This is a genomic window from Pseudomonas auratipiscis (assembly GCF_036324085.1).
GTDB classification, from domain to species: domain Bacteria; phylum Pseudomonadota; class Gammaproteobacteria; order Pseudomonadales; family Pseudomonadaceae; genus Aquipseudomonas; species Aquipseudomonas auratipiscis.
Genome location: NZ_JAZDCU010000028.1, coordinates 1 through 57,664, shown reverse-complemented (window position 1 = coordinate 57,664; position 57,664 = coordinate 1). Strand labels below are relative to the sequence as shown.

General features: G+C 58.8%; 50 protein-coding genes, 2 tRNA genes and 1 riboswitch. Of the genes, 32 read left to right on the top strand and 20 right to left on the bottom strand.

All coding sequences use genetic code 11. The features are described 5' to 3' along the window. Positions 1-66: 66 nt before the first annotated feature. The gene (locus V0R60_RS25485; protein ID WP_456239216.1) at positions 67-8,202 is read left to right on the top strand and encodes an Ig-like domain-containing protein; all 8,136 of its coding nucleotides are present in this window, start codon (positions 67-69) and stop codon (positions 8,200-8,202) included. Positions 8,203-8,266: 64 nt separating this feature from the next. Here V0R60_RS25485 and V0R60_RS25480 read toward each other — a convergent pair whose 3' ends face one another. Both V0R60_RS25480 and V0R60_RS25475 read right to left on the bottom strand, forming a co-directional pair. After that, complete coding sequence (locus tag V0R60_RS25480; protein ID WP_136477611.1) at positions 8,267-8,632, bottom strand: YbaN family protein; 366 nt, start codon at positions 8,630-8,632, stop codon at positions 8,267-8,269. 10 nt (positions 8,633-8,642) lie between these two features. Beyond that, positions 8,643-9,236, bottom strand: a complete 594-nt coding sequence (locus V0R60_RS25475; protein WP_136477610.1) for a UPF0149 family protein — start codon at positions 9,234-9,236, stop codon at positions 8,643-8,645. 247 nt (positions 9,237-9,483) lie between these two features. Between V0R60_RS25475 and recQ the strand changes: the two genes are divergently transcribed. Together recQ and V0R60_RS25465 are read left to right on the top strand one after the other, a co-directional pair. Further along, positions 9,484-11,619 carry a DNA helicase RecQ gene (gene recQ, locus V0R60_RS25470; RefSeq protein WP_330080889.1) on the top strand — a complete coding sequence of 712 codons (2,136 nt, stop codon included), beginning with the start codon at positions 9,484-9,486 and terminating at the stop codon, positions 11,617-11,619. A gap of 117 nt (positions 11,620-11,736) precedes the next feature. Then, positions 11,737-12,171: a MarR family transcriptional regulator gene (locus V0R60_RS25465; protein ID WP_136477608.1), complete on the top strand. Its 435-nt coding sequence runs from the start codon at positions 11,737-11,739 to the stop codon at positions 12,169-12,171. A gap of 6 nt (positions 12,172-12,177) precedes the next feature. On the opposite strand, the gene V0R60_RS25460 is transcribed toward V0R60_RS25465, so the two are convergent. Continuing rightward, entirely contained in the window at positions 12,178-14,364 is a 2,187-nt protein-coding gene (locus V0R60_RS25460; RefSeq protein WP_330080890.1) for a patatin-like phospholipase family protein, read from the bottom strand. A 69-nt stretch (positions 14,365-14,433) separates the two neighbouring features. Between V0R60_RS25460 and V0R60_RS25455 the strand changes: the two genes are divergently transcribed. Then, positions 14,434-14,718, top strand: a complete 285-nt coding sequence (locus tag V0R60_RS25455; RefSeq protein ID WP_136477606.1) for a SelT/SelW/SelH family protein — start codon at positions 14,434-14,436, stop codon at positions 14,716-14,718. On the opposite strand, the gene V0R60_RS25450 is transcribed toward V0R60_RS25455, so the two are convergent. The 4 genes from V0R60_RS25450 to V0R60_RS25435 form a co-directional block, all read right to left on the bottom strand. Beyond that, complete coding sequence (locus V0R60_RS25450; RefSeq protein WP_136477605.1) at positions 14,719-15,603, bottom strand: DMT family transporter; 885 nt, start codon at positions 15,601-15,603, stop codon at positions 14,719-14,721. A 121-nt stretch (positions 15,604-15,724) separates the two neighbouring features. Then, entirely contained in the window at positions 15,725-16,489 is a 765-nt protein-coding gene (locus V0R60_RS25445) for a helix-turn-helix transcriptional regulator (protein WP_136477604.1), read from the bottom strand. Positions 16,490-16,526: 37 nt separating this feature from the next. After that, on the bottom strand, positions 16,527-17,120 hold the full coding sequence (locus V0R60_RS25440) for an HD domain-containing protein (protein ID WP_136477603.1): 594 nt from the start codon (positions 17,118-17,120) through the stop codon (positions 16,527-16,529). Positions 17,121-17,217: 97 nt separating this feature from the next. Then, the gene (locus V0R60_RS25435) at positions 17,218-17,529 is read right to left on the bottom strand and encodes a DUF962 domain-containing protein (RefSeq protein ID WP_330080891.1); all 312 of its coding nucleotides are present in this window, start codon (positions 17,527-17,529) and stop codon (positions 17,218-17,220) included. A gap of 159 nt (positions 17,530-17,688) precedes the next feature. Between V0R60_RS25435 and V0R60_RS25430 the strand changes: the two genes are divergently transcribed. After that, positions 17,689-18,780: an AraC family transcriptional regulator gene (locus V0R60_RS25430; RefSeq protein ID WP_136477601.1), complete on the top strand. Its 1,092-nt coding sequence runs from the start codon at positions 17,689-17,691 to the stop codon at positions 18,778-18,780. On the opposite strand, the gene V0R60_RS25425 is transcribed toward V0R60_RS25430, so the two are convergent. After that, positions 18,737-20,191 (bottom strand): TrkH family potassium uptake protein, encoded by a 1,455-nt coding sequence (locus V0R60_RS25425; protein WP_136477600.1) that lies wholly within the window; start codon positions 20,189-20,191, stop codon positions 18,737-18,739. The genes V0R60_RS25430 and V0R60_RS25425 overlap by 44 nt on opposite strands. A 100-nt stretch (positions 20,192-20,291) precedes the next feature. Between V0R60_RS25425 and V0R60_RS25420 the strand changes: the two genes are divergently transcribed. Continuing rightward, a complete protein-coding gene (locus tag V0R60_RS25420) occupies positions 20,292-20,846 on the top strand; it encodes an NAD(P)H nitroreductase (RefSeq protein WP_136477599.1) in 555 nt (184 codons plus the stop codon). A gap of 81 nt (positions 20,847-20,927) precedes the next feature. Here the strand turns inward: V0R60_RS25420 and V0R60_RS25415 are convergent, their stop codons facing one another. The 6 genes from V0R60_RS25415 to V0R60_RS25390 form a co-directional block, all read right to left on the bottom strand. Beyond that, positions 20,928-22,244 carry a sensor histidine kinase gene (locus tag V0R60_RS25415; protein WP_136477598.1) on the bottom strand — a complete coding sequence of 439 codons (1,317 nt, stop codon included), beginning with the start codon at positions 22,242-22,244 and terminating at the stop codon, positions 20,928-20,930. A 67-nt stretch (positions 22,245-22,311) separates the two neighbouring features. Further along, positions 22,312-22,725 carry an LTXXQ domain protein gene (locus V0R60_RS25410; RefSeq protein ID WP_330080892.1) on the bottom strand — a complete coding sequence of 138 codons (414 nt, stop codon included), beginning with the start codon at positions 22,723-22,725 and terminating at the stop codon, positions 22,312-22,314. Positions 22,726-22,844: 119 nt separating this feature from the next. After that, positions 22,845-23,522 carry a response regulator transcription factor gene (locus tag V0R60_RS25405; RefSeq protein ID WP_136477596.1) on the bottom strand — a complete coding sequence of 226 codons (678 nt, stop codon included), beginning with the start codon at positions 23,520-23,522 and terminating at the stop codon, positions 22,845-22,847. 7 nt (positions 23,523-23,529) lie between these two features. Further along, positions 23,530-23,934 (bottom strand): translation initiation factor 2, encoded by a 405-nt coding sequence (locus tag V0R60_RS25400; RefSeq protein ID WP_136477595.1) that lies wholly within the window; start codon positions 23,932-23,934, stop codon positions 23,530-23,532. A 119-nt stretch (positions 23,935-24,053) separates the two neighbouring features. Then, positions 24,054-24,353 (bottom strand): YciI family protein, encoded by a 300-nt coding sequence (locus tag V0R60_RS25395; RefSeq protein WP_136477594.1) that lies wholly within the window; start codon positions 24,351-24,353, stop codon positions 24,054-24,056. Between the two features lies 1 nt (position 24,354). After that, the gene (locus V0R60_RS25390) at positions 24,355-24,957 is read right to left on the bottom strand and encodes a septation protein A (protein WP_136477593.1); all 603 of its coding nucleotides are present in this window, start codon (positions 24,955-24,957) and stop codon (positions 24,355-24,357) included. A gap of 66 nt (positions 24,958-25,023) precedes the next feature. On the opposite strand from V0R60_RS25390, the gene V0R60_RS25385 reads away from it, so the two are divergent. The 7 genes from V0R60_RS25385 (at position 25,024) to arfB (ending at position 31,976) form a co-directional block, all read left to right on the top strand. Then, complete coding sequence (locus V0R60_RS25385; RefSeq protein WP_136477592.1) at positions 25,024-25,887, top strand: PHP domain-containing protein; 864 nt, start codon at positions 25,024-25,026, stop codon at positions 25,885-25,887. Positions 25,888-25,900: 13 nt separating this feature from the next. Continuing rightward, complete coding sequence (locus tag V0R60_RS25380; protein WP_136477591.1) at positions 25,901-26,530, top strand: L-threonylcarbamoyladenylate synthase; 630 nt, start codon at positions 25,901-25,903, stop codon at positions 26,528-26,530. A 128-nt stretch (positions 26,531-26,658) separates the two neighbouring features. Continuing rightward, the gene (locus V0R60_RS25375; protein ID WP_330080899.1) at positions 26,659-27,357 is read left to right on the top strand and encodes a segregation and condensation protein A; all 699 of its coding nucleotides are present in this window, start codon (positions 26,659-26,661) and stop codon (positions 27,355-27,357) included. A gap of 14 nt (positions 27,358-27,371) precedes the next feature. Further along, entirely contained in the window at positions 27,372-28,145 is a 774-nt protein-coding gene (gene scpB, locus V0R60_RS25370) for an SMC-Scp complex subunit ScpB (protein WP_136477589.1), read from the top strand. Positions 28,146-28,292: 147 nt separating this feature from the next. Further along, complete coding sequence (rluB, locus tag V0R60_RS25365; protein ID WP_136477588.1) at positions 28,293-29,429, top strand: 23S rRNA pseudouridine(2605) synthase RluB; 1,137 nt, start codon at positions 28,293-28,295, stop codon at positions 29,427-29,429. Between the two features lie 629 nt (positions 29,430-30,058). Then, the gene (locus V0R60_RS25360; protein ID WP_136477587.1) at positions 30,059-31,477 is read left to right on the top strand and encodes an amino acid permease; all 1,419 of its coding nucleotides are present in this window, start codon (positions 30,059-30,061) and stop codon (positions 31,475-31,477) included. Positions 31,478-31,562: 85 nt separating this feature from the next. Next, the gene (arfB, locus tag V0R60_RS25355; RefSeq protein WP_330080893.1) at positions 31,563-31,976 is read left to right on the top strand and encodes an alternative ribosome rescue aminoacyl-tRNA hydrolase ArfB; all 414 of its coding nucleotides are present in this window, start codon (positions 31,563-31,565) and stop codon (positions 31,974-31,976) included. An 88-nt stretch (positions 31,977-32,064) separates the two neighbouring features. On the opposite strand, the gene V0R60_RS25350 is transcribed toward arfB, so the two are convergent. The 4 genes from V0R60_RS25350 to phhA all read right to left on the bottom strand — a co-directional run bounded on the left by V0R60_RS25350 (position 32,065) and on the right by phhA (position 34,754). Continuing rightward, positions 32,065-32,193: a hypothetical protein gene (locus tag V0R60_RS25350; protein ID WP_256658259.1), complete on the bottom strand. Its 129-nt coding sequence runs from the start codon at positions 32,191-32,193 to the stop codon at positions 32,065-32,067. Between the two features lie 180 nt (positions 32,194-32,373). Further along, complete coding sequence (locus V0R60_RS25345) at positions 32,374-33,567, bottom strand: amino acid aminotransferase (protein WP_330080894.1); 1,194 nt, start codon at positions 33,565-33,567, stop codon at positions 32,374-32,376. Next, positions 33,567-33,923, bottom strand: coding sequence for a 4a-hydroxytetrahydrobiopterin dehydratase (locus tag V0R60_RS25340; protein ID WP_136477584.1), 357 nt, complete (start codon positions 33,921-33,923; stop codon positions 33,567-33,569). Before V0R60_RS25340 ends, V0R60_RS25345 begins: the two co-directional genes overlap by 1 nt. Positions 33,924-33,965: 42 nt before the next feature. Then, positions 33,966-34,754 (bottom strand): phenylalanine 4-monooxygenase, encoded by a 789-nt coding sequence (phhA, locus tag V0R60_RS25335; RefSeq protein ID WP_136477583.1) that lies wholly within the window; start codon positions 34,752-34,754, stop codon positions 33,966-33,968. 291 nt (positions 34,755-35,045) lie between these two features. Here phhA and V0R60_RS25330 point away from each other — a divergent pair, with 291 nt between their 5' ends. Continuing rightward, a complete protein-coding gene (locus V0R60_RS25330; RefSeq protein ID WP_330080895.1) occupies positions 35,046-36,605 on the top strand; it encodes a sigma-54-dependent transcriptional regulator in 1,560 nt (519 codons plus the stop codon). 121 nt (positions 36,606-36,726) lie between these two features. On the opposite strand, the gene V0R60_RS25325 is transcribed toward V0R60_RS25330, so the two are convergent. Further along, positions 36,727-36,987 carry a DUF2790 domain-containing protein gene (locus tag V0R60_RS25325; protein WP_203475779.1) on the bottom strand — a complete coding sequence of 87 codons (261 nt, stop codon included), beginning with the start codon at positions 36,985-36,987 and terminating at the stop codon, positions 36,727-36,729. Between the two features lie 406 nt (positions 36,988-37,393). Between V0R60_RS25325 and acs the strand changes: the two genes are divergently transcribed. The 13 genes from acs (at position 37,394) to astE (ending at position 51,952) form a co-directional block, all read left to right on the top strand. Then, positions 37,394-39,355, top strand: a complete 1,962-nt coding sequence (gene acs / locus V0R60_RS25320) for an acetate--CoA ligase (RefSeq protein WP_136477580.1) — start codon at positions 37,394-37,396, stop codon at positions 39,353-39,355. Between the two features lie 515 nt (positions 39,356-39,870). Next, on the top strand, positions 39,871-40,656 hold the full coding sequence (locus V0R60_RS25315; protein ID WP_136477579.1) for an ABC transporter substrate-binding protein: 786 nt from the start codon (positions 39,871-39,873) through the stop codon (positions 40,654-40,656). Positions 40,657-40,746: 90 nt separating this feature from the next. Further along, positions 40,747-41,436 (top strand): ABC transporter permease, encoded by a 690-nt coding sequence (locus V0R60_RS25310; protein ID WP_136477578.1) that lies wholly within the window; start codon positions 40,747-40,749, stop codon positions 41,434-41,436. Next, positions 41,433-42,131, top strand: a complete 699-nt coding sequence (locus V0R60_RS25305; RefSeq protein ID WP_330080896.1) for an ABC transporter permease — start codon at positions 41,433-41,435, stop codon at positions 42,129-42,131. The genes V0R60_RS25310 and V0R60_RS25305 overlap by 4 nt, the downstream gene beginning before the upstream one ends. A 66-nt stretch (positions 42,132-42,197) precedes the next feature. Then, positions 42,198-42,962 (top strand): ABC transporter ATP-binding protein, encoded by a 765-nt coding sequence (locus V0R60_RS25300; RefSeq protein ID WP_136477576.1) that lies wholly within the window; start codon positions 42,198-42,200, stop codon positions 42,960-42,962. Between the two features lie 98 nt (positions 42,963-43,060). Continuing rightward, entirely contained in the window at positions 43,061-44,041 is a 981-nt protein-coding gene (argR, locus tag V0R60_RS25295; RefSeq protein ID WP_136477575.1) for a transcriptional regulator ArgR, read from the top strand. A 279-nt stretch (positions 44,042-44,320) separates the two neighbouring features. Next, positions 44,321-45,541, top strand: coding sequence for an aspartate aminotransferase family protein (locus tag V0R60_RS25290; protein WP_136477574.1), 1,221 nt, complete (start codon positions 44,321-44,323; stop codon positions 45,539-45,541). Between the two features lie 131 nt (positions 45,542-45,672). Next, entirely contained in the window at positions 45,673-46,692 is a 1,020-nt protein-coding gene (gene aruF / locus V0R60_RS25285; protein WP_136477573.1) for an arginine/ornithine succinyltransferase subunit alpha, read from the top strand. Between the two features lie 74 nt (positions 46,693-46,766). Further along, on the top strand, positions 46,767-47,792 hold the full coding sequence (gene astA / locus V0R60_RS25280) for an arginine N-succinyltransferase (RefSeq protein WP_136477572.1): 1,026 nt from the start codon (positions 46,767-46,769) through the stop codon (positions 47,790-47,792). Beyond that, complete coding sequence (gene astD / locus V0R60_RS25275; RefSeq protein ID WP_330080900.1) at positions 47,789-49,255, top strand: succinylglutamate-semialdehyde dehydrogenase; 1,467 nt, start codon at positions 47,789-47,791, stop codon at positions 49,253-49,255. The genes astA and astD overlap by 4 nt, the downstream gene beginning before the upstream one ends. Before the next feature lie 24 nt (positions 49,256-49,279). Continuing rightward, positions 49,280-50,629, top strand: coding sequence for an N-succinylarginine dihydrolase (astB, locus tag V0R60_RS25270; protein ID WP_136477570.1), 1,350 nt, complete (start codon positions 49,280-49,282; stop codon positions 50,627-50,629). Positions 50,630-50,643: 14 nt separating this feature from the next. Next, positions 50,644-50,934 carry a topoisomerase II gene (locus V0R60_RS25265; RefSeq protein ID WP_136477569.1) on the top strand — a complete coding sequence of 97 codons (291 nt, stop codon included), beginning with the start codon at positions 50,644-50,646 and terminating at the stop codon, positions 50,932-50,934. A 10-nt stretch (positions 50,935-50,944) separates the two neighbouring features. Continuing rightward, complete coding sequence (gene astE, locus V0R60_RS25260; protein WP_136477568.1) at positions 50,945-51,952, top strand: succinylglutamate desuccinylase; 1,008 nt, start codon at positions 50,945-50,947, stop codon at positions 51,950-51,952. Between the two features lie 65 nt (positions 51,953-52,017). Here the strand turns inward: astE and V0R60_RS25255 are convergent, their stop codons facing one another. After that, positions 52,018-52,524 carry a 6,7-dimethyl-8-ribityllumazine synthase gene (locus V0R60_RS25255; RefSeq protein WP_136477567.1) on the bottom strand — a complete coding sequence of 169 codons (507 nt, stop codon included), beginning with the start codon at positions 52,522-52,524 and terminating at the stop codon, positions 52,018-52,020. Positions 52,525-52,617: 93 nt separating this feature from the next. After that, positions 52,618-52,769, bottom strand: a riboswitch (FMN riboswitch). Positions 52,770-53,004: 235 nt separating this feature from the next. Between V0R60_RS25255 and alaS the strand changes: the two genes are divergently transcribed. The 5 genes from alaS (at position 53,005) to V0R60_RS25230 (ending at position 57,662) form a co-directional block, all read left to right on the top strand. Beyond that, entirely contained in the window at positions 53,005-55,623 is a 2,619-nt protein-coding gene (alaS, locus tag V0R60_RS25250) for an alanine--tRNA ligase (RefSeq protein ID WP_330080897.1), read from the top strand. A gap of 88 nt (positions 55,624-55,711) precedes the next feature. Next, positions 55,712-56,947 (top strand): aspartate kinase, encoded by a 1,236-nt coding sequence (locus tag V0R60_RS25245; RefSeq protein WP_330080898.1) that lies wholly within the window; start codon positions 55,712-55,714, stop codon positions 56,945-56,947. Positions 56,948-57,128: 181 nt separating this feature from the next. Further along, complete coding sequence (gene csrA / locus V0R60_RS25240; protein ID WP_002554426.1) at positions 57,129-57,317, top strand: carbon storage regulator CsrA; 189 nt, start codon at positions 57,129-57,131, stop codon at positions 57,315-57,317. Between the two features lie 72 nt (positions 57,318-57,389). Continuing rightward, a tRNA-Ser gene (locus tag V0R60_RS25235) sits at positions 57,390-57,480 on the top strand. A 108-nt stretch (positions 57,481-57,588) separates the two neighbouring features. Further along, positions 57,589-57,662: transfer RNA gene (locus V0R60_RS25230), tRNA-Arg, on the top strand. The last annotated feature ends 2 nt before the right edge of the window (positions 57,663-57,664 follow it).

The following is a 57,664-nucleotide window of genomic DNA, read 5'->3' as shown; positions in this document are numbered from 1 at the left end:
CTGGTGCTGGCCGCCGACGGTTCGTACACCTACACCCTGAACTCTTCCGATCCGGACTTCATCAACTTGCACGGTGGCGGCACCGGCGTCGAGACCTTTACCTACACCTTGAAGGACGCCGACGGCGACACGTCGACCGCCAACCTGGTGCTGAACGTCACCAACATCAACGATCCGGTAACCCTCAACGGCCTGAGTGTCGAAGGCGGCGAACTGACCGTCTTCGAGAAAAACCTTGGCGATGGCAGCAGCCCCGATGGTGCCGCGCTGACCCAGGGCGGCAGCTTCACCGTGACCGCGCCGGACGGCCTGCAGACCCTGACCGTAGGCGGGATTGCCGTGGTCACTAACGGTGCCGCAGCTGGTTTCCCACAATCGGCGGTCACGCCGGAAGGCAACACGCTGACCATCACCGGCTATAACGCCAGTACGGGTGTGGTGACCTACACCTATACCTTGCTCGACAACGAGGCGCATACCACCGGCAATGGCACTACCCTGAACGAAAGCTTCACTGTGGTCGCCACCGATACGGATGGCAGCAGTGCCACCGGCAACATCGACGTCAACATCATCGACGACGCGCCGAAAGCGGTTGATGACAGCAACAGCGTCACCGCGACAGAAGCGCAATTGACCCTGACCGGCAACGTGCTCACCAACGACACCCAGGGCGCCGACCGTATCGCCAGTGGCCCGATCACCCCGCAAACTATCGAAGGGACCTACGGTAAGCTGGTGCTGGCTGCTGACGGTTCATACACCTACACCCTGAACTCTTCCGATCCGGACTTCATCAACTTGCACGGTGGTGGTACCGGCGTCGAGACCTTTACCTACACCTTGAAGGACGCCGACGGCGACACGTCGACCGCCAACCTGGTGCTGAACGTCACCAACATCAACGATCCGGTAACCCTCAACGGCCTGAATGTCGAAGGCGGCGAGCTGACTGTCTTCGAGAAAAACCTTGTCGATGGCAGCAGCCCCGATGGCACCGCGCTGACCCAGGGCGGTAGCTTCACCGTGACCGCTCCAGACGGTTTGCAAACCCTGACTGTAGGTGGCATTGCCGTGGTCACCAACGGTGCTGCGGCAGGCTTCCCACAGTCCACCGTTACGCCGGAAGGCAACACGCTGACCATCACCGGCTATAACGCCAGTACGGGTGTGGTGAGCTACACCTACACCTTGCTCGACAACGAGGCGCATACCACCGGCAATGGCACCAGCCTAGGTGAGAGCTTCACTGTGGTCGCCACCGATACGGATGGCAGCAGTGCCACCGGCAACATCGACGTCAACATCATCGACGACGCGCCGAAAGCGGTTGATGACAGCAACAGCGTCACCGCGACCGAAGCGCAATTGACCCTGACCGGCAACGTGCTCACCAACGACACCCAGGGCGCCGACCGTATCGCCAGTGGCCCGATCACCCCGCAAACCATCGAAGGGACCTACGGCAAGCTGGTGCTGGCTGCTGACGGTTCATACACCTACACCCTGAACTCTTCCGATCCGGACTTCATCAACTTGCACGGTGGTGGTACCGGCATCGAGACCTTCACCTACACCCTGAAGGATGCCGATGGCGACAGTAGCAGTGCTAAGTTGGTACTTAACGTCACCAACATCAACGATCCGGTAACCCTCAACGGCCTGAATGTCGAAGGTGGCGAACTGACCGTCTTCGAGAAAAACCTTGTCGATGGCAGCAGCCCCGATGGCACCGCGCTGACCCAGGGCGGCAGCTTCACGGTGACCGCGCCGGACGGTTTGCAGACCTTGACCGTGGGTGGCATTGCTGTGGTCACCAACGGTGCCGCAGCTGGCTTCCCACAATCGGCGGTTACGCCGGAAGGTAATACGCTGACCATCACCGGCTACAACGCCAGCACGGGTGTGGTGAGCTACACCTACACCTTGCTCGACAACGAGGCGCACACTACCGGCAATGGCACCACCCTGAACGAAAGCTTCACTGTGGTCGCCACCGATACGGATGGCAGCAGTGCCACCGGCAACATCGACGTCAACATCATCGACGACGCGCCGAAAGCGGTCGATGACAGCAACAGCGTCACCGCGACAGAAGCGCAATTGACCCTGACCGGCAACGTGCTCACCAACGACACCCAGGGCGCCGACCGAATCGCCAGCGGTCCGATCACCCCGCAAACTATCGAAGGGACCTACGGCAAGCTGGTGCTGGCTGCCGATGGCTCGTACACCTACACCCTTAACACGGCCGATCCAGATTTCATCAACCTGCACGGTGGTGGCACCGGCATCGAGACCTTCACCTACACCTTGAAGGATGCCGACGGCGACAGCAGCAGCGCCAAATTGGTCCTGAACGTCACCAACATCAACGATCTGGTGGTGATCAACGGTCTGGATATCTGTGGCGGCGAGCTGACCTTTTACGAGAAGAACCTCACCGAGGGCAGCAGCCCGAACCCAGGTGAGCTGACCAAGGGCGGCACCTTCACGGTCATCGCCCCGGATGGCCTGCAATCGCTGACCATTGCTGGCGTGAGCATCGTCAGTGGTGGTGTGGTCAGCGGCTTCCCGCTGCATGGCACGACCCCGATGGGTAACGCCTTCACCATCCACAGCTATGATCCAAGCACGGGTGTCGTAACGGCAAGCTATACGCTGGATCACACCAACACGCATCAGAGCGGCAACGGCGCCAACAACATCCTCGAAAGCCTGGAAGTGGTGGCAGTCGACACCGACGGCAGCACCGCCAAGGCCAGCGTCGATGTCAATATCGTCGACGATGTTCCACTTGCGGTTAACGATACCAACGCGACGGCGGCTACCGAAGCTCACCTGACCCTGACCGGCAACGTGCTCACCAACGACACCCAAGGCGCCGACCGCATCGCCTCCGGCCCGATCACCCCGCAAACTATCGAAGGGACCTACGGCAAGCTGGTGCTGGCTGCCGATGGCTCGTACACCTACACCCTTAACACGGCCGATCCAGATTTCATCAACTTGCACGGTGGTGGCACCGGCATCGAGACCTTCACCTACACCTTGAAGGATGCCGACGGCGACAGCAGCAGCGCCAAATTGGTCCTGAACGTCACCAACATCGACGATCTGGTGGTGATCAACGGTCTGGATATCTGTGGCGGCGAGCTGACCTTCTACGAGAAGAACCTCACCGAGGGCAGTAGTCCCAACCCAGGTGAGCTGACCAAGGGCGGCACCTTCACGGTTATCGCCCCGGATGGCCTGCAATCGCTGACCATTGCTGGCTTGAGCATTGTCAGTGGCGGTGTGGTCAGCGGCTTCCCGCTGCATGGCACGACACCGATGGGTAACGCCATCACCATTCACAGCTACGATCCAAGCACGGGTGTCGTAACGGCAAGCTATACGCTGGACCACACCAGCACACATCAGAGCGGCAATGGCGCCAACAACATCCTCGAGAGCCTGGAGGTGGTGGCAGTCGATACCGACGGCAGCACCGCCAAGGCCAACGTCGACGTCAATATCGTCGACGATGTTCCACTTGCGGTTAACGATACCAACGCAACGGCGGCTACTGAAGCTCACCTGACCCTGACCGGCAACGTGCTCACCAACGACACCCAGGGCGCCGATCGTATCGCCTCCGGCCCGATCACCCCGCAGACCATCGAAGGGACCTACGGTAAGCTGGTGCTGGCTGCTGACGGTTCATACACCTACACCCTGAACTCTTCCGATCCGGACTTCATCAACCTGCACGGTGGTGGCACCGGCATCGAGACCTTCACCTACACCCTGAAGGATGCCGACGGCGACAGTAGCAGTGCTAAGTTGGTACTTAACGTCACCAACATCAACGATCCGGTAACCCTCAACGGCCTGAATGTCGAAGGCGGTGAATTGACCGTCTTCGAGAAAAACCTTGTCGATGGCAGCAGCCCCGATGGCACCGCGCTGACCCAAGGCGGCAGCTTCACGGTGACCGCTCCGGACGGTTTGCAGACCCTGACCGTAGGTGGCATTGCTGTGGTCACCAACGGCGCCGCAGCTGGCTTCCCGCAGTCGGCCGTCACGCCGGAAGGCAACACGCTGACCATCACCGGCTATAACGCCAGTACAGGTGTGGTGACCTACACCTATACCTTGCTCGATAACGAGGCGCATACCACCGGCAATGGCACCACCCTGAACGAAAGCTTCGCTGTGGTCGCCACCGACACCGATGGCAGTAGCGCCACCGGCAATATCGACGTCAACATCATCGACGACGCGCCGAAAGCGGTTGATGACAGCAACAGCGTCACCGCGACCGAAGCGCAATTGACCCTGACCGGCAACGTGCTCACCAACGACACCCAGGGCGCCGACCGTATCGCCAGTGGCCCGATCACCCCGCAAACCATCGAAGGGACCTACGGCAAGCTGGTGCTGGCTGCTGACGGTTCATACACCTACACCCTGAACTCTTCCGATCCGGACTTCATCAACCTGCACGGTGGTGGCACCGGCATCGAGACCTTCACCTACACCTTGAAGGATGCCGACGGCGACAGCAGCAGCGCCAAATTGGTCCTGAACGTCACCAACATCGACGATCTGGTGGTGATCAACGGTCTGGATATCTGTGGCGGCGAGCTGACCTTTTACGAGAAGAACCTCACCGAGGGCAGCAGCCCGAATCCAGGTGAGCTGACCAAGGGCGGCACCTTCACGGTCATCGCCCCGGATGGCCTGCAATCGCTGACCATTGCTGGCTTGAGCATTGTCAGTGGCGGTGTGGTCAGCGGCTTCCCGCTGCATGGCACGACACCGATGGGTAACTCCATCACCATTCACAGCTACGATCCAAGCACTGGTGTTGTAACGGCAAGCTATACGCTGGACCACACCAGCACGCATCAGAGCGGCAATGGCGCCAACAACATCCTCGAAAGCCTGGAAGTGGTGGCAGTCGATACCGACGGCAGCACCGGCAAGGCCAACGTCGATGTCAATATCGTCGATGACGTGCCCCATGCGGTTAACGATACAAACGCCGTCACGGCGACCGAAGCGCAGTTGACCCTGACCGGGAACGTATTGACTAACGATATTCAGGGCGCCGACCGCGTCACCAGTGGCCCGATTACCCCGCAAACCATAGAAGGTATCTACGGCAAACTGGTGTTGGCCGCAGATGGCTCCTACACCTATACGCTGAATACCGCTGACCCAGACTTCATCGCGCTACACGGTGGCGGTAGCGGTGTGGATACCTTCACCTACACCCTCAAAGATGCCGACGGTGATACCAGCAACGCGACTTTGAAGATTGACGTCAGCAGCCAGGATCACCCGGTTGTCATCAGTGGCCTGGATGTCGATGGTGGTGAGTTCACGGTCTACGAAAAAAACCTCACTGATGGCAGCAGCCCGGATCAGGCTGCGTTGACACACACTGGCAGCTTCACCGTGACGGCTGCTGATGGCCTTCAAACCCTTACGGTGGGCGGCATCACTGTCGTTTCCGGCGGCAACGTCGTTGGTTTCCCGCAATCTGGAACGACGCCACTGGGCAACGCTCTGACCATTACCGGCTTCAATCCGACAACCGGTGTTGTGAGTTACTCGTACACCCTGCAGGACAACGAAAGCCATGCCAATGGCAATGGCACCAACAGCCTCAATGAAGCCATTGACGTCAGCGCAACCGACAAGGATGGCAGCACTGCCCATGCGACCCTCGATGTAAACATCGTTGATGATGTGCCCGCCGTGGTCGGTGCCGATCGTTCGGTGACGCCGGGGCAGGTGGACTCCAACCTGCTGCTGATCATTGACGTATCGGGCAGCATGAACGATCGCTCGGGTGTTCCCGGCAAGACGCGTCTGCAACTGGCCAAGGATGCCATTAGCACCTTGCTCGACAAGTACGACGAAATGGGGGACGTCAAAGTCCAGATTGTCACGTTCAGTTCCAATGCATCGGACCCATCCGGTGTATGGGTGTCGGTCGCCGAGGCCAAGCAACTGGTTGCCGGGCTGACCGCGGGGGGCGGCACCAACTACGACCAGGCAGTAGCGGTAGCGAAGTCGGCATTCGCCAACGCTGGCAGTTTGACCGGAGCGCAGAACGTCGGTTATTTCTTCTCCGACGGCAACCCATCGACAGCTTCACAAGGCATCGGGCCGGCCGATGAGGTTTCCTGGAAGAATTTCCTCGACAGCCATGGTATCAAGTCGTACTCCATCGGCCTGGGTTCTGGGGTCGATGTCGATAACCTCAACCCCCTGGCCTATGACGGCAGCACGCACACCGATACCAACGCGGTGGTGGTCACCGACCTCAATGTGTTGAATCAGGTACTGTCAGGAACGGTACAGGGTGCACCTATTACCGGCAGCTTGATGAGTGGCGGGATTTTTGGTGCCGATGGCGGCTTTATCAAAGCCCTGCTGGTCGATGGCACGACCTACACCTATGATCCGAAAGCCAATGGTGGCAACGGTAGCTATAGCGCCGCCGGTGGCGTTGATCGCGGCAGTTTCGATACCGCAACCAACACCTTCAACATCAAGACCGTGCATGGCGGAACCTTGCTGGTCGATATGGATACCGGCGAATTCACTTACACCCCTCCAAAAGACACCGGTGCGACGGTGACCGAGACCATCGGCTTCACCGCCAGTGACACAGACGGCGACCTGAGCAGCGCCAACCTGGTCGTCAATGTCTATTCCAACGCCGCACCGGTGGCGGGTGCCGACCACATCATCACCAACATTCTTTCCAGTACCATCACCTTGCCGGCAGAGGCGCTGCTGGCCAATGACAGTGACGCCAACAACGACACACTCACGGTCTCGCCGATCACCTTCAACACCGACTGGGCAGCCAAGGGGGCTGGCTTCACAGTGGGCAACGGCCTGCCGACGCTCAGCTTCACCGGCAGCTCCGCCCAGTTCAGGGATGTAGCGCGCAGCTCGTTCCGTACGGCAGCGAACACCACCACCGCGGCATTGCTGGTCAATGGGTGGTTGGGATCGCTCTCCAGTGGTGCCAATGCTGAGGATGTGCTGACTGTTTCTTTGAAGAAAGGTGAGTCGCTAAAACTGGATCACGACCGTCCGCTCGGCAACATCCTGATGGAGTGGAAGGATGAAAACGGCAACTATCAGACTATTGCCGATGGTCACAGTTTTACTGCCGATCACGACGGGGTGTACAGCATCCATGTGACCAACCTGTCCAACCCCTTGGGAGGTAATGCCAATGGTTCGGAAAACTATGGCCTGACCATGACGGTCGACTACGCCAATGCCGAAAACCAGACCTATAACGGCACCTACACAGTCAGTGACGGGCATGGTGGCAGTGCAACGGGTAACGTGGATATTTCCTACCAGAGTGGTAGCACATTGACCGGCACCAGTGGTAATGACACCTTGCTCGGCGGCAGTGGCCACGACACCCTCAATGCCGGTGCCGGCAATGATGTGTTGATCGGTGGCGATGGCAACGACATTCTCAACGGTGGCGATGGCAATGACTTGTTGATCGGTGGAGCCGGCAATGACCAGCTCAATGGCGGCGCTGGAATCGATACCGCCAGTTACGCTGGTGCCGGCAGTGGCGTAACTGTCAGCCTGGCCAGCGCTGGCGCACAGAATACCGGAGGGGCAGGCACCGATACCTTGACCGGTATCGAAAACCTGATCGGCTCAGACTACAACGATCACCTCACCGGTGACGGCAATGCCAACTTGCTTATCGGTGGCCTGGGCAACGATACGTTGATTGGCGGTGGCGGCAATGATGTGTTGATCGGTGGGGCCGGCAACGACACCCTGACCGGCGGCAGCGGCAACGACATCTTCCTGTGGCAGCAGGGTAACACCGGGCGAGATGTGGTGACCGACTTCACTCCGGGTTCCGATCGGCTTGATCTGTCTCAATTGCTCCAAGGCGAGAACGCCACTTCGGCTTCACTGGATGACTACTTGCACTTCAAGGTTACCGGCAGTGGTTCCGGGGTGGTGTCTACCATTGAGGTCAGCGCGGTAGCGGGGGCTGCACCGACCCAGACCATCGATCTGGCAGGGGTCAACCTGGCGGAGCATTACGGGGTGACAGCGGGGGCGGGTGGGGTGATTGCTGCAGGGCAGGACACCGCGACCATCATCAACGGAATGCTCAATGATCATTCGTTGAAGGTGGATACGGTCTGAGGCGTGCGTTTTGGGAGCTGCGCAGCCAATCACAGGTTGGCCTCAGCTCCTGAACGTATGGAACTCAGGAAGGGCGGCGCAGTGTCTTCTGGCGCAAGATATAAATACTGACCAGCACGGCGCTGGTCAGCATGAATCCGCGTGCCCAGATCAACGGCACCAGATAGCAGGACACGCCAATGCTCAGCCACATCAGGCCGATTGCATAGACTTTGCCTTTGAGGGGAATGCCTTCACCACTGAGGTAATCGCGAATCCACGGTCCCAGCCGCGGATGATTGACCAGCCAATGGTGAAAACGCGGCGAGCTGCGCGCAAAGCATGCAGCAGCCAGCAGTAGAAATGGAGTGGTCGGCAACACTGGCAGGAAAATGCCGATCACTCCCAACGCGACGCTGAGCCAGCCGATGGCCAGCAGCAGGTAGCGCATTTACGTCGACTCAGTGGTGGCGAGGCTTGAGCAGTGCAGGTGCAGGCTTCTCGTCTGGCGCATGCTGCAGCAGGTAAAGGGCAGTCAGGGCCTCTGGGATTTGCACGATCATGTCATCCATCAGATTGGCATCGCTGGCGATATCGGCGAATTCAGGTTGCTCATCGAACAAGCCCGAACCGACCATGATCGGCAGCAGCATTTCGCTGACTTCTTCTTCGGCGGTTTCGAACCAGGCCTCTTCACGCATGAATACGCCTTCCATGAAGCCGATGCACCAGCCACGCAGGTCGGAGTCGTCCGGCTCATCGCCAAGGTCCAGGTCGCACGGCAGCTCGAAGTCTTCGTCGCTGGCCAGCTGGCGCGCGATGTGCGCCTTGAGCTGGATCAGGGTCGATTCGATTTCTTCACGCTGGGCATCGTCTTTGTAACGAGGCTCTTCGGCGAACAAGGCGTCGATCCATTCGCGATCAGGAACCGCTTCGGTACCAATCGACAATGCAGTCAAGTAGCCGTGTGCGGCAACGTAGTCCAGTGCTTCTTCGTGCAGCTCGTCGGCGTCGAGGAAGGCTTGCAGGCGGGTCAATTGCTCGGCGAAGGACATTACAGGGCTACCTTGGGAATAAACGATGATCGAATTCTAGCATCTTGCGGCCGTTACGAGGCAAAGGATGACGCCTATCGCAGAGCACCCTGTGCAGGTCGACGCTCGGGTATAATGCGCGGCTTTTGTATCTGGCCACCGGCTGATGCGCGGGTCAGGTAAAAGCCGCTTACGCATTTACAGGTGTGGCGGGGAAGATTTTCATCCAGCCTGTGGCCAGGATGGTTCTGCGATTTATGGAGTTTCTATGCTCGAACAGGCTCAGCGCGTCCTCAAGGACATCTTCGGCTATGACAGCTTTCGAGGGCGCCAGGGGGCGATCATCGAATGTGTGGCCAAAGGTGGCGATGCGCTGGTACTGATGCCTACCGGGGGCGGCAAGTCCCTGTGCTTCCAGGTGCCGGCACTCCTGCGTCCGGGGCTGGCGGTGGTGGTTTCGCCGCTGATTGCACTGATGGAAGATCAGGTGGCCACGCTCGATGAGCTGGGGGTGGCGGCGGCTTCGCTCAACTCCACCTTGAGTGCCGAGCAGCAGCGTGAGCTTGCCGGGCGTATTCGTCGAGGCGAAGTAAAAATGCTCTACCTGGCACCAGAGCGTCTGGTGCAACAACGCATGCTGGACTTCCTGCGCACGCTGGATATCGCGCTGTTCGCGATTGACGAAGCCCACTGCGTATCGCAATGGGGGCATGACTTCCGTCCCGAGTATCTGCAACTGGGGCAATTGGCAGAACTGTTTCCGCATGTGCCGCGCATCGCCCTGACCGCAACTGCTGACATGCGTACGCGCGAAGAAATTGTCACGCGTCTGCACTTGCAGAATGCCGAGCGCTTTCTCTCGAGCTTCGACCGACCCAATATTTTCTACCGCATCGTGCCCAAGGAGCAGCCGCGCAAGCAATTGCTGGCGTTCCTCGGCGAGCGTCGCGGTAATGCCGGTATCGTTTACTGCCTGTCGCGTAAAAAAGTCGACGATGTTGCCGCCTACCTTTGCGACCAGGGCTTCCCAGCGCTGCCTTACCACGCTGGTCTGCCGGCGGAAACGCGAGCTTCCAACCAGCGCCGCTTTCTCAATGAGGAAGGGCTGATCATGGTTGCCACGATTGCCTTCGGCATGGGTATCGACAAACCCAACGTGCGCTTCGTTGCCCACCTGGACCTGCCCAAGTCGCTGGAAGCCTACTATCAGGAAACCGGTCGCGCCGGACGCGACGGTCTGCCTGCCGATGCCTGGATGGCCTATGGTCTGCAAGACATGGTCATGCTCAAGCAGATGTTGCAGAACTCCGAGGGTGACGAGCGCCACAAGCGTATCGAGCAGCACAAACTCGACGCCATGCTCGCACTGTGCGAGGAAACGCGTTGTCGCCGGCAGATTCTGCTCAATTACTTTGACGAAGAATTGCCTCAACCCTGCGGCCATTGCGACAACTGCATCGACGGCGTGCAGACCTGGGATGCCACCGAACCTGCGCGTCAAGCCCTTTCGGCGGTGTATCGCACGGGGCAGCGTTATGGTGTAGGTCACCTGGTTGATGTGTTGTTGGGCCGGGACAACGAAAAAGTCCGCAGCTTCGGCCATGAGAAACTCGCCGTTTATGGTGTTGGCAAGGCCCGTTCCGAAAGTGAATGGCGCTCATTGTTTCGTCAGTTGGTAGCTCGCGGTTTGGCCGATATCGACCTGGAAGGATATGGCGGCTTGCGCTTGTCCGACAGCTGCCGGCCGCTCCTGCGCGGCGAAGTGAGCCTGGAGTTGCGCCGTGATCTCAAGCCGCAAACCACCAGCAAGGGCAGTAGCAGTGGCGGCAGCCCGGCCAGTCAGCTGGTGCGTGGTGACGAGCGCGAGCAATGGGAGGCGCTGCGGGCATTGCGGCGCAAGCTGGCAGAGGAGCACGGTGTGCCACCTTATGTCATCTTCCCGGACTCCACCTTGCTGGAAATGCTGCGCAGCCAACCTTCAAGCCTTAGCGAAATGGCCCAGGTCAGCGGCGTGGGTGCGCGCAAGTTGGAGCGCTACGGCGAAGCCTTCCTTGAAGTCTTGGGAGGGGCAGCCGAAGCGCCACCGCAGGTCACTGACTTGCGTCATGAGCTGACCAGCCTGGCGCGTGCAGGTATGACTCCTGCACAAATCGCCGGGCAGCTCAATTGCAGCGAAAAGAACGTCTACAGCATGCTGGCCGAGGCCATTGGCCGCCATCAATTGTCGCTGGAGCAAGCCTTGGACTTGCCCGAAGATCTGCTAGCCGAAGTTCAGGATGCCTTCCTTGATGGCGAGGGCGAATTGCCGCCGGTATCCGCCATTGCCGAACAGTTCGGCAGTCGTGTGCCAGAAGGGGTCTTGTACTGCGTTCGAGCGGCATTGGCGGCAGAATTCGAGATGTAAACGGCGTTTCGTCATCTTTTATAACGATTGTCAGACAGATTGAACCTTGAGGAGTCTTGCCTGTTGCGCAGGAGCATGGTTAGCTGACTAATAATTAGTACTGATGATGAGTTTTCTATGCCGTTGACCGATCAACACCGCTTCGGAATGCAGTTGGCGCATATGTCCAGAGGTTGGCGCGCCGAGCTGGATCGACGCCTGGCGGGACTGAATCTGTCCCAGGCTCGCTGGCTGGTATTGCTCCACCTGGCTCGTTTCGACGAAGCACCTACTCAGCGTGAGCTGGCCCAAAGCGTGGGCGTAGAAGGCCCGACTTTGGCGCGCCTGCTCGACAGCCTGGAATCCCAGGGCCTGGTCCGTCGCCAGGCCGTACTGGAGGACCGTCGAGCGAAGAAAATCCATTTGTGCCCGCCAGCCAAACCGTTGATCGATCAAATCGAAACCATTGCCAACGCTTTGCGCGCCGAGTTATTCATTGGTGTCGACGAAGAGGACATGCGCGTGTGCATGAAGGTCCACGCGCGCATCCTCGCCAACCTGGAAAAAACCTGAACGGCTTCAGAAGGTGTGGCCCAGGTTGAGGTACAACGCCTTCTGATTTTCGCTGTTGGCCCCGTAACTGAAGTTCAACGGGCCCAACGGCGTTTCGAAGCCGACAAAGATACTGGCGGCGTTTATGTAACCACTGTCGAATTCGTTGTCGTTGTTCCACACCTTGCCACGCTCCAGCGACCCTCCTATGTAAAGCGGAAAGTCCAGTGGCAGGTACGCGCGGGGCGTCAGTCTGCGGTAATAGACCATGCGCATCAGACTCATGTTCTGCCCGGACACCGAATCCTGGCGAAAGCCCGACAATTGCCTGGCGCCACCGAGCACAAAGCTTGAAGTCACCACCTCGGCGTCGTCCAGAGTCCTTCCATACTGAGATCCCAGCACCCAGGTGTTGGCGCCGCTGCTCAGGGCCTTGTCCAACTTGAAAGTCCATTGCCGGTAACGTTGGTCAGACCCAAGGTCGGGCTCGAACTGGCGCAGGGTCAGGCTGATGTCTTCACCACTGTGAGGGAAGTAGACATTGTCCAAAGTGTCGAATGAATACTTCAGTTCGTAGAACCCTTCGTTGAAGCTGAAGTGCGGCAGGTCCTGGTCACCAATGCGTACATCAGCATTGCCCCAGGCCTGGCCTACACCGAAGCGTACTTCGCCGCTGGTGCCGATCTGACGTCCCAGGTTCAGGCCGAATCCGTAACGCTCCAGCCGGTATTCGGCAACCGGATCGTCTTCCAGGGTCGCTTCGATGTTCTGCGAGCCCAGATCGATATAGGGGGCGACGAAGTAACGCGAACCGGCGTCCAGGGGCTGGTAGAACTCGCTGTACAATTCCTGCTGGTCGCCGATCTGCGCCCGGGTAAGCCACTCGGCACCCAGGCGGTTGATGCCGTTCACCCGGTAGCTGGCGCCGATATTGAAGGCGCTGTCGCCGCGCATGTCATCGGACAGGTTCAAACCCAATCGCAGATAGTCAGTACCTCCACGGCGCCCGCGGGCATTGATTACCAGGGTGTTGTCATTGCCTTTGTGCACAACCCGATACTGCACACGGTCGAAGTAGTCCAGGCCATAGAGGGTGCCCATGTCGGTCTGCAGGCGCCCTAGCTCAAGGGGCTGGCCAATGGGCTGGCGAATGTAGAAACGGATGACGTCATCGCTGACTTTCGAGTCGTTTTCGATCTTGATCGAGGTAATGACCGGTGTGCGCTGGCTGGGTGAGCGGGCGACCTTCAGTTCTTCATCGTTATCAGGACGTTTGAGCACCGCCAGGCGCGCATCCAGGGCGCGGGCGGCCCGATAGCCTGCTTCGATCATTTCCTCGGCGCGGCCGAAGTCGGTAACGCCGAAACTGGCCAGCGGTGGCTCGATCAGAATGTCGTCACGGTGCAAGGTTGCCAGTTGCTCTTCGGAGTTGCGCCGAGTCATCAGGGTGATCGACTGGTTGAGTACATCAACTACGGTCGCCAACTGCTTGCGCGTGCGCAAAGGCGTACCGATATCGACGACAATCGCGATGTCTACGCCCATCTCGCGCGCGACATCCACCGGGATGTTGTCGACCATGCCGCCATCGACCAACAGTCGGCCGTCCAGTTCCACTGGGGCGAACACAGCGGGAATCGACATGCTGGCGCGAATGACCTGAGGTAGGTGGCCGCGGCGGAACACCACTTTTTCACCGCTGGCGATGTCGGTGGCTACTGCCCGAAAAGGAATAGGCAGCTTGTCGAAATCGCGGGTATCACTGGTGTGCGCCAGCATGCTTTCCAGCAGCAGTGCCAGGTTCTGTCCCTGGATCACCCCCAGTGGCAGGCCAAGGCTGCCATCGTCGCGGAAACTGAGTTTCTGTTTGACCAAAAAGTCGCGGTCATCCTGCTTGCGCCGAAACGGTACGTCTTTACGCGGCGGCGCATCAGACAGTGCCTGCTTCCAGTCGATGTTCAAGGCGAGCTTTTCCAGCTCGTCGACCTTGTACCCCGAGGCGTACAGCCCACCCACCACCGCGCCCATGCTGGTACCGGCAATGGCATCGACCTTGATCCCTTGCTCCTCAAGCGCTTTGAGTACACCGATGTGGGCAAGGCCACGAGCGGCACCACCGGACAATACCAGGCCCACTTTCGGACGTGGGGGTTCGGCAGCCACAAGCGGGAGGGAAACAACGATCAGCAACAGACTCAACAGCAAGCGGTGCATCATGGCTCTCGGAGCGAAGGCTAAAGACCGCTAGTATAAGCGCGACCGCCTGTCAGGAAACTGTTACCCATGAATGCTCGTAAAGCCGAAGTCGTAATCACCTATTGCACTCAGTGCCAGTGGCTGTTGCGTGCCGCCTGGTTGGCCCAGGAACTGCTCAGCACGTTCAGTGACGACCTTGCCCGGGTCGCGCTCGAACCCGCCAGCGGTGGCGCATTTCGCATTACCTGTGACGGCGTGCAGATCTGGGAGCGTAAGGCCGATGGTGGTTTTCCTGAAGCCAAGGTGCTCAAGCAGCGGGTCCGTGATCAGATCGATCCGCAGCGCGACCTTGGTCACAATGATCGCCCCTGATCAACCTTGAGCGGCAACTGACTTGTTGGATTGGTTGCTGCCTGCAAGGCGACTGGATATCACGATCGCAAGAATGATCAGCACACCGCCCAGCAGCATTCGTGGGGTGGGTGCTTCGGCGAAAATCAACCAAGCCAGGGCAATGCCGTAAACCGGCTCCAGAGCGAATACTACAGCGGCAGTGCGGGCCTTGATGACGGCCAGGCTGGCAACGAACAAACTGTGGGCGACGCCGGTGCAGAACACCCCGAGCAACGCGATCCACAGCCAGTCGATCGCCGAGACGTCGACAAGCGCCGGGGCTGCTGCCGGCAGCAGGCACAGCGCGACCACCGCATTCTGGCACATCGCTGCCTGCACGGCCGGAATACGTCCGCTGGCGGCGCGATTGGTCAGCGACAGCAATGAGAACAGCAAGCCCGACAGCAAGGACCAGAGCAGCCCGCCGGTAGCCTGACTGGCGAGGTCGAATTCCGGGGTGACCAACACCAGGCCGATGCTCACCAGCAACACCAGGATGATTTCATTGCTGCGTACCCGCTCCCTGAACAGCAGCCCTTCAAGAATCACGGTAAACGCAGGGAAACTGGCAAAACCCAGGGTGGCGATAGCAACGCCCGCCACCTTCACGGCAATGAAGAAGCTTACCCAGTGACCTGCGAGCAACACGCCCCCCAACAGCAAGCGGCGCCAGTCCTGGCTTTGCAGTGGTTGCCAGGCCTTTTTTGCAAAACGGGCGAAAAAGGCGAGGGCCAGCACTGCGAACGCGGCGCGGCCAAAAACAATTATCGAGGGACCCGCCTGGGCCAGTTTGCCAAATACGCCAGTTAAGCCGAAGAACAGTGCGCCGATGTGCAAGGCGCCGAGGGCGGTGCGGTGGTTCATGGGATTCCTATGCGCCTGGCTGAAGGCAGCGGTGTTGCGCTGAAGTTTGGGTGCTGGCCTTGCCAGTATTGGACCTCAGTTTACGAGGGCATAGCGCTCGGTGTCTGTTGCCGAACTCGCGTCAATTGTCGCCAGACTCTTGGCGCAAGGCCCTGGGTGAACAGCCGAAGGCGTTCAGGATGGCGGCGGAGAAGGCGCTTTGCGAGCCGTAGCCCACCTGCGCGGCAATCTCGCCGATCGGTCGCGTGCTGGTTTGCAGCAGTTTGCGCGCCTTGAGCAGGCGGCGTTGGCGGATATAGTCCATCGGTGTCATGGACGCTTCGGCGATGAAGCGGGCATGCAGTCGGGCATTGGAAAGCCCGGCGAGACGGGCAAGATCGGCTACCTGCAACGGGTATGCGGCGTGCTTTTCGATATGCGCATCAAAGCGGGCGAAGGGAAGCTGTTTTTGTGCAATGGCCGGTCGAGCGGCACCGTTCAAGCTGGCAAGCAAGAGTATCGCACCCTGTTGGGCGATCAGTGGATCGGTTACCTGGCCTGCCGCCAGCCAGTCGACCAGTAGCTGTTGGTGGTTGTCCAGTTCGCGTGTACCACGATGCTCCAGCAGTCGCTGGCTTGCCGAGACCTGTTCGCCCATGCTGCTGTTGATCCAGGCATCGCCAGGCACATCAAGGACCAGGCAGTGGCTCCCGGCAACACTGCCGCAGGTGTGGTGGGTGCCTGCTGGCACCACGATCAGCCCGTGGCGTTGGATGCGGGCGCCTTGACCATCGAGTTCGAAGTCCAGTTGCCCACTCAGGCCGAACACCAGTTGGGGGTGCTCATGGCTGTGGGCGATCAGGTCGTCACTGTAGTGACGCAGGGAAAGTATCGAGCCGCTGTTCATTGCCGTGTCCTCTACGCGGTAACGGCAGTGTACAAGCTCATGCGTCGGCATTCATCGATTGCAGCGCTGCTTTGTAGAGCGATTGCCTCGGCTGGGCGAACAGACGCCTGAGCATCGGCTCGAAAAAGCTCAGCGGCAGGCTGTCGTAGTGGGGGTCAAAGGCGGCGGCGTCGTAGCGCGCGCAGAACTCGATGGTTTGTTGGTACTGCGGGTGATCCTCGAATTGCTCGCGCAGATGCCGGTCCATCCCCAGGTGATGGAAGAAGTAATAGCCCTGGAATACCCCATGCTTCTCTACCATCCAGAGGTTTTCCGGGCTGACGAAAGGCTTGAGGATGGCTGCAGCGATATCAGGATGGTTATAGCTACCCAGGGTGTCGCCGATGTCGTGAAGCAGCGCGCAAATCACATACTCTTCGTCGCGTCCATCCCGCCAGGCACGGCTAGCGGTTTGCACGCAGTGACTGAGGCGATCAATGGGGAAACCGCCGAAATCACCATCGAGCAGGCGCAGGTGCGCGAGGATCCGGTCGGCGAGTTGGCTGGCGTAAGCCCTGAAATCGCTGGCGATGATCGCCCAGTCCTGCTGCGTGCCATCCTGCATGTGCGTAAAGCGGGCCTGCTCGGTCATTGACGTTCCAAAGAGTGGTCTATGGGCCTCACTCTACCTTGACCGTTTATCGGAGCAGTGGCCGCGCAGGACGCGTTTCTGACCTTGTGGGCCGAAATCAGAACGAGACCTTGCCGCGCAGCATGTCGCGGTACATGGCGAAATCGCCAATCAGGCTGTAGAGCGGATGCCTGAAGGTTGCCGGGCGGTTGCCCTCGAAAAAGAAGTGTCCGACCCAGGCAAATCCATAGCCGGCGAGCGGAATCGCCAGCAATACGATCCATTTGCCACTGGCAATCGTGTAGGCGAGCAGGGCGATGACCAGGCTGGTACCAACGAAGTGCAGGCGCCGGCAGGTGGGGTTGCTGTGCTCGTCCAGGTAATACGGGTAAAACTCGGCAAAACTGCGAAATTGCTGAGGATTGTTCACGTCGTAGCTCCTGCAACTTTCGATACGGTGAAGATACACGGCGTGGAGCCTGAACTGAGTCTAGAGTGAGTAAAACCATTGCGCAGTGACAATGGGCGCCAATTGAGTATCCTTTGAGTTCACCGCAGGAGCGGTCAGTTCGAACATAAGAAGCCAGCCATGAGCGAGAGAACCACGTCAGCAAGCTGGGCATCAGGGATCGTCAAGGCACTCGAGCTCGAAGGGCTGGATTGTCGTGCAATGTTCCAACAACTCGGCCTGGATTTCGCCGCCCTGGATGACCCCGACGCACGTTTTACCCAAGACTCCATGACCCGTTTATGGCAAATGGCGGTCGACCTTTCCGGCAATCAGGCCATCGGCCTGAACATGGCCCGGGTGGTTCGTCCGGCCTCCTTTCATGTGGTCGGCTACGCCTTGATGTCGAGCCGTACCTTGGCCGAAGGGTTTGAGCGATTGGTGCGCTTTCAGCGCATCATTGCCGAGAGTTCCGACCTGAGCTTTCGCCAGGAACCAGAAGGTTACGCGTTAATTCTCACTGTCCACGGTGATCATCTTCCGCCTACCCGGCACAGCGCTGAAGCGTCCCTGGCCTGTGCCTTGTCGCTGTGCGGCTGGTTGAGCGGGCGGGTAATTCAGCCGCGACGGGTATTGGTCCAAGGGCCGCAGCCAGTCGACCTGACGCCGTACAAGACAGCTTTCCATGCACCCCTGGTATTTGGCGCGGCTCATGATGCATTGATATTCGAGCGGGCTGACATGGAGGCGCCATTACCGACGGCTAACGAAGCCATGGCCGTGTTGCACGACCGGTTTGCCGGTGAGTATCTGGCCCGTTTTTCCGAAAGCCGCGTCACCCATCGTGCACGTCAGGTGCTGTGCCGAGTGTTGCCGCAAGGAGAGCCCAAGCGCGAGACGGTGGCGCAGGCTCTGCATCTGTCCCAGCGTACCTTGCAACGGCGCCTGCAGGACGAAGGCACCAGCTTTCAGACCTTGCTTGACGACACCCGCCGAGAGTTGGCCGAGCAGTACCTGGCGCAGCCGGACATGACACTGCTGGAAACTGCCTACTTGCTGGGCTTTGCCGATCCAAGCAACTTCTTCCGGGCGTTTCGTCGGTGGTTCGACGTTACTCCCGGCGAGTATCGGGCTCGAATTGCGCTGGGCACAGCTGTTGCGCCAGAAACCGAAGCGGTGGAGGTCGCGGTCAGTGACGCCAGAACGCCGGCATACACAGCACCAACACCGTAATGATTTCCAGACGTCCCAGCAGCATCCCGAACGCCAGGATCCATTTGGCCGCATCCGGCAATGTCGCAAAGTTGCCGGCCGGGCCAATGGTTTCACCCAGTCCCGGACCTACACCGGAGACGGTACTGGCAGCACCGGTCAAGGCGGTCATCCAGTCTACGCCGAGCAATGACAGGAGCAGGGCGATGACGCAGATGGTGATGGCAAAGAAGAACGAGAAAGTCAGGATCGAGCGCACGATCTCTTCGTCCAGACGATGACCGTTGTACTTCTGCTTGATCACGGCGCGAGGGTGAATGAGTTGATTAAGGTTGGCCTTGAGCAGGATGTAGGCAACCTGAAAACGGAAAATCTTGATACCACCAGCGGTCGAGCCCGAGCAACCACCAACGAAGCCAAGGTAGAAGAAAAGCATCAGCGAGAAGTTGCCCCACAGGCTGTAGTCGCCCAGGGCAAAGCCGGTGGTGGTCACTACCGAGGTGACGTTCAGCGCCACATGGCGCAATGCATCCAGCCAGTGCAGGTCAGTGGTCGCCCAGTACCAGGTGCCCAATACCAGCCAAGTGACCAGCAGCATGGCCAGAAGACCCTGGACCTGCTGGTCCTTGATCAGCGCCTTGCGATTGCCGCGCAGGGTAGCGACGTAAAGCGCGAACGGCATACTGCCGAAAATCATCACGACCACGGCAACCCAATGCACCGCCGGCTGGTGCCATTTGGCCAGAGATTGGTCGGAGGTAGAGAAACCGCCAGTGGAAATTGCCGACATGGCGTGGTTGATGGCATCGAATACGCTCATGCCGGCCAGCCAGAATGCAAGGCCCCCCAAGGCAGTGAAGCCGATGTAGACCGCGACGATGGACTTGGCAACCATGTGCGAGCGCGGCATGACTTTTTCGGAACGGTCCGAAGACTCGGTCTGGAACAGGCGCATACCACCGATGCGCAGCAGCGGCAAAATGGCTACCGCCATGGCGATAAAACCGATGCCGCCGAGCCAGTGCAGAAGCGAACGCCACATCAGAATGCCTGGCGACATGGTGTCCAGGCCGCTGAGTACCGTGGCGCCGGTCGCGGTAATACCGGACATGCTCTCGAAGAATGCGTCGGTATAGCTGATGTGTTGAGTGAGCAGGAACGGTAGCGCGGCGAAGATACACACCACCAGCCAACTGCTGACGGTAAGCAGATACATGTCGCGCGGACGCAAGTGCACATGCTCTGGGCGCCCCTGGATCACCAGGGCAAGGCCGGCGATAAAGGTGATCATGCTGGCCCACAGGAACGACGGCAGGTCACCAGTGCGATCAAAGATCACCAGGGTGGCCATGGGCACAACCATGCTGATCGCCAGGGTGATCAGGAAGATGCCGATGACAAATCCAATGATCCTTAAGGTCGGCAACGCCATGTGATCTGCTCTGACTTGAAACGGAAGGGCGCCATTCTACCTATGGCCCTTTTTAAGTAAACGCTAGAATAGCTGCACATTTCTCTTTAGGGGGTAGCCAATGGAGGCTCTCGACGCATTGCTCAACCGTGTTTCTGTACCACGGCTGATGGAACCCGCACCTAATGCTGCTCAGCGCGAGGGCTTGTTTCAGGCTGCCCTGCGGGCGCCGGACCATGGTCAATTGCGGCCGTGGCGCTTCTTGACGGTCGAGGGCGAGGGGCGTGAAAAACTGGGGGCGTTACTGGCCGAAGCGGTGCAGGCCGAGGGTGACGCCACTGAAGCGGCGCTGGACAAGGCCCGCGCCATGCCAATGCGCGCACCGCTGCTGGTGGTGGTTATCGCGCGCTTGCAGGATCACTTCAAGGTGCCGGCCTCGGAGCAACGTCTGGCCGCTGGCTGCGCAGCCCACGGCATTCTATTGGCGGCTCATGCCCAAGGGATTGGTGCTGTCTGGCGAACCGGCGAGCTGTCGTACAGCAAGCATGTAGCCAAGGGGCTGGGACTGGCTGACAACGAAGAGATCATCGCCTTCTTGTACCTGGGCACTCCGCAGTCGGAGCCCCGTACCGCGCCAGTGCTGGCAACGGCGGATTTCGTTTCGGCCTGGGAGTAGTACTGGCGCCATCGCGGGCCAAGCCCGCGCCTGCAGGCAGATTGCGCAAGGTAATTGTGCAGGAGCGGGCGCGGTTTCAGGTCAGGCACTGAGCTCCAGCCGGGCAACAAAACCACCCTCTGGATGATTTCCCAGGGTCAGGCTTCCACCGTGCCGCTCTGCTGCCTTGCGCGCAATGGCCAGACCCAGGCCATGACCTGCAGCGCTCTGGCCCGGGGCGCGGAAGAACGGCTCGCCCAATTGCCCAAGGTGTTCTTCGGCCACGCCCGGGCCGTGATCGCGCACACTTATCACGATGCGGTCGTTGTCACGCAAGGCTGAAATTTCAATCGCTTGCCCTTGCGGGTTGAAGCGCACGGCATTGCGCAGCAGGTTATCTACCGCACGCTCGATCAGGGTTGGCCAGCCCTGCAGGCTCAACCCTGGTTCAAGCTGCAACTGGATGTCCTGTTCCGGCGCACTGAGCTGGGCATCCTTGTGCAGGGACTGCAGCAGCGCATCGAGGTCCACCGGTTCGGCGCGCGATTGTTCGGCGTCCACTCGTGCCAGCACCAGAATTTCACTGATCAGTGCTTCCAGGCGGTCGCATTCCCGCGTCAGGCGTGGCCATAACGCTTCGCGTTGTTCCGGTTCGGCCCGCTCGGCGAGAGCCAGGGCAATGCGCAGGCGCGCCAGCGGCGAGCGCAGCTCGTGGGACACATCGCGCAGCAGTTGGCGCTGGCTGCCGATCATGCTCTGCAGGCGTGATCCCATACGGTTGAAGTCATTGGCTAACACGCCGAACTCATCGCGGCGACTGGCCAGGCGCGCCAGGCTGTTCTGTTGATAGGTAGTTTGCCCCAGGTCATGCACGGCTCCGCGCAAGCGGCTGAGCGGACGAGTAATGGACAGCGTTACCAACAGGCTGAACAGGGTCAAGACCACCAGGGCAATGCCCAATGCACTCAATGGCCATAACAGGCTGTCACGGTGCCAGGCATCCAGCTCGGGATGGGGAATGCGATAGATCAGCAAGTACGTCTCGCCAGTCTCGGGGCTGGTGTATTCCTCGGTCAGGCGCCGCCAGGGCAAGCGTCGGTCGTCGTTGTGTCGCCGTGCCTCGAAGGCTGCGGCACGCCGTGGGAAGGTGCCAGGTACCACTGCATCGCCACTGTCGTTGAGTACTTGCACATCGATGTTGTAGTGGCGCTTGCGATGCTCCAGAAAGTGCTGGGCGTTCTCGGGGCCCTTTTGTTCGTAGCGTTGGGTCCAGGTCTTGGCCAGGGTATTGAGACCCGGGTGACGGCTGAGAATCCAGGCATCCTGGTTCAACATGTGCCCGAGCAGAATCGACAGGCCGGCGACCAGGGCAATGGCCAGCCAGAAACTGGCCAGGATGCGCCAGAACAATGAACGCAAGGGAGGCTCCTTCAACGGCAAAAAAACCCGGCTTGCACAGAGGCAAGCCGGGCGGGTGGCTGTCAGCTTACTGGGCCTTGTTGGCTTTTTCAGCTTTCCAGGCTTTGAACTCGCTCCATTCGGCGCGACGTTGGTCCTGGTCTTTTTTCAGCTCATCGAATTTCTTCTGCTGATCAGGCTTGAGCAGTGCGCGGATTTCAGCCTGAGTCTTGTCTTTTTTGCTTTGCAGTTCATCTTTCAGCGCTTTCTGATCGGCGGCCGGAAGTTTTTCCAAATAGCGTTGGGTGATTTCATGGCGGCTTTTCATTTGCTCGCCCATCAGCTTGCCGATCTGCTGGCGTTGTTCACGGCTCAAGTCCAGCTGGGCGTAAGGCGCTCCGCCGCGATGGTGGTCGCCGTGGCGCGGCCCGCCTTCTGGCATGGCCATGGCAACGGTCGGCAGTGCAGCAGCGAACATCAGGGCGATAAGGGTCTTGCGCATGGTGTCTCTCCTATCTGAGGCCGGTAGTTACCGGATGTGCCCAGTCTAGGGAGATCAAGGTCAGCGGCGGTCAGGCAAGGGTAAAGCTTGAGTAAAGATGATTGAGCGCCGTCCTGACATTACAGGCTGTAGTAATAGCCGCGGCTGCGCAACGCTACGATGCGTGGGCGTCCGTCTGGGTGTGGGCCGATTTTCTTGCGCAGGTTGCTGACGTGCATGTCCAGGCTGCGATCGTACAGGGTCAGCTTGCGACCCAAGGCGATCTGCGCCAGCTCCTGCTTGTCCAGCGGCTCGCCTGGCTGGCGTAGCAGTGCTTCGAGAATGCGGCTTTCGGATAGCGTCAGGGTCAGGTCCTGCTGATCGATGCTGACCACACCACGCGCCGGGCTGAAGCTCAGGTCGCCAATTTCGATCTGGCTGGGCGTGGCGTTGGGATGGCTTCGGCGCAGTACTGCACGTAGGCGAGCAGTTAGCTCGCGAGGGTCGCAGGGTTTGGCCAGATAATCATCGGCGCCCAGTTCCAGGCCCAGAATACGGTCCAGGGGTTCGCCGCGTGCAGAAAGCATCACCACCGGAAGCTCGGTGTGCTCGCTACGCAGTTGCTTGAGCAGTTCCAGGCCACTGCCGTCAGGCAGCATGACGTCCAGCACCACCGCTGCGGGCGCTTGTTCAGCCAAGGCGCGACGGGCGCTTTGGCCGTCGTGACAGGCGCGTACGGAGAAACCTTCCTGGGTCAGCCAGCTGCCGAGCAGCTCGCAGAGTTCCTGGTCATCATCAATCAGTAACAGCTCGCTCATGACTCACTCAATTCAACCATTGCCGACGCTTTCTGTGTCCGCCACTGGCAAAGATACCGCAGAGCGCAGCCAAGAGGGCAACTCCTCCACCAATCACGAACCATTGTTGCTGGTCGGTGATCAGGCGTTCCGGGGCCTTGGCCTGGAGTTCCTTGAGGGCCAGCTTGAGGCGCTGGTTCTCCTGGCGCAGTCGCGTGAGCTGCGCGCTCTCGCGTTCGCTGTCGGCATTGTGCAACTGCTGGGTCAGCGTTTCGCGCAGGCGTTCACTTTCCTGCAGGCGCTGTTGCAATTCGGTTATCTGGCTGCCGGCACTCAGTGACAGCGGGGTACTTGGCGCATTGGGCTCTTCGGCCTGGGCGAGCGGGGTCAGCAACAACAGGCACAGCAGCAGGGGCAACGGACCTTGACGCATTGGAACTCCTGATTCTTGTCGATTCAGCAGGTTGTCGGCTGGTAGATAAGAATAATGAGCAGCTGCATCAGTAAAAGGCGGGAAGGCGGTGCGCGCAGTGGCGCACCGCTTGAAGCGGCTTACGGCAACACTTGCTTGAACGGTTTGACGATGACGTTGGCATATACGCCTGCGGCGATATATGGGTCGGCATCGGCCCAGGCCTGGGCGGCGCTCAGGGAGTCGAACTCGGCAACGATCAGACTGCCCGTAAAGCCCGCTGCACCCGGGTCGTTACTGTCGATGGCAGGGTGCGGGCCGGCCAGCACCACGCGACCTTGTTCCTTGAGTTGCTGCAGACGTTCGATATGCGCAGGGCGCGCAGCCAGGCGTTTTTCCAGAGAGTCGGCAACGTCGCTGGCAATGATGGCGTAGAGCATGTCAGTCCTTAGGAGTAGTTGGGGGAGTGGTGGTGTCGCTGTCATGTATGTGGCGGGACAGATACAGGCCTTGGCCGACCAGGAACAGTACCGTCATGCCCAGGCTGCCGAACACTTTGAAGTCGACCCAGATGTCCTGGAAGGTGAAGGCAACGAACAGGTTGGCTGCGCCGCAGAACAGGAAAAACGCGATCCAGGCGACGTTCAGGCGCGACCAGACGTTTTCCGGCAGGCTGATGGCGTGGCCCATGATGCGCTTGATCAACACTCGGTCACCGATGAAGTGGCTACCGGTAAATGCCAGGGCGAACAGCCAGTTGACTACCGGAGCCTTCCACTTGAGGAAGGTTTCGCTGTGGAACGCCAAGGTCAGACCGCCGAACACCAGGCAGGCGAGCAAGGTCAGCCATTGGCCTTTTTCCAGCTTGCGCTGGCGAAGGAACAGCGCGCCGTAGACCACAACCGAGCTGATAATCAGCATGGCCGTGGCACTGAAGATACCTCCAATTTCGACACTGTGACCGGCAAATTCGACGGTACGTGGATCGAGTTTGAAGACGATGAAGAACAGGAGCAACGGGATGAAATCGATGAATTGTTTCACAGTGGCAGCCAGAAGCAGGATGTGACGGCATAATAACAAACATCAATGACAGCGAAAGCGCCACCTATGAATGTTGATCTGCACTGCCACAGTACGGCCTCTGACGGCGCCTTGTCGCCGACGGCACTGGTTGCCCGGGCCCATGAGCAAGGTGTGCGGATGCTCTCGTTGACAGACCATGACACCCTCGAGGGGCAACTGGAGGCGCGTGCCGCCATGCAGGCCCTGGGTATGCAGTGGGTCAGCGGCATCGAGTTGTCGTGTACCTGGGGCGGCGCAACCATCCATGTGCTGGGCTACAACTTTGACCTGGACGCCGCGCCGTTGCTTGACGCCGTCGAGTCGCTTCATCGCGGACGCTGGCTACGTTCCGAAGAAATCGACCGGCGGCTAGCGGCCAAGGGAATGCCCGGAGCGCTGGAGGGGGCACGGGCTATTCAACAGGAGATGGGCGACAGTGGAAATGCCCCTGCACGCCCGCACTTTGCCGAGTACCTGGTGCGCGCAGGCTACGTCAAAGACCGCGGCGAAGCGTTTCGCAAGTGGTTGGGGGCGGGCAAGCTGGGCGACGTCAAACTGCACTGGCCAACCCTGGATGAGACCGTCGAAACCCTGCGCAAGTCCGATGCCTGGGTGAGCCTGGCGCATCCAATGCACTACGAATTGACACGTAGTAAGCGCCGCCGGCTAATTGCCGACTATATTCAAGCAGGCGGGCAGGCACTGGAAGTGGTCAATGGGATGATGCCGGCCGAACAGGTGGGCACAATGTCCATCCTGGCGCGTGAGTTCGGTCTGCTGGCAAGTGCTGGCAGTGATTTCCATGGCCCTGGCACCTGGGGCGAGATTGGTGTCTATCGGCCATTGCCAGAGGACCTGCCACCTTTGTGGCGTCGTTTCAAACATGAGCAGCCTATCGCGGCCGTCTGAACAGGAAGAGAATGTGAGTCAGTTTTTCCAGATTCATGCGGAAAACCCGCAACCGCGCCTTATCAAACAGGCCGTCGAAATCATTCGCAAGGGCGGGGTGGTCATCTATCCGACCGACTCCTCCTACGCCATGGGCTGTCAGATTGGCGACAAGAATGCGGTAGAACGCGTTCGACGCCTGCGACAGCTGGACAAGAACCACAATTTCACACTCATTTGCTGCGACCTCTCGCAAATGGGTGTGTTTGCCAAGATCGACACGTCGATTTTCCGCCTGATCAAGGCCCATGTGCCGGGTCCCTATACTTTCATTCTCAACGCCACTCGCGAAGTGCCACGCCTGCTGCTCCATGAAAAGCGCCGGACCATCGGTATGCGCGTGCCATCCAACCCGATTGCCCTGGCGTTGTTGGCAGAGCTGGGCGAGCCATTGATGAGCGTGAGCCTGATCATGCCCGGCGAAGATGAGCCGATGACCGATCCGTATGAGATCCGCCAGGCCTTGGAGCATCACGTTGACCTGATCATCGATGGCGGCTTTGGTGACCTCAAGGCGTCCACGGTGATCAACCTGGCCGGTGATGAGCCTGAAGTCATTCGAGTCGGTTGCGGCGATCCGACCCCTTTTATGGTCGAAGCGTGAGTCAGTCTTCCCTCTCTGAGCCAAGTATCGATCCACAAGCGGGCGCCCAACAGGAATTGCCACTGGTATTGGTGTATGGCGAAGCCATGACCGAAATGCCGGTGGATCTGTACATTCCGCCGGACGCACTGGAAGTGTTCCTCGAAGCGTTCGAAGGTCCCTTGGACCTGTTGCTCTACCTGATTCGCAAACAGAACGTCGATATTCTCGATATTCCGGTGGCAGAAATCACTCGCCAGTACATGGGCTATGTCGAGTTGATGAAAACCGTGCGCCTGGAACTGGCTGCGGAATATCTGGTGATGGCAGCGATGCTGGCCGAGATCAAGTCGCGCATGCTGTTGCCACGATCTGCCGACATAGAGGAAGAAGAGGGTGACCCGCGTGCCGAGCTGATTCGCCGCTTGCAGGAGTACGAACGCTTCAAGGCCGCAGCCGAGGGTATCGAGGGCCTCAGTCGAGTCGGGCGCGAGATCATCGTGCCGCGCCTGGACGCACCGCAGGCCAAGGTTCGCAAGCTTCTGCCCGAGGTCAGCCTGGAAGAACTGCTGCTGTCGATGGCTGAAGTGCTGCGCAGGGGGGATTTGTTCGAGAGCCACCAGGTGAGTCGTGAAGCATTGTCCACCCGTGAACGCATGAGCGACGTGCTGGAGCGCCTGAAAGGCGGGGGCTTTGTACCGTTCGTCGAACTGTTCACTGCCGAGGAAGGTAAGTTGGGTGTGGTAGTTACTTTTATGGCAATTCTTGAGTTGGTGAAGGAATCCTTGATCGAACTGGTGCAAAATGAGCCTTTTGCGCCGATCCACGTCCGCGCCCGGGCCGAGTGACAACGAACAACGCCATGAACCTGAACGATCCGCGCGACCTGGCGCCTCTACTCGAAGCCTTTTTGCTGGCCTCTGGAAAACCGCAATCCCTGGAGCGCTTGTTCGAGCTGTTCGAAGAGGCTGAACGCCCTGAGCCTTCTGTATTCAAGAAGGCCTTGGAAGTGCTCCGCAAGTCCTGCAGCGGCCGGGCCTTCGAACTCAAGGAGGTGGCTTCGGGCTATCGCCTGCAAATTCGCGAAGATTACGCCCCGTGGGTGGGGCGCCTGTGGGAGGAGCGGCCGCAGCGCTATTCCCGTGCGTTACTGGAAACCATGGCGTTGATTGCTTATCGACAGCCCATTACTCGTGGCGAAATCGAAGACGTGCGGGGCGTGGCGGTCAACACCAATATCGTCAAGACTCTGCTTGAGCGCGAGTGGATTCGTGTCGTCGGTTACCGTGAAGTACCCGGCAAGCCGGCGATGTTCGCCACCACCAAGGCCTTTCTCGATCACTTCAATCTGAAGAACCTCGATGACCTGCCGGCTTTGGCCGACCTGCGCGACATGGAGCCAGAGCCTGTCCTGGAACTCGATGATGCGCCAGTGCCGGCCCACTTGCAGGCCCTTGCCGATGAGAGCGCCGAGCCGCCCGCAGCCAAGGAGGAAACCAGTTTTCGCACGCTGCTGGTTGAACTGGACACCATGGAGGAGGGGCTCAAGACCGACTTTGACGACCTGCTTGAGGAAGAGCCGGCGGCTGAAGAGGCTCCAGCGCGGGATCCGGAAGCTGAAACGCCGAGGCAGTAACCTCGCCTTTGAGCGGAATTAAGCGGGGTACACGAGAATTTCGGCTAGTCTCAGGTGCGTTCGTTGCGCGATCAGCGTATGATTCGCGACCTTTTTGGCGCTTGTTCGCCTAAACAGATTTCAAATCTTACACCGGGAGGTGCCCAGATGAGTGATAAAGACCTGCAAGAAACCCAACCATTGCCGCCGTCAGGCGAGAAACTGCAAAAAGTTCTCGCGCGCATCGGCGTGGGCTCGCGTCGCGATGTAGAGGCCTGGATCGGCCAAGGCCGAATCAAGGTCAACGGCGTTAATGCCACCTTGGGCCAGCGTGTCGATCTGCATGACGCGATTTCCGTCGACGGCCGCGTGATCAAGCGTGAAGAGTCTGCCGAGACTGTGCGCCGGGTGATCATGTACAACAAACCCGATGGCGAGATCTGCACCCGCGACGACCCGGAAGGCCGCCCAACCGTGTTTGACCGTTTGCCACGTCCGAAGGAAGGCCGCTGGATCAATATCGGTCGTCTGGACATCAATACCACCGGTTTGTTGATGTTCACCACCGATGGTGAGTTGGCCAATCGCTTGATGCACCCATCATATGAGATGGACCGTGAGTATGCGGTACGGGTGCGCGGTGAAGTCGATGAAGACATGATCGCTCGCCTCAAGGCGGGTGTCGTGCTTGAAGACGGCCCGGCACGTTTTACCGACATCAAGGAAGCCCCTGGCGGTGAAGGTTTCAACCACTGGTACCACTGCGTGGTGATGGAAGGCCGCAACCGTGAAGTTCGTCGCCTGTGGGAGTCTCAGGGCTTGGTGGTAAGCCGCCTGAAGCGCGTGCGTTTTGGTCCGGTGTTCCTCAATTCCGACCTGCCGATGGGCCGCTGGCGTGAAATGAGTCAGCAGGAAGTGGACATTTTGGCCGCCGAAGTGGGGTTGACCCCTGTGGCAATGCCAGCCTTGAACCACAAGAGCAAAGACAAACTTGAGCGCCTGCAGCGCAAGTCGACCCGTCCGATGGGACGTGGCGAGCGCGTACGTACACTGCGCCCAGCACAGGATGGCGCATCGGCAGAGCGTCCAGCACGCCAACCACGTGGTGGTGAAACCGAGCGCCCAGCGCGTCAACCGCGTGTTGCTGAGGCCGAGCGCCCTGCTCGCCAGCCGCGTGGCGAAGCCCCACGCAAGGACGCTGGTCGGGGTCGTAGCACCGTGGCTGAACGCCCGAGTGATATGAACAAGCGCGGCAAGCCGGCACCCAAACGTCCAGGCAGCACCCGGAACAAGCCTCGTCCATAAAGGCCGAGCTGTCAGAGAAGCCAACCTTCGGGTTGGCTTTTTTTTGTCTGAAAAATCCTAGGGTTACCGCTAGGTGTGCAAGTGTTGGAAATTTTTTGAACCAGCTTGTAAATAAATCGTTACAAGGTGCACTGGTCGTTGTTGGGGTTTGTGCGAAATGACGAAGCTGTAAAAAGAACTTGCCGAAACCCCCGTGCTTGGGCGTTTTACGTGTACGTCAAGGCCTTGCCTGCAGGCCGTGGGGGCGGTGAGATAGAGGCATTGCTGTGTGCAAAGCCGGGCCGCAGAGCCGGGCACAAAAATAAGAACAAATGGAGGCGCCATGTACGCCGATTACTTCCCCAGGCTTCATTCCTACCTCAGGAGCGGTGCGTTTTGTCATCAGACATTTACGCAACGTGTTGACCCCTGCGCGTCTGCAGGGGTATACAATGCGCCGCGTTTTACCTGTGACCCCAATGCGTACCGCGCACTCTTGCTGACATCCGGCTGATTTACCCACGGCTCTTGCCCTGGATAGGCAGCAGTTGTCCAAGATCCTCAAGGTAACCACCTTGTTAATTCCGCTGCGCCACGAGCGCGGTGGGTCCGATTTCGTCACAGATAAAAACAAGCAGGTGACTTCGTTCATGAGTGGACCAAACACGCATTCAGGCGAGCTGAAACGCGGCCTGAAAAATCGCCATATCCAATTGATCGCCTTGGGCGGTGCAATCGGTACAGGGCTGTTCCTGGGATCGGCCGGGGTGATGAAATCGGCGGGCCCGTCGATGATTCTGGGCTATGCGATCTGTGGCTTCATCGCTTTCATGATCATGCGCCAGCTCGGTGAGATGATCGTTGAAGAGCCGGTGGCCGGGTCGTTCAGTCACTTTGCGCACAAGTACTGGGGTGGTTTCGCCGGCTTCCTCTCGGGCTGGAACTGCTGGGTGTTGTACATCCTGGTGGGTATGTCTGAGCTCACGGCCGTTGGCAAGTACGTTCATTACTGGTGGCCAGAGATTCCGACCTGGGCATCGGCCGCGGCGTTCTTCATTCTGATCAACGCAATCAACCTGGCCAACGTCAAAGTGTTTGGCGAGGCGGAGTTCTGGTTCGCGATCATCAAGGTCATTGCCATTGTCGGCATGATTGCCCTGGGTAGCTACATGCTGGTCAGCGGCAGTGGCGGTCCACAGGCATCGGTCAGCAACCTGTGGGAGCATGGCGGCTTCTTCCCCAATGGGGTGAGCGGTCTGGTCATGGCGTTGGCGATCATCATGTTCTCCTTTGGTGGCCTGGAAATGCTCGGTTTCACCGCAGCTGAAGCCGACAAGCCGAAAACCGTGATCCCCAAAGCAATCAACCAGGTGATCTACCGCATCCTGATTTTCTACATCGGTGCCCTGATCGTGCTGCTGTCGCTGACTCCTTGGGACAGCCTGGTGACCAGCCTCGACGCATCCGGCGGCACCTATGGCGCCAGCCCGTTCGTTCAGGTGTTCTCGTTGCTGGGGAGTGATGTTGCTGCGCATATCCTCAACTTCGTGGTACTGACTGCAGCGCTGTCGGTGTACAACAGCGGCACCTACTGCAATGCCCGCATGCTCTACGGTATGGCTGAGCAGGGTGATGCGCCGGCGGGTCTGGCGAAGATCGACAAGCGCGGTGTGCCGGTGCGTTCGATCCTGGCGTCGGCGGCAGTCACGCTGGTGGCGGTACTGCTCAACTACTTCATTCCGCAGCATGCGCTGGAGCTGTTGATGTCGCTGGTGGTAGCTGCCCTGGTGATCAACTGGGCGATGATCAGCTACTCGCACCTGAAGTTCCGCCAGCACATGAACAAGACTGGCCAGAAGCCGCTGTTCAAGGCACTCTGGTATCCCTATGGCAACTACATCTGTCTGGCCTTCGTGGTGCTGATTTTGGGCATCATGCTGCAGATTCCGGGAATTCAGGTTTCGGTGTATGCAATTCCGGTGTGGCTGGTGGTGATGTTTGCCTGCTACGGCCTCAAGAGCAATCGCCGTACCCGCGCTGTAGCGGACGCTGGTGCTGTTACCAAGTAAGAGCGGTCTGTGTTGAAAGAGCCCGGCCTTGCGCCGGGCTTTTTGTTTTTGCGGTATCCTCAAGGCCTATTCAGGCTTGTGACATATGTTGATCATTTCCAATAACGTGCATATTCCCGACCAGGAAATCGAACTGACCGCCATTCGTGCCCAAGGCGCTGGCGGGCAGAACGTCAACAAGGTTTCCAGTGCCATGCACCTGCGCTTCGACAGCCAGGCTTCTTCTCTGCCCCCGTTCTACAAGGAACGCTTGCTGGCGTTACGCGATAGCCGCATTACCCGTGATGGGGTCATCATCATCAAGGCTCAGCAATATCGAACCCAGGAGCAAAACCGCACGGATGCCCTGGAGCGCTTGCGCGAGTTGATTCTGGCGGCAGTGAAGGTAGAAAAGGCTCGTCGTCCGACGCGGCCGACCCTGGGCTCGAAAACCCGGCGTCTGGACACCAAGAATAAGCGCGGCGCAATCAAGGCTGGGCGTGGAAAGGTCGATTATTGAGGGGGCGGGGCGTTTCTTGACAGTGTGAAAACGTCTTGAGAAAGAACGCCTGGAACGGCCGTTTTCACACAGTCTGATTGTTGCGCTGTTATTCCTGGTCGGCGCTGGGGTTTTCGTCGCCGTCGTGATCAGCCTGGGCTGGTTCGGCGCTGTGAGTGGCAGGTGTCTGCTCTTCTGGGTTCAGGCTTGGGAAGGGAAAGTTCGGGATCTCATGCATCTCGTCGTTCCTCGCAAGTGTGTGGAAAGGCTGCGCAAGGCGCGCATGGCTTATTGATAGCTCGTGCAGGATACAGGAGTCTGCGTGACAGTATGAATTTTCCTGCCTGATGGTAATCGCGGGGCAGTTCGTCCTTCCAGGCTGATCGCCTGTGGGGAGCGAGCTTGCCCCGTGATCAATTCACCGACAAACGTCGGCGATGGCCGCAGCCAGTGCCCCGAGGCGTGTGGCATCGGCGCCTGCGATATTGGCCCGGCCGGTGCCGACCATGTACACGCTGTGCCGCTCACGCAGTTGCTTGACCTGCTCTGGAGACAGCCCGGTGTAGGAGAACATTCCGCGTTGCGTGGCGATGTGGGCAAAACGGTCGCTCAGGCCGTGAGGGGCCAAGGCTTCGACCAGTCCCACACGCAGTTGAGCGATTCGCTGGCGCATGGCCTCGACTTCTTCAACCCACAGCTGCTTGAGTGCAGCATCCCCCAGAATCTGCGCCACTACCGCAGCGCCGTGATCCGGTGGCGTCGACCAAAGGTTGCGCGCCAGCAGCGCCAATTGACTGCGAACATCCTGCAGTTTTTCGGCTTCATGGCTGCACACCAGCAGGGCGCCGGTACGATCGCGGTAGAGTCCGAAGTTTTTCGAACAGGAACTGGTGATCAGCAGCTCAGGAAGCTCGCTGGCAAACAGCCGTACTGCCCAGGCATCTTCTTCCAGGCCGTCACCGAAACCCTGATAGGCGAAGTCGATCAGTGGCAGCAGCTCGCGGCGGCGCACCACTTCCAGTACCGCGCGCCAGTCGTCCTGGGCAAGGTCGAAGCCGGTCGGGTTGTGGCAGCACGCATGCAGCAACACCACATCGCCCTTGGGTACGGATTCAAGCGTGGTAAGCATCGCGCTTACGTTAAGGCGGTTGTCCGTACCCACATAAGGATAATGGCTGACCTTGAGGCCGGCGCCGGCGAAAATGGTCTCGTGGATGGGCCAGGTCGGATCGCTCAGCCAGATGCCGCGGCCCGGCAGGCAGTGGGCGATAAATTCTGCCGCAAGGCGCAAAGCGCCCGTACCACCGGGAGTCTGAGAGGCGCCAGCACGCTTGCTGGCCAGCACTGACGAATCGCTTCCAAGGACCAACTCAGCGATCAGGCGCCCGAAGTCGGGATCGCCGTGACCGCCGACGTAGCTTTTGCTCTGTTGCGTGTCGAGCAAGCGCTGTTCGGCGAGTTTGACTGCCGCAGGAATAGGCGTAAGGCCTTGAGCGTCCTTGAATACACCCACCCCCAGGTCGAACTTATGCTGATTGCTGTCGTTGGCGTATGCCTCCATCAGCCCCAGGATCGGATCGCCAGGTACGCGCTCAATCGCGCTGAAGTGCATTACTTGCGACCTTCTGCGGTTTGGGCGACCTCGTCGGTGCGCGCGGCCATGATGAAGTCGTTGCGGTGCAGGCCTTTGATCGAGTGGCTCCACCAGGTAACAGTGACTTTGCCCCATTCGGTCAGCAGACCTGGATGATGGCCTTCAGCTTCGGAGATTTCGCCGACTGCGTTGGTAAAGGCCAGGGCGTGTTTGAAATTCTTGAACAGGAAGACTTTTTCCAGCTGCATGATGCCGTCACGGACTTCGATGTTCCAATCCGGGATCTGCTTGATCAGTACCGGCAGTTCTTCGTCGCTGACCTGTGGTGCATCGGCGCGGCAGGCTTCGCAGTGGGCTTGGTTCAAGGCGTTCATAAGGTTTTCCGCAAGTGGTTTGTTATTGGTTTGCAAGGTTGCTCAGGCAGCAACCTTAGGTGGAAATTTCGGTGCGTGCAGGCCCATCTTCATCGCCGTGTGGACCATGGCCATGATGTCTTCGTGGGCCAGGTCGAACAGGCGCTTGAGGTTTGGCAGGGCAAAATACAGCGGCTGCAGGATGTCGATACGATAAGGCGTACGCATGGCTTCCAGCGGATTGAAGGGCTGGTGCTCGGGCTCATCGGACAGGCTATAGACTGTCTCTTTTGGCGAGGAGAGGATGCCGCCGCCATAAATCTTGCGGCCCTGCGGCGTGTCGACCAGACCAAATTCGATGGTCATCCAGTAGAGCCGCGCGAGGTACACACGCTCTTCCTTGGTCGCGCTCAAGCCGAGCTTGCCGTAGGTGTGGGTGAATTCGGCAAACCAGGGATTGGTCAGCAGCGGGCAGTGACCGAAGATCTCGTGAAAAATATCCGGCTCTTGCAGGTAGTCGAGTTCTTCTTCAGTACGAATGAAGGTCGCCACTGGAAAGCGTTTGCTGGCCAGCAGTTCAAAAAAGGTCTGAAAAGGGATAAGGGCAGGCACACGGGCGACTTGCCAGCCAGTGGTGGCACCCAGCACTTTGTTGATCTCACCCAATTGCGGGATGCGGTCGTGGGGCAGGCCCAACTGCTCGATGCCGTCCAGGTATTCCTGGCACGCACGGCCTTCGATCACTTTCAGTTGGCGGGTAATCAAGGTGTTCCACACCGCATGTTCCTGCTGCGGGTAGTCGATAAACCCGTGCGCATCGGGCTCGCGAGCCACGTATTGCGTCTGTTTCATACTGCTCTCCTGCTGAGGGCCTTTTTTGTTATGTGATCAAGCCGTTGCATAAGAGATAACCCGTGACGTAAGGCTTTGCACCGGCCAAAGCGGTTATTCAGGTCGCGGAGTCGAGGTTATTCTGTAACGATAATTTTACAAAGATGACAAAGGTCTGAAAAATCGGGGGGTGTTCTCCCTGGGTAAGCCGATTTTTGTCACGTAATCTTTACGGAAATTCTTCTGGGTGCGTAAATAAGTGGGCCGGCTAGCTGCGCCAGGCTCGCCCCGGACTTATCTCTAGGACATTTCATGCGTATCAAAGTGCATTGCCAGAACCGCATCGGCATTCTGCGCGACATTCTCAACCTGCTGGTGGAGTACGGAATCAACGTCGCTCGTGGCGAGGTAGGGGGCGAGCATGGCAATGCCATCTATCTGCATTGCCCGAACCTGATCAACCTGCAGTTCCAGGCCCTGCGACCCAAATTCGAGTCGATTACCGGTGTGTTCGGGGTCAAGCGCGTAGGGCTGATGCCAAGCGAGCGGCGGCACATGGAGCTCAATGCGTTGCTCGGTGCGTTGGATTTCCCCGTGCTGTCGATCGATATGGGCGGCTCCATCGTCGCCGCCAACCGTGCAGCGGCACAGTTGCTCGGGGTGAGGGTGGATGAAGTCCCGGGCATTCCGTTGTCGCGTTACGCCGAGGATTTTGATCTCCCTGAGTTGGTGCGTGCCAACAAGTCGCGTATCAACGGTTTGCGTGTGAAGGTCAAGGGTGACGTGTTCCTCGCAGACATTGCACCGTTGCAGTCCGAGCACGATGACAGTGAGGCGCTGGCGGGAGCGGTGTTGACCTTGCATCGGGCGGATCGCATCGGTGAGCGTATCTACAATGTTCGCAAGCAGGAGTTGCGCGGTTTCGACAGCATTTTCCAAAGTTCACGGGTGATGGCTGCTGTGGTGCGTGAGGCGCGACGCATGGCACCGCTGGATGCGCCACTGCTGATCGAAGGCGAAACTGGCACCGGCAAAGAGCTGCTGGCGCGCGCCTGTCACCTGGCCAGTCCACGGGGGCAGGCGCCATTGATGGCGCTCAATTGTGCAGGCCTGCCTGAGTCGATGGCCGAAACCGAACTGTTCGGTTACGGTCCAGGCGCATTCGAAGGGGCGCGTGCCGAAGGCAAGTTAGGCCTGCTGGAGCTGACCGCAGGCGGCACGCTGTTCCTCGATGGCGTAGGTGAAATGAGCCCGCGGCTGCAGGTCAAGTTGCTGCGTTTCCTGCAGGATGGCTGCTTTCGCCGGGTTGGCAGTGACGAAGAGGTTTACTTGGATGTGCGGGTGATTTGTGCAACCCAGGTCGATCTGTCGGAGCTATGCGCACGGGGTGAGTTTCGCCAGGACCTTTACCATCGATTGAACGTGCTCTCCCTGCATATTCCGCCGTTGCGTGAGTGCCTTGATGGCTTGCCACCTCTGGTCGAGCATTTCCTCGACCAGGCGAGTCGGCAGATTGGGTGTTCGTTGCCGCGCCTGGCGCCGGCAGCCATGGAGCGTCTGAGTCAGTATCACTGGCCGGGTAACGTGCGCCAGTTGGAAAACGTTCTGTTTCAGGCGGTGTCGTTGTGTGACGGCGGGGTGGTCAAGAGCGAACACATCCGCTTGCCAGACTATGGTACGCGCCAGCCGTTGGGCGAGTTTTCCCTGGAGGGAAGTTTGGGGGATATTGTCGGACGGTTTGAAAAGGCAGTGCTCGAACAGTTGATGGGCGAGTTCACCAGCAGTCGGGCTTTGGGTAAGCGGCTCGGCGTTTCTCATACAACGATAGCCAACAAATTGCGCGAACATGGTGTTGGCAAGTCGGTAGATTAAACGCGATTAGTTGCGAGGTTGTTTGGGAAGGGGTAGTACGCGGTAATTATTAAGAGCACGTTAACTTCAACCGCGCGCCTCGGTCCGAAGCGATCAAGGCGCGGCGAGCAGTAACTACTGATTATCCATTCGAGCAGCCGTTGCCCATTACGCGGTACTCGAGAATATGTCTTTGGCCCTGCGAGTCCTCATAGGTCATACGCGCTGGAACCACTTCGCAGACGTTGGGGACTTCGCTCATGGAGATAACTTTGGCGATGTCCAGGTGCTGCGAGTAACTGTACTGTTCAACCGGAATCTGCTCAGCGCCACCGTTTGCAACTTCGTCGGCGATTGCCGCGGTGCAAACACTGCCGAGTACCAATGCCAGTAAAGCTTTCATTTTCATTTTACCTGTCTAAGGTCGTAAGAGGGTGCGCGACGCTTGTGGCGTCGCGTGTACAACTAAAGTTCAACTATCTGGGTTGTCTCGGGATTAACGGCCTTCGTGGGGGCTGTAACAAGAAGTTAATCTCGATGCCGTTGCTGGCGAGGTGAATTTTAGGTGGGGCCATGGCCGTTAAACAGATGGCGTTTTGATAAACACTGTTGGCGAAAACTGTAACAATCAGGCCATTGACAGTTTTTGGAATTATTTTCATATGTGCCGAGGCCCGGTCTTGAGCCTGCGGCCGATTGCGTGGATGCAAAAGGTCCTGGCGGTACTACCAACGTCGAATGGCCAGTCAGGTCTGGTACAGTTACAACGAGGTCATACAAAAACAACTATTACACCGAGGTAGATAAAGATGAGTGCGGCTCCCCTGTATCCCGTTCGTCCCGAGGTTGCGGCCAATACCCTGACTGATGAGGCGACCTACAAGGCCATGTACCAGCAGTCGGTTATCAACCCGGACGGCTTCTGGCGTGAGCAGGCCCAGCGCCTGGACTGGATCAAGCCCTTCACCAAGGTCAAGCAAACTTCCTTCGACGATCACCATGTCGATATCAAATGGTTTGCCGACGGCACTCTCAACGTCTCCTACAACTGTCTGGATCGCCACCTTGCCGAGCGTGGCGATCAGCTCGCAATAATCTGGGAAGGTGACGATCCTTCCGAGCACCGCAACATCACCTACCGTGAGCTGCACGAAGAAGTGTGCAAGTTCGCCAACGCCCTGCGTGGCCAGGATGTGCACCGTGGTGACGTGGTCACCATCTATATGCCGATGATTCCAGAGGCGGTAGTGGCGATGCTGGCGTGCGCGCGCATCGGCGCCATTCACTCGGTGGTTTTCGGTGGCTTCTCGCCAGAAGCGTTGGCCGGTCGCATTATCGACTGCAAATCCAAAGTGGTGATCACCGCCGACGAAGGTCTGCGTGGTGGTCGTCGTACGCCGCTGAAGGCCAATGTCGACCTGGCCTTGACCAACCCGGAAACCGCCAGCGTGCAGAAGATCATCGTGTGCAAGCGCACCGGTGGTGACATTGCCTGGCACCAGCATCGTGATATCTGGTACGAAGACCTGATGAAGGTCGCCTCCAGCCACTGTGCGCCTAAAGAGATGGGCGCCGAAGAAGCGCTGTTCATCCTTTACACCTCTGGTTCTACCGGTAAGCCCAAAGGAGTGCTGCACACCACTGGCGGCTACATGGTCTACGCGGCACTGACACACGAGCGGGTATTCGACTACCGTCCGGGTGAAGTCTACTGGTGCACCGCCGACGTGGGTTGGGTCACCGGCCATAGCTACATCGTCTATGGTCCACTGGCCAATGGTGCTACCACGGTACTGTTCGAAGGTGTGCCGAATTATCCGGATATCACCCGTGTGTCGAAGATCATCGACAAGCACAAGGTCAATATTCTCTACACCGCTCCAACCGCTATCCGCGCAATGATGGCTGAAGGTCAGGCTGCTGTTGATGGCGCCGATGGTTCAAGCCTGCGTCTGCTCGGTTCGGTGGGTGAGCCGATCAACCCGGAAGCCTGGAACTGGTACTACCAGACGGTTGGCAAGGAGCGTTGCCCGATTGTTGATACCTGGTGGCAGACCGAGACTGGCGGTGTGTTGATCAGCCCATTGCCGGGTGCCACCGCACTCAAGCCCGGTTCGGCGACCCGTCCATTCTTTGGTGTGGTCCCGGCCCTTGTGGACAACCTCGGTAACCTGATCGATGGCGCTGCCGAAGGCAATCTGGTGATTCTTGACTCTTGGCCGGGTCAGTCGCGTTCGCTGTACGGTGACCACGATCGCTTCGTCGACACCTACTTCAAGACATTCCGTGGCATGTACTTCACGGGAGACGGCGCTCGCCGTGATGAAGACGGTTACTACTGGATCACCGGCCGTGTCGATGACGTGCTCAACGTATCGGGCCACCGCATGGGTACCGCCGAGATCGAAAGTGCCATGGTTGCCCACTCGAAAGTGGCTGAGGCTGCAGTGGTTGGCGTGCCGCACGACATCAAGGGGCAGGGTATCTATGTGTACGTGACCCTCAATGGTGGCGAAGAGCCGAGTGAGGCGTTGCGCCTGGAGCTGAAGAATTGGGTGCGCAAGGAAATTGGCCCGATTGCTTCGCCGGATGTCATTCAGTGGGCGCCTGGGCTGCCGAAGACCCGCTCGGGCAAGATCATGCGCCGTATTCTGCGTAAGATCGCCACGGCGGAGTACGATGGCCTGGGTGATATCTCGACGCTGGCCGACCCGGGTGTGGTTCAGCAACTGATCGATACCCACAAGGATATGAGCAGGGTCTCGGCCTAAAGGTATCGCGGTGCAGGTTCTCTTCCGAGCCTGACCATGCTCCACAAAGCCCCGTCAGGCAGTGTCTGCGGGGCTTTGTGCTTTCTGTTACTCCGACAATCATCGGTAACCAATCTGTCACCTGTCCCGCCCGGTAACGGGGCGAAGGGAAACATCGGAAACCCATTTCGGTGCAATCACGACGACAAATCGAGCCCGCTGAAAGGCTACACTTGCCGGATTAGAAGGCTTTGCCAATAATAGGCCCGCTTATTGCTTCGTTGATTGGTTATTTGTCTTTTGCTTTTGCATATTCTGCGAAAGCTGTCAATATCTCCGCCCCTTGGTTCCTGCGCTTCTATAACTAGTTGTCGCATTGAGGAAACATCGGCTTCGGAGCTGTCGCTAAAATGCCGATCACTCGCTCGTGGTGTGTCAGACGTTTCGTCGACCCTGCGCAGCTCGCGTTGTACCCATTCGCAAATTGGGCAGTTGTTACCGCTGCCCGGTGTTGCCCTTTACCGATGGAGTTCCAGATGAAGAAACTCGCACTGCTTGGCGCACTGGCGCTGTCCGTGTTTTCCCTGGCATCGCTGGCTGATGAGAAACCGCTGAAAATCGGTATCGAGGCCGCTTACCCACCGTTCGCCTCGAAAGCGCCTGATGGCAGCATCGTTGGCTTCGACTACGACATCGGCAACGCCTTGTGCGAAGAGATGAAGGTCAAGTGTACCTGGGTCGAGCAAGAATTCGACGGCCTGATCCCAGCACTTAAAGTGCGCAAGATCGACGCCATTCTCTCGTCCATGTCTATCACGGAAGACCGCAAGAAGTCCGTGGACTTCACCGGTAAGTACTACCTGACCCCGGCACGCCTGGTGATGAAGGAAGGCACCACCGTCAGCGACAATCTGTCCGAGCTCAAGGGCAAGAAAATTGGTGTGCAGCGTGGCTCGATCCACGATCGCTTCGCCAAAGAAGTCCTGGCTCCGCAAGGCGCCACCATCGTTCCATACGGCACTCAGAACGAAATTTATCTGGACGTAGCGGCGGGTCGTCTGGATGGCACCGTGGCCGATGCTACGCTGCTGGAAGATGGCTTCCTGAAGACTGACGCTGGCAAGGGCTATGCCTTCGTTGGTCCGTCCTTCACCGACGTGAAGTACTTCGGCGACGGCGTCGGCATTGCCGTACGTAAGGGCGACAAGGCCAATCTGGATCGTATCAACGCGGCCATCGCCGGTATCCGCGCCAATGGCAAGTACAAGCAGATCCAGGACAAGTACTTCAACTTCGACATCTACGGCCCTGAAGCCAAGTAAATCGTCGACGTGTCACCTGTGTAATGGTGCAAGCAGCAGAGACTCTGAGGTTTGCACCATTTTTTCATCCCAAAGGTCGAGGACCTCATCATGTTGAAAGGCTACGGGGCAGTTATCCTCGACGGCGTGTGGCTTACGCTGCAGCTTGCCTTGTCGTCTATGGCCCTTGCCATTGTACTCGGCCTTATCGGTGTATCCCTGCGTCTGTCGCCAGTGCGCTGGCTGGCGTGGCTGGGCGACTTGTATTCCACGGTAATTCGCGGGATTCCCGACCTGGTACTGATTCTGCTGATTTTCTACGGCGGTCAGGACCTGCTCAATCGCGTCGCGCCGTTGTTCGGTTACGACGACTACATTGATCTCAATCCGCTGGTAGCGGGTGTCGGCACCCTGGGCTTTATTTTTGGTGCCTATCTTTCCGAGACATTTCGCGGTGCTTTCATGGCCATTCCCAAAGGGCAGGCCGAGGCTGGCGTGGCTTATGGCATGAGCAGTCTGCAGGTGTTCTTCAGGGTCATGGTGCCGCAGATGATCCGTCTGGCCATTCCAGGTTTCACCAACAATTGGTTGGTTCTGACCAAGGCTACGGCTCTGATTTCCGTCGTCGGTCTGCAGGATATGATGTTCAAGGCCAAGCAGGCCGCGGATGCCACGCGTGAACCTTTCACCTTCTACTTGGCGGTCGCAGCCCTTTACCTGGTGATCACCAGTGTCTCGCTGCTGGCCCTGCGTTACCTCGAGAAGCGCTACTCGGTTGGCGTAAAGGCGGCTGATCTATGATTTTCGACTACAACGTCATCTGGGAAGCGATGCCCCTGTATCTGGGTGGTTTGCTGACGACCCTCAAGTTGCTGGCGCTGTCGCTGTTCTTCGGTTTGCTGACAGCAATCCCATTGGGGCTGATGCGCGTTTCCAAACAGCCGCTGGTCAACCTGACTGCCTGGCTCTACACCTATGTGATTCGCGGCACGCCGATGCTGGTGCAGTTGTTCCTGATCTATTACGGGCTGGCTCAGTTCGAGGCCGTGCGTGATAGCTTCCTGTGGCCGTGGCTGTCCAGCGCAACCTTCTGTGCTTGCCTGGCCTTTGCCATCAATACCAGTGCCTACACCGCGGAAATCATTGCTGGCAGCCTCAGGGCTACGCCGCATGGCGAGATTGAGGCGGCCAAGGCCATGGGTATGTCGCGGATCAAGATGTACCGTCGCATCCTGCTGCCTTCGGCATTGCGCCGGGCTCTGCCGCAGTACAGCAACGAAGTGATCATGATGCTGCAAACCACCAGTCTGGCGTCGATTGTTACCTTGATTGACATCACTGGCGCAGCGCGCACGGTCAATGCCCAGTATTACCTGCCGTTCGAAGCCTACATCACTGCCGGCGTGTTCTATCTGTGCCTGACGTTCATTCTGGTACGCCTGTTCAAGTTGGCTGAACGCCGCTGGCTTGGCTACCTGGCGCCGCGCAAGGGCTAAGGCCTGCGGTAACTTTTTTGCCCTGGGCGTTAGCTCAAGACTGACAGCTTTGTGAGAACCGACAGCATGTACAAACTTCAAGTCCAAGACCTGCATAAACGCTATGGCAGTCACGAAGTGCTCAAGGGCGTGTCCCTGGCCGCAAAGGCGGGCGACGTGATCAGCATCATCGGCTCCAGTGGTTCGGGCAAAAGTACTTTCTTGCGTTGCATCAACCTGCTTGAGCAGCCGCATGCGGGCAAGATCCTGCTCAACAACGAAGAACTCAAGTTGGTGGCCAACAAGGACGGCGCACTGAAGGCGGCCGATCCCAAGCAGTTGCAGCGCATGCGTTCGCGCCTTTCGATGGTATTTCAGCATTTCAATCTGTGGTCGCACATGACCGCCTTGGAAAACATCATCGAGGCACCGGTTCACGTGCTCGGTATGTCGAAAAAGGATGCCTTGGAAAAAGCCGAGCATTACCTGGCCAAGGTCGGTGTGTCGCATCGCAAGGATGCCTACCCTGGGCATATGTCCGGCGGCGAGCAGCAGCGTGTGGCGATTGCCCGTGCGCTGGCGATGGAGCCGGAGGTCATGCTGTTCGACGAACCTACGTCGGCGCTTGACCCCGAGTTGGTCGGTGATGTGCTCAAGGTCATGCAGTCTCTGGCCCAGGAAGGCCGGACCATGGTGGTCGTCACCCACGAAATGGGCTTTGCCCGCGAAGTGTCGAACCAGTTGGTGTTCCTGCACAAAGGCCTGGTGGAGGAAGCCGGTAACCCGCGCGAAGTGCTGGTCAATCCGCAATCAGAGCGCCTGCAGCAATTCCTGTCAGGCAGCCTGAAGTAAGATTGCTGTTTTGCACCAAAATGGGTCATGCTGCGAACTGATCGCAGCCTGACCGGGCTTTATCTTCTTGACCTTTCTCAGGTTTCGGACCGCACCCAATGACCACCCAGCGAATCGGTTTTCTCATCTGGCCAAGCACCAAAGCCCTGACCCTGGCGCTGGCCGAAGAGGTTTTACGGGTTGCTCAGCGGGTGCATCCAGAGGTGGTCTACGAGTTGTCGTTCCTGCAGGCCGAACCCGCCGTTGAAGGTGCCTGGCGTCTGCCTGGCGAGCCTTGGGTCGGGCGCCTGGAAGGTTGCCAGAAACTGTTTTTGCTGGCGGATGAGCCACCTGCAGCGGTGGCCTCTGGGCTGGCCAGCGCTCTCAAGCAGTTGGCCCGTGCCGGTTGTGTTGTCGGCGGGCTGTCGGCCGGGGTTTATCCGTTGGCGCAATTGGGCTTGCTCGATGGCTACCGTGCAGCGGTGCACTGGCGGTGGCAGGATGATTTTGCTGAGCGCTTTCCCAAGGTCATTGCCACCAGTCACCTGTTCGATTGGGATCGTGATCGCCTGACGGCATGTGGCGGGATGTCGGTTATCGACTTGCTGTTGGCAGTGCTGGCTCGCGACCATGGTGCTGAACTTGCGGGTGCGGTGTCTGAAGAGTTGGTGGTCGAGCGGATTCGCGAGGGCGGTGAGCGCCAGCGCATTCCATTGCAGAATCGCCTGGGCTCGAGTCACCCGAAGCTGACCCAGGCGGTGTTGCTGATGGAGGCCAACATCGAAGAGCCGTTGACCACGGACGAAATTGCCCAGCACGTGTGCGTGTCGCGGCGTCAGTTGGAGCGCATCTTCAAGCAATACCTCAATCGCGTACCCAGCCAGTATTACCTGGAGTTGCGCCTGAACAAGGCGCGACAGATGTTGATGCAGACCAGTAAGTCGATCATCCAGATTGGTTTGTCCTGTGGTTTTTCCTCAGGCCCGCATTTCTCCAGTGCTTATCGCAACTTCTTTGGCGCAACGCCACGTGAAGACCGTAACCAGCGACGAAGCAGCAGTCCTTTCGAGCTGTCCTCGGTGCCTGCCGAACGCGGTTAACGTTTTAATCGCCTCGCGGTGCAGGCCCGGATTTCGGTCTGGCCGGACAGGGTAGGGGCCTGCGATTGATCCATCCGAACAGAATCTCCCACCCGTCCCTCGCACCGTTTAAACTGCGCCTTTGCGACCCTATTTGTCGCATTGCCGAAAGCCTTGGTAAAACAGGGTTTGGCGCTATAAGAAGTTGTCGCTTGGCGACAAGGTAGCGCGCCAATCTGTCCTTACAATCCCCCCATCGCTCGCCAGTTCCAGGCAGGCGTTCCTCTTCAGGAGACTCCGATGTCCGTTGAGCAAGCTCCGGTGCAACGCGCCGATTTCGACCAGGTAATGGTTCCCAATTATGCACCGGCGGCTTTCATCCCCGTTCGTGGTGCGGGCTCCCGAGTCTGGGATCAGTCGGGCCGCGAGCTGATCGACTTCGCCGGCGGGATTGCCGTTAACGTTCTGGGACATGCTCATCCGGCGCTGGTCAGCGCGCTGACCGAGCAGGCTAATAAGCTGTGGCATGTGTCCAACGTGTTTACCAATGAGCCGGCCTTGCAGTTGGCCCATAAGCTGGTCGATGCCACGTTCGCTGAGCGCGCGTTCTTCTGCAACTCCGGCGCTGAAGCCAACGAGGCTGCCTTCAAGCTGGCCCGTCGCGTGGCCCATGACCGTTTCGGTCCGGACAAGCACGAGATCATTGCGACCGTTAACAGTTTCCATGGTCGTACCCTGTTCACCGTGAGCGTGGGTGGCCAGCCGAAGTATTCCGACGGTTTCGGTCCGAAGATCACCGGCATCAGCCATGTGCCATACAACGATCTGGAAGCCCTCAAGGCACAAATTTCCGACAAGACCTGCGCCGTCGTGATCGAGCCGATCCAGGGCGAGAGCGGTGTGGTCCCTGCTGACCAGGCCTACCTGGAAGGCGCGCGTGCGCTGTGCGATAAGCACAACGCGCTGCTGATCTTCGACGAAGTGCAAACCGGCGTTGGCCGTACCGGTGAATTGTTCGCCTATATGCACTACGGGGTCACACCAGACATCCTGTCCAGCGCCAAGAGCCTGGGCGGCGGTTTCCCGATCGGCGCCATGCTGACCACCGAAGCTTTGGCCAAGCACCTGACCGTCGGCACCCACGGCACCACCTACGGTGGCAACCCGCTGGCCTGCGCAGTAGCCAATGCGGTGATGGACGTGGTCAACACCCCTGAGGTGCTGGCTGGGGTCAAGGCCAAACACCAGAAATTCAAGGCTCGCCTGGAGCAGATTGGTGAGAAGTACGGGCTGTTCACCCAGGTTCGTGGCATGGGGCTGTTGATTGGCTGCGTGCTGTCCGATGCCTGGAAAGGCAAGGCCAAGGATATTTTCAACGCTGCCGAGCAAGAAGGCTTGATGGTCCTGCAGGCAGGCCCGGATGTTGTGCGTTTCGCCCCAAGCCTGGTGGTCGAAGATGCCGACATCGACGAAGGTCTGGACCGTTTCGAGCGTGCTGCAGCAAAACTGACCCAGGCTTGATTGACGCCCAGGTATGTTCATCGGTCCTTCGGGGCCGGTGAATCCGAATTCCAGAGCACGTGCCCAAGGGTACCTGCTGTTTTTTTCTGTGCTGGCGATGGCTGGCCTGTTTTCCCGAAAGGAGTGACACCATGCTGGTGATGCGCCCCGCGCAAGTGGCTGATCTAGGCGAAGTACAGCGTCTGGCAGCGGACAGCCCCATTGGTGTCACGTCCTTGCCAGATGATGCCGGTCGTTTGAGCGACAAGATTGCCGCTTCAGAGACCTCCTTCGCTGCCGAGGTCAGTTTCAACGGCGAAGAGAGCTATTTCTTTGTCCTTGAAGACAGCATTACCGGTAAGCTGGTCGGCTGCTCGGCGATTGTGGCGTCGGCGGGCTATTCCGAGCCGTTCTACAGCTTCCGTAATGAAACCTTTGTACACGCCTCGCGTGAGCTGAAGATCCACAACAAGATTCATGTGCTCTCGCAATGTCACGACCTGACAGGCAATAGCCTGCTCACCAGCTTTTATGTATTGCCGGAACTGGTCGGTACGGGCTGGTCGGAGCTCAACTCCCGTGGCCGCCTGCTGTTCATGGCCGCGCACCCGGAGCGCTTCGCCGATTCGGTGGTGACCGAAATCGTGGGCTACAGCGACGAAAACGGTGATTCGCCATTCTGGGATGCCATCGGGCGTAACTTCTTTGACCTCAACTATGCCGAGGCCGAGCGCTTGTGCGGCCTGAAAAGCCGGACCTTTCTGGCCGAGCTGATGCCGCATTACCCGATTTACGTACCGCTGCTGCCCGATGCCGCGCAAGAGGCCATGGGCCAGGTGCATCCACGTGCGCAGATCACCTTCGACATCCTGATGCGTGAAGGCTTCGAGACGGATCACTACATCGACATCTTCGATGGCGGTCCGACATTGCATGCGCGGGTCTCGAGCATCCGTTCGATAGCCCAGAGCCGGGTTGTGCCGGTCAAGCTCGATAGCACGGAGGTCAAGGGCGGGCGTCCCTATCTGGTCTGCAACGGCCAACTGCAGGACTACCGCGCCGTATTGCTGGAGCTCGATTGGGTGCCCGGCAAGCCGGTCACCTTGAGTCTTGAAGCAGCCGAAGCCCTGGGCGTCGGTGAAGGCGCCAGTGTGCGCCTGGTTGCGGTTTGACCCCTGCGGCTTGATAGCCGAGCACCCCAGATCGAGTTTCGCGGTGGCCACAGGTCGCCGCCCGAGGAGATAGCATGATCGTTCGTCCCGTATGCAGCAGCGATTTACCGGCGCTGATCGAATTGGCGCGCAGCACAGGCACTGGCCTGACTACCTTGCCGGCCAATGAGGAGCGCCTGGCGCACCGGGTCAGTTGGGCTGAGAAGACCTTCCGTGGCGAGGCTGAGCGCGGCGATGCGGACTACCTGTTCGTACTGGAAAACGACGAAGGTGAGGTTGTCGGCATTTCCGCAATTGCCGGTGCTGTCGGCTTGCGGGAGCCTTGGTACAACTACCGGGTCGGCCTGACTGTCAGCGCTTCTCAAGAACTGAACATTTATCGGGAAATCCCGACGCTGTTCCTGGCCAACGACCTGACCGGCAACTCCGAACTGTGCTCGTTGTTCTTGCGCAGTGACTATCGCACGGGCCTCAACGGTCGCCTGCTGGCCAAGGCACGCATGGTGTTTATCGCCGAGTTTGCCGAGTTGTTTGGCAACAAGATTATCGCCGAGATGCGCGGTATGTCCGATGCGCAGGGACGTTCACCATTCTGGGAGAGCCTGGGGCGCCACTTTTTCAAGATGGAATTCAGCCAGGCCGATTACCTTACCGGTGTTGGTAACAAGGCATTCATCGCCGAGTTGATGCCCAAGTTCCCGCTGTACACCTGCTTTCTTTCCGAAGACGCACGTGGCGTGATCGGTCGTGTGCACACTGACACTGAGCCGGCGCTGGCTATGCTCAAAAGCGAAGGTTTCAGTTATCAGGGGTATGTCGACATCTTCGACGCAGGCCCTGCCGTGGAGTGCGAAACCAGCAAGATCCGTGCGGTGCAGGACAGTCAGGCGCTGGTACTGGCGGTAGGGACGCCGGGCGACGATGCCACCCCTTTCCTCATTCATAACCGTAAGCGCGAAGAGTGCCGCATTACTGCGGCGCCAGCGCGCCTCGCGGCCGGCACTCTGGTGGTCGATCCATTGACCGCGAAACGCTTGCGCCTGAGTGCCGGTGACCAGGTGCGTGCCGTGCCACTGTCTGCTGCCCGGGAGGCCAAATAATGACGACTCACTTTATCGCCGGTAACTGGCAGGCAGGGCAGGGTGAAGCGCTGCAATCACTGGATCCGGTCAGCCAGAAGGTCGTCTGGGAAGGGCAAGGGGCCAGCGCCGAACAAGTCGACAGCGCCGTCAAAGCCGCTCGCAAGGCGTTCAACGGCTGGGCGTTGCAGTCGCTGGAGGCACGTATCAGTGTGCTGGAAGCGTTTGCCGCAGCACTCAAGGCCAGTGCCGATGAGTTGGCGCGCTGCATCGGTGAAGAAACCGGCAAGCCACTCTGGGAGTCCGCTACCGAAGTGACCAGCATGGTCAACAAAGTTGCGATCTCGGTGCAGAGCTACCGCGAACGTACCGGTGAAAAAAGTGGGCCGCTGGCCGATGCTACCGCCGTGCTGCGGCACAAACCCCATGGTGTGGTGGCGGTGTTCGGCCCCTACAACTTTCCCGGTCACTTGCCTAACGGCCATATCGTTCCGGCGCTGCTGGCCGGTAATACCGTGGTGTTCAAGCCCAGTGAGCTGACCCCGAAAGTCGCCGAGTTGACGGTCAAGTGCTGGATCGAAGCCGGCCTGCCAGCGGGGGTCTTGAACCTTGTTCAGGGTGCCCGGGAAACGGGTGTCGCCCTAGCTGCCAATTCGGGTATCGACGGGTTGTTCTTCACCGGCTCCAGTCGCACCGGCAACCTGCTGCATCAACAATTCGCCGGCCGCCCGGACAAGATTCTGGCGCTGGAGATGGGCGGCAACAACCCGCTGGTGGTGGACGAGGTCAAAGACCTGGATGCTGCGGTCTACACCATTATCCAGTCGGCCTTCATCTCGGCAGGTCAGCGCTGTACCTGTGCTCGCCGTCTGCTGGTGCCGCAAGGTGCGTGGGGTGACTCGCTGATCAGGCGTCTGGTCGAGGTGTGCAAAAACATCACTGTTGGCGCTTTCGATCAACAGCCAGCGCCGTTCATGGGCTCGGTGATCTCACTCGCTGCAGCCAAGGCGCTGCTCGACGCCCAGGCGCAGTTGCTGGGCAACGGTGGTGTGTCGCTGCTGGAAATGACTCAACCACAAGCATCGGCGGCCTTGCTGACACCGGGTATCGTCGATGTCACCGCGGTTGCAGATCGCCCTGACGAAGAGTTTTTCGGGCCGTTGCTGCAGGTGATCCGCTACAGCGACTTCGATGCGGCAATTGCCGAGGCCAACACTACCCAGTACGGCCTTGCTGCAGGTCTGCTGTCCGATTCTCACGCGCGCTACCAGTACTTCTGGCTGCAAAGCCGTGCCGGCATCGTCAACTGGAACAAACAACTGACCGGCGCCGCCAGCAGCGCGCCTTTTGGTGGCGTGGGAGCCAGCGGCAACCATCGCGCCAGTGCTTACTATGCGGCCGATTACTGCGCATACCCGGTAGCCTCGCTGGAGACCGCCAGCCTGACCCTGCCTGCCACGCTGACGCCAGGCGTCTCCCTATAACAAAAGGTCCACGGAGCCTTGCCGATGAAATCGTTTGAAGTGAACTTTGATGGTCTGGTGGGACCGACGCATAACTACGGCGGGTTGTCTTACGGTAACGTTGCCTCGCAAAGCAACAGCCAGCAGGGCTCCAACCCGCGCGAAGCTGCACTCCAGGGCCTGGCGAAGATGAAGGCGCTGATGGAAATGGGCTTCCAGCAAGGTGTTCTTGCTCCGCAGGAGCGCCCGGACGTTGCTGCCCTGCGTCGCCTGGGGTTCTCTGGTAGTGATGCAGAAGTCATCCAGCGCGCCGCGAAAGAAGCGATGCCGTTGCTGGTTGCCAGTTGCTCGGCTTCGAGCATGTGGGTCGCCAACGCCGCCACTGTAAGTCCAAGTGCCGATACGGCCGATGGTCGCGTCCATTTCACCGCCGCCAACCTCAATTGCAAATATCACCGCAGCATCGAACACCCGACCACCAGTCGTGTACTTGGGGCGATGTTCGCTGACAGCAAACACTTCGCTCACCATGCCGCGCTGCCTGCAGTGGCTCAGTTCGGTGATGAAGGTGCTGCCAACCATACTCGTTTCTGCCGCAGCTACGGCGAAGCCGGCGTGGAGTTCTTCGTCTACGGTCGCAGTGCTTTTGACAACCGCTATCCAGCACCGCAGAAATACCCGGCGCGCCAGACCCTCGAAGCATCCCAGGCGGTCGCCCGCTTGCATGGCCTGAGTGAGGACGGTGTGGTTTTCGGCCAGCAGAATCCTGCGGTTATCGATCAGGGCGTGTTCCATAATGACGTGATCGCGGTGGGCAACGGTGAGGTGCTTTTCTACCACGAAGACGCCTTCCTCGAGACCGAGGCGATGCTTGGCCAACTGCAGGCTAAACTGGCTAAACGGGGTGGCAACTTCAAGGCGATCTGCGTGCCACGCTCGGCTGTGACGGTAGAGGATGCAGTGCGTTCGTACCTGTTCAACAGTCAGCTGTTGTCCCGCGCCGACGGTTCGATGCTGCTCATCGTGCCTGAAGAATGCCGCAACAATGAGCGGGTCTGGGCTTACCTGGCGAGTTTGACCAGCCAGGCTGGTCCGGTTGGCGAGGTCAAGGTTTTCGACCTCAAGCAGAGCATGCAAAACGGCGGAGGTCCGGCTTGCCTGCGTTTGCGCGTAGCGCTGAAAGAAACTGAACTGGCAGCGGTCAATCCAGGGGTTATCATGACGCCTTCGTTGTACGACACCCTGACCCAGTGGGTCGACAAGCACTACCGCGACCGCCTGGTTGAAACCGACCTGGCGGATCCGCAGTTGTTGCTGGAGTGTCGAGCTGCGCTGGACGAACTGACCCAGATCCTGAAGCTGGGTTCGGTTTATCCGTTCCAACTCCAACCTTGATAGAGAACTCGACTATGTCCGACGCCCTGCGACTGATCCTTGAAGATGAAGATGGCACCCAGCTGGAAACTTCCTGCACCCGCTTTGCGGTGGTCTGGCAAGGCAAGGAGGTATGGATCCAGCAGGATGGCCGTGGTCAGTTGCTGATCGGCGTCGACGTCGAAGAAGACGACGAAGAGTACGCCAACCTGCTGCTGCGTCCGTTGGCTACCAACCTGGTAAGCCTGCAGCTGGAAATGGAACCGGCAGATGCCGGCGACGATGAAGATCACGTCCATGGTCCTGATTGCGGCCACCATCACTAAGGAAAAGCCCATGCTCGCCCTCGGCAAACTGCTCGAACTGACCCTTGCCGGTCGTGAACCGGCAGAGAAGACCCAGCTGACTGTCGACGGCGTGCGTATGCGCTGGCTCGGAGAGGGCGCGCTTGAGGTGCGTCCCCCAGAGGCTCGTGACAATGGTATGGACCTGCTGCTCTCGGCGGGCATCCATGGCAATGAAACTGCGCCGATCGAGCTGCTCGACGATCTGCTCCACGGCATTGCCGGCGGTGAAATCAAGCCGCGGGCCAGAATTCTGTTTCTGTTTGGCAACCCCGAGGCAATCCGTAAAGGCGAGCGTTACATCGAGCAGGACGTCAATCGCCTGTTCAATGGTCGGCACGAGCTTTCCAGTGGTTCGGAAGCGCTGCGCGCTTGTGAGCTAGAGCGTTTGGCGGCGGTCTTTTTCGGTGTGCCCGAGCGTGTCCGGCTGCACTACGATCTGCATACAGCCATTCGTGGTTCGAAAATCGAGCAGTTCGCTTTGTACCCCTACAAGGACGGTCGTCAGCATTCGCGTCGCGAGTTGGCACGCTTGCGTGCAGCCGGCATGGAGGCCGTGCTGTTGCAGAGCAAGGCTTCAGTGACCTTTACCGCATACACCTATGAGCAGCTGGGTGCAGAAGCCTTTACCCTGGAACTCGGCAAAGCGCGTCCCTTTGGGCAGAACGAGCAGGTCAACCTCGACCGACTGGAAACCCGCCTCAAGCAAATCATCGAAGGCAACGAGCCTGAAGCGCCAGAAGCACTGGATGGCTTGCAATTGTTCAGCGTAGCGCGCGAAATCATCAAGCACAGTGACAGCTTCCACCTGCACCTGCCGGCGGATATCGAGAACTTCTCGGAACTGTCCAAGGGCTACTTGCTGGCCGAAGACTTGGCCAATACGCGCTGGATTGTGGAGGAGGAGGGCGCTCGCATCATCTTCCCCAACCCCAAGGTCAAGAATGGATTGCGCGCGGGGATTCTAGTGGTGCCGACTACGCCCGATCAGTTGGCCTGAGTAAAACCCTGTCGGTTCTCAGTTGGCCAAGGTAGAAGCGTTGCTCCCACCTCGGCCACTGCCAATCAACCTACGCGTTTTTGCGGCGCTTCGATGCGACGTACAGCGCGCAGCTTCTGCAGGGTGTCGGCGCAGGTCTTCGCTGCCTCGGCGCCTTTGACCAGGAAGTGCTCGAAGTAGAAGTTCTGATGCTCATCGCCTGCGTGAAAGTGATGCGGGGTGAGTACCGCGGAAAACACCGGTACTTCAGTTTCCAGTTGCACCTGCATCAGGCCGCTGATCACCGCCTGGGCCACGAATTCATGGCGATACAGACCTCCATCGACGACCAGACCGGCGGCAACGATGCCGGCATAGCGGCCGGTACGCGCCAGCAGTTTGGCGTGCAGGGGAATTTCGAAGGCGCCACCGACTTCAAAAAAGTCGATGTCACTGGCCTGATAGCCCAAAACGAGCATTTCCTCGACGAACGCTTTGCGTGCCTGATCGACAATATCCTTGTGCCAGCAGGCTTGGATAAACGCGATCCGCTCGTGGGAAGGGTTTTTGCTATCAATTGCGGTAGGTTGCATTGAAACGGACTCCTGTTTGTATGAGAAACAGGGCATCTGGATCGAAAGGGACTTCGCCACGCAGGTGCGCAGCGACAGGCACGGCGGTGCCTATCCCGTTCTCTCTTCATCCGGACTATGACCGTCGGCCCCGGAATCACACCGGGTCTGCTGACCTTGCAGGCAAACCTGCAAGCGCTCGCGGGCTATGCGCATTGCGCGCAATTACCGCCGGTGGGGAATTGCACCCCGCCCTGAGAACGTTGCCACCGGTCGTCGGCGGCAGCGAATTATTAGCACATTCGCCACTTGAACGTATAGGCTGCTAACGATTTTTTTGTCGGATGAATGCCATTTCATCGAGGAAACCGTTGCAAGCAGTCCAATTGACGGTTTCTATAGCATAAACACACTGCACCCAGGCCTAAGGCCCGATATAATGCGGCCCTTTGCCGTCGTTTCGTCAATTTGACGCAGGCCGCCGTTTCCGTGGAAGAACCTATGAAAAGCGCAGAAATCCGTGAAGCCTTCCTTCGCTTCTTCGAAGAGCAGGGACACACCCGAGTTGCCTCCAGCTCCTTGATTCCGGGCAACGACCCGACCCTGCTGTTCACCAACGCGGGGATGAACCAGTTCAAGGATTGCTTCCTTGGCCAGGAAAAGCGCGCCTATACCCGCGCGACCAGCAGCCAGAAGTGCGTGCGCGCGGGCGGCAAGAACAGCGACCTGGAAAACGTCGGCTACACCGCGCGTCACCATACGTTCTTCGAAATGCTGGGTAACTTCAGCTTCGGTGACTACTTCAAAAAAGACGCAATCACCTATGCCTGGACCTTCCTGACCAAGGTGCTTGGCCTGCCAGAGGAAAAACTCTGGGTGACCGTGTATGCCAGCGACGATGAGGCATACGACATCTGGACCAAGGAAATTGGTGTGCCAGTCGAGCGCATGGTGCGCATTGGCGACAACAAAGGCGCACCGTACGCGTCCGACAACTTCTGGACCATGGGTGATACCGGCCCGTGCGGTCCTTGCACCGAGATCTTCTACGACCACGGCGCGGACATCTGGGGTGGCCCGCCTGGCTCGCCGGAAGAAGACGGTGACCGCTACATCGAGATCTGGAACAACGTATTCATGCAGTTCAACCGTACTGCCGATGGCGTACTGCACCCGCTGCCAGCACCTTCGGTAGATACCGGCATGGGCCTGGAGCGTATCAGTGCGGTGATGCAGCACGTGCACTCGAACTATGAAATCGACTTGTTCCGCAGTCTGCTCGATGCTTCTGCTGCTGCCATTGGCTGCAAGAACGAAGAGCAGTCGTCGCTCAAGGTAGTCTCCGACCACATTCGCTCCTGCGGTTTCCTGATCGCCGATGGCGTGCTGCCATCGAACGAAGGACGTGGCTATGTGCTGCGTCGCATCATTCGCCGCGCTTGCCGTCACGGTAACAAGCTGGGTGCCACCGGCAGCTTCTTCTACAAGATCGTTGCAGCCCTGGCGACCGAAATGGGCGAAGCCTTCCCGGAACTCAAGCAGCAGCAAGCCAACATCGAGCGTGTGCTCAAGGCTGAAGAAGAGCAGTTCGCCAAGACCCTGGAGCAGGGCCTGAAAATCCTCGAGCAGGACCTGGCCGAACTCAAGGGCAGCGTAGTTCCGGGTGATGTGGTGTTCAAACTCTACGACACCTACGGTTTCCCGATGGACCTGACTGCCGACATCGCGCGTGAGCGCGAGCTGACCATCGACGAAGAAGGTTTCGAGCGGGAAATGGAAGCGCAGCGTGAGCGCGCGCGTTCCGCCAGCGCCTTCGGCCTGGACTACAACACCCTGGTCAAAGTCGACGTACCGACCGAGTTCATTGGCTATAGCGCCACTGAAGGCGAGGCGAACATCGTTGCTATTTATAAGGACGGCAAAGTCGTCGAGCAACTGGGTGAGGGCGAGCAGGGCGTTGTGATCCTCGATCGCACGCCGTTTTATGCCGAGTCCGGCGGCCAGGTGGGTGACACCGGCTACCTGCAGGCTGGCAACATGCGCTTCGATGTGCGCGACACTACCAAGACGGGTGGCGCATTCCTGCATCATGGCCAGGTAGCCAGCGGTACGCTGGTGGTCGGCTCCAAGGTCCAGGCCACGGTCGATGCCGACGTGCAGCACGCCACCTCGCTGAACCACTCCGCTACTCACTTGCTGCATGCGGCGCTGCGCCAGGTGCTGGGTGATCATGTACAGCAGAAAGGCTCGCTGGTTGATAGCCAGCGCCTGCGTTTTGACTTCAGCCACTTCGAGGCCGTCAAGCCAGAGCAGCTCAAGGCCCTGGAAGACATCGTCAACCGCGAAGTGCGCAAGAACTCCGAGGTGCAAACCGAAGAGACCGATATTGACACCGCCAAACAGAAGGGTGCCATGGCGCTGTTCGGTGAGAAGTATGGCGATAGCGTGCGTGTACTGAGCATGGGTGGCGACTTCTCCGTCGAGCTGTGTGGCGGTATCCATGCCAAGCGCACCGGCGATATCGGCCTGCTCAAGATCATCAGCGAAGGAGGTGTTGCTTCCGGTGTGCGCCGTATCGAAGCGGTCACTGGCGAAGCCGCACTGGCTTACCTCAATGCTGCCGAAGAGCAACTCAAGGAAGCTGCGCAACTGGTCAAGGGCAGTCGCGACAATTTGATCGACAAGCTCTCGGCAGTGCTGGAGCGCAACCGTCAGTTGGAAAAACAACTGGAGCAACTGCAGGCCAAGGCTGCCAGTGCTGCGGGCGACGACCTTTCCAATTCGGCTGTCGATGTCAAGGGCGTCAAGGTCCTGGCCGCGCGCCTGGATGGTCAGGACGGCAAGGCGCTGCTGGCGCTGGTCGATCAACTGAAGAACAAACTCGGCCGCGCAGTGATCCTGCTCGGCAGTGTCCATGAGGAAAAGGTTGTACTGGTTGCAGGCGTGACCAAAGACCTGACTGGCCAACTCAAAGCCGGTGATTTGATGAAGCAAGCCGCTGCCGCCGTGGGCGGCAAGGGTGGCGGTCGTCCAGATATGGCGCAAGGCGGTGGCGTTGACACCGCAGCGCTGGACAGCGCGCTGGCCCTGACCGTGCCATTCGTGGAGCAGGGCGTTTAAGGCACTGTTCGGCCCGTCGTCTAGTGGCGGGCCGTTGTGTCGTTTGAATGTTTATTGGGTGCCCTTCATGGGCTGAGGCGGCTTTGAAATGGCGTTGATCGTACAGAAATTTGGCGGCACTTCGGTCGGCACGGTCGAGCGAATCGAACAGGTTGCCGACAAGGTCAAGAAATTCCGCGAGGCCGGCGATGACCTGGTGGTCGTGTTGTCGGCGATGAGTGGCGAAACCAATCGCCTGATCGACTTGGCCAAGCAGATCAGTGATCAGCCAGTTCCACGTGAACTGGATGTGATCGTCTCCACTGGCGAGCAGGTAACAATTGCCCTGCTGGCCATGGCATTGATGAAGCGTGGGGTTCCTGCGGTGTCATACACCGGTAACCAGGTACGCATCCTCACCGATAGCGCGCACAATAAGGCGCGCATCCTGCAGATCGACGATCAGAAAATTCGTTGTGACCTCAAGGCCGGCAAGGTGGTTGTGGTTGCAGGATTCCAGGGCGTCGACGAGCAAGGCAACATCACCACCCTCGGGCGCGGCGGTTCCGACACCACCGGTGTAGCCCTGGCGGCAGCACTGAAGGCTGACGAGTGCCAGATCTACACCGATGTAGATGGGGTCTACACCACTGATCCACGTGTGGTGTCCCAGGCTCAGCGCCTGGACAAGATTACCTTCGAAGAGATGCTGGAGATGGCCAGCCTCGGTTCCAAGGTGCTGCAGATCCGTGCCGTCGAGTTCGCCGGCAAGTACAGCGTTCCGCTGCGCGTACTGCACAGCTTCCAGGAGGGTCCGGGTACCCTCATTACTATTGATGAAGAGGAATCCATGGAACAGCCGATCATTTCCGGCATCGCCTTCAATCGCGATGAGGCCAAGCTGACCATTCGCGGCGTACCGGATACCCCGGGCGTTGCTTTCAAGATCCTCGGCCCAATCAGTGCCGCGAACATCGAAGTCGACATGATCGTGCAGAACGTTTCGCACGATAACACCACCGACTTCACCTTCACCGTGCATCGCAATGACTACGACAAGGCGCACAAGGTTCTGGCAACTACTGCCCAGGAGCTCAACGCACGTGAAGTTGTAGGTGATACCAACATTGCCAAGGTTTCGATCGTGGGTGTCGGCATGCGCTCCCACGCAGGTGTCGCTAGCCGTATGTTCGAAGCACTGGCTAAAGAAAGCATCAACATCCAGATGATCTCTACCTCGGAGATCAAAGTCTCGGTGGTGATCGAAGAGAAGTACCTGGAACTGGCGGTGCGCGCGCTGCACACCGCATTCGAACTGGACGCCCCCGCCCGACAGGGTGAGTAAGGCAATGCCTCAAGGGCGCGGCTTAGCCGCGCCCTTCGCGTTTCTGGCGGGTGTGAGAAATCTGTTGTTTTGCTCGCACTGGTCAATACTTAGGCGTAGGTCGTTGGCCGTCACGGGCTAAAGGCTCAAGCCCTTTTTTGCAGACTGTTATCCCTGAACTGAACTTCGTGAGGAGAAAGATATGCTGATTCTGACTCGTCGGTGCGCCGAGAGCCTAATCATTGGCGACGGCGAAATCACCGTGACCGTGCTCGGCGTCAAAGGAAACCAGGTTCGAATTGGTGTGAATGCGCCTAAAGAAGTGGCCGTTCACCGCGAGGAAATCTACCTGCGGATCAAGAAAGAGAAGGACGAAGAACCAAGCCATTAATTTTTATCGATTTTTTTTCAAAAAAGAGTTTGCAAACGGGGAAGGCTCTGGTTATTATACGCCCCGTGTTGCGGAGAGGTGGCCGAGTGGCCGAAGGCGCTCCCCTGCTAAGGGAGTATACCTCACAAGGGTATCGGGGGTTCGAATCCCCCCTTCTCCGCCATTATTCATGTGGGACGCTGTAATCTGCCTGAATCGCGTAAGTCGTTGAAATTAAACGAAAAAGTGGTTGGCAAAAAGATTTAGCGGCCTATAATGCGCGGTAACAAATGCACTCATAGCTCAGCTGGATAGAGTACTCGGCTACGAACCGAGCGGTCGGAGGTTCGAATCCTCCTGAGTGCACC

What these genes read in the sequence shown, in the direction of transcription:
- V0R60_RS25310 (WP_136477578.1), top strand. Translation starts at nt 40,747, where the DNA reads ATGTTGAAAGGCTACGGGGCAGTTATCCTCGACGGCGTGTGGCTTACG.
- V0R60_RS25480 (WP_136477611.1), bottom strand. Translation starts at nt 8,632, where the DNA reads ATGCGCTACCTGCTGCTGGCCATCGGCTGGCTCAGCGTCGCGTTGGGA.
- V0R60_RS25400 (WP_136477595.1), bottom strand. Translation starts at nt 23,934, where the DNA reads ATGCGTCAAGGTCCGTTGCCCCTGCTGCTGTGCCTGTTGTTGCTGACC.
- V0R60_RS25395 (WP_136477594.1), bottom strand. Translation starts at nt 24,353, where the DNA reads ATGCTCTACGCCATCATTGCCAGCGACGTTGCCGACTCTCTGGAAAAA.
- V0R60_RS25290 (WP_136477574.1), top strand. Translation starts at nt 44,321, where the DNA reads ATGTCCGTTGAGCAAGCTCCGGTGCAACGCGCCGATTTCGACCAGGTA.
- V0R60_RS25465 (WP_136477608.1), top strand. Translation starts at nt 11,737, where the DNA reads ATGCCGTTGACCGATCAACACCGCTTCGGAATGCAGTTGGCGCATATG.
- arfB (WP_330080893.1), top strand. Translation starts at nt 31,563, where the DNA reads ATGTTGATCATTTCCAATAACGTGCATATTCCCGACCAGGAAATCGAA.
- V0R60_RS25360 (WP_136477587.1), top strand. Translation starts at nt 30,059, where the DNA reads ATGAGTGGACCAAACACGCATTCAGGCGAGCTGAAACGCGGCCTGAAA.
- alaS (WP_330080897.1), top strand. Translation starts at nt 53,005, where the DNA reads ATGAAAAGCGCAGAAATCCGTGAAGCCTTCCTTCGCTTCTTCGAAGAG.
- V0R60_RS25265 (WP_136477569.1), top strand. Translation starts at nt 50,644, where the DNA reads ATGTCCGACGCCCTGCGACTGATCCTTGAAGATGAAGATGGCACCCAG.
- V0R60_RS25445 (WP_136477604.1), bottom strand. Translation starts at nt 16,489, where the DNA reads ATGAACAGCGGCTCGATACTTTCCCTGCGTCACTACAGTGACGACCTG.
- V0R60_RS25420 (WP_136477599.1), top strand. Translation starts at nt 20,292, where the DNA reads ATGGAGGCTCTCGACGCATTGCTCAACCGTGTTTCTGTACCACGGCTG.
- aruF (WP_136477573.1), top strand. Translation starts at nt 45,673, where the DNA reads ATGCTGGTGATGCGCCCCGCGCAAGTGGCTGATCTAGGCGAAGTACAG.
- V0R60_RS25305 (WP_330080896.1), top strand. Translation starts at nt 41,433, where the DNA reads ATGATTTTCGACTACAACGTCATCTGGGAAGCGATGCCCCTGTATCTG.
- astA (WP_136477572.1), top strand. Translation starts at nt 46,767, where the DNA reads ATGATCGTTCGTCCCGTATGCAGCAGCGATTTACCGGCGCTGATCGAA.
- V0R60_RS25455 (WP_136477606.1), top strand. Translation starts at nt 14,434, where the DNA reads ATGAATGCTCGTAAAGCCGAAGTCGTAATCACCTATTGCACTCAGTGC.
- V0R60_RS25385 (WP_136477592.1), top strand. Translation starts at nt 25,024, where the DNA reads ATGAATGTTGATCTGCACTGCCACAGTACGGCCTCTGACGGCGCCTTG.
- V0R60_RS25325 (WP_203475779.1), bottom strand. Translation starts at nt 36,987, where the DNA reads ATGAAAGCTTTACTGGCATTGGTACTCGGCAGTGTTTGCACCGCGGCA.
- argR (WP_136477575.1), top strand. Translation starts at nt 43,061, where the DNA reads ATGACCACCCAGCGAATCGGTTTTCTCATCTGGCCAAGCACCAAAGCC.
- astB (WP_136477570.1), top strand. Translation starts at nt 49,280, where the DNA reads ATGAAATCGTTTGAAGTGAACTTTGATGGTCTGGTGGGACCGACGCAT.
- V0R60_RS25255 (WP_136477567.1), bottom strand. Translation starts at nt 52,524, where the DNA reads ATGCAACCTACCGCAATTGATAGCAAAAACCCTTCCCACGAGCGGATC.
- phhA (WP_136477583.1), bottom strand. Translation starts at nt 34,754, where the DNA reads ATGAAACAGACGCAATACGTGGCTCGCGAGCCCGATGCGCACGGGTTT.
- V0R60_RS25245 (WP_330080898.1), top strand. Translation starts at nt 55,712, where the DNA reads ATGGCGTTGATCGTACAGAAATTTGGCGGCACTTCGGTCGGCACGGTC.
- V0R60_RS25425 (WP_136477600.1), bottom strand. Translation starts at nt 20,191, where the DNA reads ATGGCGTTGCCGACCTTAAGGATCATTGGATTTGTCATCGGCATCTTC.
- csrA (WP_002554426.1), top strand. Translation starts at nt 57,129, where the DNA reads ATGCTGATTCTGACTCGTCGGTGCGCCGAGAGCCTAATCATTGGCGAC.
- V0R60_RS25350 (WP_256658259.1), bottom strand. Translation starts at nt 32,193, where the DNA reads ATGCATGAGATCCCGAACTTTCCCTTCCCAAGCCTGAACCCAGAAGAG.
- V0R60_RS25440 (WP_136477603.1), bottom strand. Translation starts at nt 17,120, where the DNA reads ATGACCGAGCAGGCCCGCTTTACGCACATGCAGGATGGCACGCAGCAG.
- V0R60_RS25430 (WP_136477601.1), top strand. Translation starts at nt 17,689, where the DNA reads ATGAGCGAGAGAACCACGTCAGCAAGCTGGGCATCAGGGATCGTCAAG.
- V0R60_RS25300 (WP_136477576.1), top strand. Translation starts at nt 42,198, where the DNA reads ATGTACAAACTTCAAGTCCAAGACCTGCATAAACGCTATGGCAGTCAC.
- V0R60_RS25460 (WP_330080890.1), bottom strand. Translation starts at nt 14,364, where the DNA reads ATGCACCGCTTGCTGTTGAGTCTGTTGCTGATCGTTGTTTCCCTCCCG.
- recQ (WP_330080889.1), top strand. Translation starts at nt 9,484, where the DNA reads ATGCTCGAACAGGCTCAGCGCGTCCTCAAGGACATCTTCGGCTATGAC.
- V0R60_RS25330 (WP_330080895.1), top strand. Translation starts at nt 35,046, where the DNA reads ATGCGTATCAAAGTGCATTGCCAGAACCGCATCGGCATTCTGCGCGAC.
- V0R60_RS25410 (WP_330080892.1), bottom strand. Translation starts at nt 22,725, where the DNA reads ATGCGCAAGACCCTTATCGCCCTGATGTTCGCTGCTGCACTGCCGACC.
- acs (WP_136477580.1), top strand. Translation starts at nt 37,394, where the DNA reads ATGAGTGCGGCTCCCCTGTATCCCGTTCGTCCCGAGGTTGCGGCCAAT.
- scpB (WP_136477589.1), top strand. Translation starts at nt 27,372, where the DNA reads ATGAACCTGAACGATCCGCGCGACCTGGCGCCTCTACTCGAAGCCTTT.
- rluB (WP_136477588.1), top strand. Translation starts at nt 28,293, where the DNA reads ATGAGTGATAAAGACCTGCAAGAAACCCAACCATTGCCGCCGTCAGGC.
- V0R60_RS25315 (WP_136477579.1), top strand. Translation starts at nt 39,871, where the DNA reads ATGAAGAAACTCGCACTGCTTGGCGCACTGGCGCTGTCCGTGTTTTCC.
- astE (WP_136477568.1), top strand. Translation starts at nt 50,945, where the DNA reads ATGCTCGCCCTCGGCAAACTGCTCGAACTGACCCTTGCCGGTCGTGAA.
- V0R60_RS25345 (WP_330080894.1), bottom strand. Translation starts at nt 33,567, where the DNA reads ATGCACTTCAGCGCGATTGAGCGCGTACCTGGCGATCCGATCCTGGGG.
- V0R60_RS25475 (WP_136477610.1), bottom strand. Translation starts at nt 9,236, where the DNA reads ATGTCCTTCGCCGAGCAATTGACCCGCCTGCAAGCCTTCCTCGACGCC.
- V0R60_RS25340 (WP_136477584.1), bottom strand. Translation starts at nt 33,923, where the DNA reads ATGAACGCCTTGAACCAAGCCCACTGCGAAGCCTGCCGCGCCGATGCA.
- V0R60_RS25450 (WP_136477605.1), bottom strand. Translation starts at nt 15,603, where the DNA reads ATGAACCACCGCACCGCCCTCGGCGCCTTGCACATCGGCGCACTGTTC.
- V0R60_RS25405 (WP_136477596.1), bottom strand. Translation starts at nt 23,522, where the DNA reads ATGAGCGAGCTGTTACTGATTGATGATGACCAGGAACTCTGCGAGCTG.